Source organism: Psychrobacter sp. Pi2-1, from assembly GCF_904846645.1.
Lineage (GTDB): Bacteria > Pseudomonadota > Gammaproteobacteria > Pseudomonadales > Moraxellaceae > Psychrobacter.
Window position 1 is genome coordinate 461372 of sequence record NZ_CAJHBO010000001.1, and the last position, 57671, is coordinate 519042.

The window sequence follows — 57671 nt, forward strand, 5'->3', positions numbered from 1 at the left end:
TTTGCAGAGTATGAGCAAGATATCGAAAACAGCTCACGTAATGCAACTTCTATCGGCGGTGAGACAGCACTTGGGGACTTGGGTCGTCTATACGCTCGTCATGATTTGATCAACAGCTTATCTGGTACTTACGGTCTTGATGATACAGATGAGCGTCAACGTACTACTGTTGGTTTTGACGCAACTTACATGAAAGATGGTAAGGTTTATAGTGAATACCGTATGCGCGATGCCATTAGTGCACGTGAGGCAGAAGCAGCCATTGGTCTAAAAAACAAGTGGTATGTTCAAGAAGGTTTAACTTTAAACACTTTATTTGAGCGTGTTGAATCTCTGGAAGGTGAAGAAAGTAACACTGCAACAGCGGCAGGTATCGGTGTTGAATATCTTGCCAAAGAGAATTATAAAGCATCAGGACGTTTTGAAAAACGTTGGGGTGAAACAAGTGATACGCTACTTGGTAGTGCTGGTATCGCCTATCGCTATACTGATGAGGTTACCTTCTTAGCCAAAGACATCTATTCACGTACTGACTATAGTGATGGCGATCGCACTATCAATCGTTTTCAGCTAGGTGCTGCGTATCGTGACTACGATAGCAATCAGTTAGATATGCTTGCAAAATTTGAATATCGTTTGGATGATAATAATACTGGCGATGACGCTTACCAAAAAGACACTATGATTTGGTCATGGAATGGTAATTACCATCCTACGCGTCCTTTAACGTTGTCTGGACGTTATGCTGGTAAGTATACAGAGTACGAAGCAGATAGCTTAACCAGCGATAACACGGCTCATGCTGTTTATGGCCGCGGTCTTTATGACATCAGTGAGCGCTGGGATATTGGCTTACAAGCAGGTACTTATTGGAATGATCAGGCAAATGACTTGGCTTATATGCTTGGTGCAGAAGTGGGTTATAGCCCAATGACCAACCTTTGGTTATCACTTGGTTATAATTTCATGGGCTTTGAAGATGAAGATATTGCTTATGATGACAGTACTCAGCAAGGTGCTTACTTTAGATTGCGCTTTAAGTTCGATGAAGACTTATTCAAACGTGAAGACCCACGTAAGAACCAACGTCTAAGCAGCAATTCTGCATTTTAATTGATTGATATTAATGATACTGTCGTAAGTACAATCTTATGACAGTATCATGCTTGTCTTATGATGAGTTATTTTGTCATTTAATAAACAACTAAGTCAGCCCTAGTAATGGTAAATAATACCAACGTTTATTACCTTAACATAAGGTTTACACCATGTTTGATTCAGCCATCAATGCAGCACCTTTCAAGCGCTCAGTATGCGTTACACTATCAGCTTTATTCTCGTTAACCTTTATGCAGCCAGCTTTAGCTAAGAGTGAGACTATCCAAGTGGCTAACTCAACTAGCATGGCTGAATATTGCCGCAATGATAGTCAGACTCAGGTACGCTCTTATAGATATCAAAGCGAACAACAACGCCTGTTAAATTGTATGGTCACGCAGTTAAAACCCTATCAACAAAAAGATAAGACAGCAGCTCAACAGTATTTCGCTTACAAAGCGCAAGCGTGGTTGAACTATGCTATTCATCAAGACAGTATGAATAGCCGCTCATCCGCAGGTCAAGTTGCGTTAGAAATGGCAGAGCCTATATTGCAAGCGCTAGATAATGACACGGTACAAGACTTGGGCTTGCATCAAGATATTCCGTCTACCTCTGCCTTAATGCGTCCTGATCTATGGGCAACTTTAAGCGCACTTAAAGATGGTGATGGCATAGCGTCAGCACCACGTGAGATGGCATTCAGTGAAGTGGCTTTGATTTGGGCAGCAACCAATCAATGCGCGCGAGGTTGGCGCGAATCTGGTATGCATTTTCGCATGGCAGACCGTTGGCTCGAACAAGCTCGCGAAGCTTACGTCAATGCAAATGACTCACAGACCAATGTAGCGCTAGAGAAGTCAATAGTCAGTTATCATAAGCAGTACTCGCCTCTAGATGCAAGCGAGGATACTTGCCATGGACAAGATTTGACATCTAACCGTTAAAAAACAGCTGTTTTATTAAAAATATTAATCTCTATTACTTCAAATCTTATGCTAAAAATTAGACGCGAAAAAGCCGACAAATATGTCGGCTTTTTTATGTTTAAAGTAAACTCAATTATCGGTTTTTACGTGGCAGCTTTTCTGGTAGGTAACAACGTAAATAAGCAATAAATGCTGTATTTGCTTCTTGGATATACTCTTCAGTAATACTCTGATGACGGCGATAAGACAACGTAAAGATAGCATTTACGATGCTATAAGCAATCAACAAGGTATCTTGGATATCATGGAAGTTTGGCATCTCATAACGCTCTGACAAACGCTTATAGACCAGATCAACGATTTGATGATCCATATCTTCACCAAAACTGTCACCTTCAAAATCGGGTGTATTGGTGTCATAGATAAGCTTGGCTTTTGTCTCATCGTTATGGAATATCGTAATACAATGATCGATAAGCGCCGTTAAATACCCTTGCCATCTGTCATAGTTACCAATATCGACCGTCTCTACCATCTCTAATATTTCAATCGCATTCAAAAAACGCAATGCTAAAAATATTGCTTCAATATTAGGGAAAAAATGGTAAGCAGACGCTCTTGGTATGCCCGCTTCTTCACACACAGCTGCTAACGTAATATCGTTAATAGCATGCGTTTCGCTCAATTTTTTGGCACCAGCCAATAGTTTTTGACGACGTGCACGGCCTTGCTGGCTAGTAAACTTAAACTTATTAGGTACAAGCTTTTTTGCCAATTCCGAATCTACCAATACATCTTCAATCTTTTCGTCTTTATTATCACTCATTGTGAATCTCTTAATGTTGCGCCCTATTTTATAAATATAATCTTCATTGAATAGTAATTATCCTCAAATAAAGGACGGTTGACTGTCAGCTAAAATATAAAGCCTGTATGGTCACTACTCTATTCAATGCAGAGGCATCATAAACGCTTGTATAGCATCAAGCAAGGGACATGAATAGGTTAAAAACAATAATACGCTCAGCAATTTAATAGAGCTAACCGTCTAATTTTATAAAGTTAATCTTTGAGTTTTATTTTCGCCCTTATAATACCATGATCGGTCACTCTATCGTCATAGTCCCATTTCAAATGATCATTAAAATAATCGACTCGTTCGACATAACCGAGCGAAAACTTACTATCAGGCAAAAACTCTTCTGAGACAAATAACTGGTCGATAACTTCTGGCATACCTTGATATATATGGGTATAGGCAACATCTTTCATCCAGCCATATCGTGCCTGAATCCGAGCAGCATCAAAAAGTGCAACATCACGCATACTTTTATCGTAATTAACCTCCCCAGTTTCTGTCATCAACTGAGTAGTCACGCTACCTGTGACATCATTCATATCGCCCAATAGAATCAATGGTTCACGGGTATGTTGCAATCGCTCTATGATAGACATACGGATAGAGGCCGCTTCTGCCGCGCGCATACATAAACTACGAAGCTTGGCGCGAACTCGAATATTTGGATCGTCCATGTCTTCTAATAGGTCACCATTTTCGTCGCGTAAGAAAAAAGCACGTTTGCTTTTTAGATGCGCTGTAATAATTGTAATGGGCTGCCCGTAGGCGTCAACACGTAACACTAATGGAGGACGATTGAAGCGTTGATAAGGACCGATATCAGGTACATCAATAATGGCTTTTGGTGCTATATTTTCTAGCAAACTGGTTTCTAACTGCTCAAATCTGCTGATAATACCGACAGCAGGTGTATTCTGTGCACCCATGCCTTTGGTGTATATACTCGTGCTATCATTACTTGCAAGTGGAATGACCGCATGCTCGGGCTTGAAACCTAGTGAAATAGCCAGTGCCTCTAATGCATTACTATCCCAAACCTCTTGTACTGCGATAATGTCAGCATGCGCTTTAGCCAATAAATCTGTAAGACCTCGCAGCTTATGTTCGTAGGTTTTATCATTATAAGCTGGCGCATTTTCATAATAAGTTCGATTAGGGTTCGCAAAGTTCAGCAAGTTTGCCGTTGCGATATAGAACTGTTTATTGCCTTCAGTGTTATTACTCATATATTCCCCATCGTTCTCATTATTATAGTACATAATATTCACGTATGTGTATACGCTGCAAATTTTATGCCTAAAAAAACTCCCAAAGTTAAGCCTTGGAAGTTTTAAAATAGCATAAATGTTGATAAGTAGATTTACTAATAGAACTAGACATACAATTAATCTATTTTAGGTAATGGTATAGCAACCTCTAATGTTAGCTAATTACTAAATGCATTGGTCGCCAAGATGTTTGCCTAACCATTCTATTAGTTACCTAAAATTTCTTATGATACGCGGTTCCATGCATCACGTGATGCTTGACGCGCTTCGTTCCATTCCATACGAGACTCACCTTTTACTTCGTGCCATGAACGCTCTAAATCTGCTTCATGATCTTCAAAACGAGCATCTACTGGATAACGAGCACGGTTCGCATAACCGACTGCATATGCTGGATGTAAGTCACGGTCGAAATCGTATTCTTCTCTATGATAATCTGCATTTGCATACTCTGCACGCCAGTACGCTTCTTCGTGAGTTGGGTCAATGGCTTCAGCTGCTGCATGACCTGCACCGCCACCAACGATAGCACCAATAGCACCACCAATTAGCGTACCTAGCGGACCTGCCATTGTACCGATAGCTGCACCTGCTGCTGCACCGCCTACACCGCCAATACCTGTACCTACTGGATGCGAGCCTGGCTCACCGGTAATGATGTCTGCGTTTAAATCTTCTTTTGTCTCTTTTGACATATGTTTTACTTCACTGCGATCGATAGCATCATGGTTACTCATAGTATTGTCCTTAAATTATTTATTATTTATTGAATTATTTATTTGCTAATTATTAGCGGTCTTACTAAATCCAATTGAAGTATAGAAATTTATAGGTAAGGACAGATAGGCCGATTATGTAAACTGTGTCCGTATTGCGATTATCTTGCGTTACAGCCTGTATCTTTATCACATTTGTGTACGGCAGCCTCATACTTTGAGTAATTATAAATGTACGATCACAATAAATTTACTAATTAAATCAATCTTATAACGGCATTAGAGACCTTTTGATAGCCTGTTGCCATTTAGCAAGATGTCGCTCACGAGTATCAGCCGACATACTTGGTTCAAACACCCGCTCTACTTGCCATGAGGCTTTCATGGTCGATTCGTCATATAGCCCAGTCTTTAAACCTGCGAGGAGTGCTGCGCCCTTTGCCGTAATCTCTGTATCTCTAGGACGTAATACCGGAACACCCAACAAATCTGCTTGGAACTGCATGAGTAAATCATTATTTGCAGCACCACCATCCACTCTAAGCTCAGTCAAAGGATGAGGACTGTCCTTTTGCATAGCGATAAGCACATCATAGGTTTGATAAGCAACGGCCTCCAATGCAGCGCGTGCAATATGTGCCTTAGTAGTACCGCGGCTCATACCAGTGATGCTAGCGCTAATATCCGAACGCCAATAAGGTGCGCCTAGTCCAGTAAAAGCAGGTAATAGAACAACATCTTCGCTACTGTCCACTTGACGGGCTAAGTCTTCAACATCACTACTTTGTTGAATCATACCCAAATTATCACGCAGCCATTGAACGATAGCCCCTGCCATAAAGACACTGCCCTCTAAGGCATAAGTGACTTCCTTTTTGGGCGGTTGTAGCATGCGTTTGCCTGACTGTACAATTTGATCAAATGACAAATTGTCTGGACGAATTGGTGACGTTTTACGTTGCCACGCGATGGTGGTTAGCAGCTTATGCTCACTCAGTTTTGGCTGTTGGCCAATATTCATTAGCATAAAGCAGCCTGTACCATAAGTGTTTTTGGCCATGCCTGCATCAAGACAACCTTGTCCAAAGAGCGCTGCTTGCTGATCACCCAATACCGCTTGAATGGGTATTTGCTTTGCAAACAGGCCTTTTTTGGTTTTGCCAAAATCGCCGTCGGACGGTAGTACTTTAGGCAATATATGCATAGGTATAGCAAAACGGTCACAAAGTGTCTCTGACCATGCCAGCTTATGGATATCAAATAGCAATGTACGAGAAGCATTGGTCACATCAATGACATGTTCACCGCCTGTGAGCTTATAAATCAGCCAACTATCAATCGTGCCGACCGCTATCTCACCTCTGCTGGCTCGTACACTCAGCTTCGGGTTGTTTTCGAGTAACCAAGCAATCTTACTGGCACTAAAATACGGATCTAAACGCAGACCTGTAATACGCTGTACTTCATGTGCCATATTGACACTATCAATGCTCTGATGCACAGGGTCATTCATGCTATTGGTAGCGCTTTCAGCAGCAAGCGTCTTACAGTAATTTGCGGTACGCCTGTCTTGCCAAATGATGGCAGGAGCCAGTGGCTTGCCAGTTTGCTTATCCCACATCACAATCGACTCACGCTGATTGGTAATCGCGATACTGGTAACGTCAGTGGCAAGCAACCCTGCCCGATTAATAACATCATGTGCACAGCTAATCTGAGTTTGCCAGATCTGCTGTGCATCTTGTTCAACGAATCCAGCTCTTGGTGTTTGCAGCGTCGTTGGCTGTTGTACCATTTTGATAGGACGCGCATGATCATCGTACAATATCGCTCGACTCGATGTGGTCCCTTGATCCAACGCTAAAATATACCCTGCCATGACACATCCTCTGCTAATATTGTTTATTCTGTTTGATAGCCATTTAGTGACTATTCATTGACTGATTGACTGATTGACTGATGCTTATTGAGCATTTTCTATTTGTTAATTACTGCCTAAATTTTTCATAATGAGATTAAAAACAAAATCTAACTAAAAATAAATTGCTTGAATTGAAAACGTCTTGTTGGCTATGTTGTTACTTATAAACAGATATTTAAAAATTAAATCAATCCTCTATCATACCGCTACTGGTCGCACAATAGAAAACGGCAAAATACTGAGCATTGACCCGTCACCATTGTGGCTCTACAGTGTACCTCTTATGACGAATGACCGCTTTTTAGCACTTTTAATATAGACGTATTTTTATATTAGAATATGAATGATTTATTTAAGCATCATTCTTTCGCTAGCTAGCAAATAGTCTATAATAGTTCAGCAACTTTATATCCTGAGCAATGAAACCTATCGGTGCTGTTCCTTATTTTATAATACCTTACATTCTAATTAATGGCTTATGTGACTTATGAAATTCATTTTATCAGCGCTACCGACTGCTATGATGACAGCTGCAGTCATGAGCGTGCCTGTCATGACTTACGCGAGCACTGACACTGACAGTATAGAAGTGTCAGATGATGTTACACCAGTGGCTGTGACACAAATCATAGATGCTGATAGTCCAACTGATAATGATAAACCAGCTGTAGCGCCTTTTCATACAGTACCAAACCCTAATAAGGCTAAATCGCAGGCACTGTCTATGCTTGTGGACCCTATTACACATAAAACAGTCGATAACAGCTACGCACTAGACGTCTCAAGCTTTTTGAGCTTAGAGCAAGCGCAAAAGCTGCTGGTACAAGTATCACCTAAAATTGCTGCCAATCAAGCAGCGATTGCTGCCAGCGAATACCAAACTGACGCACTCAGAACCATCGACAATCCGCTCGTATTTGCTCGAGTATCTGCCAGTGCCTATCATTTAGATGAGGATATAGATTTATCTTCTCTCAGAAGCGGTATCGTGAACGAAGTAAACAATGGCGTAGATAACATAGTCCCTCCTACGGCAGACCTACCAGACTTTGGTGAGCTGGTCGGTGAGCGTATTCCCGACTCCTATAAGCTCAAGCGCTCAGGCTCTACGTCGGGTGCAGGTCTTGGAGTCGTTTGGCCTATTTATACTGCTGGGCGCACAGACGCACTGACTGGCGCCTCGGATGCACGTACGCAAGAAGCGATGGCTGATAGCGTACTGGATAAAAATGAGCTTTATAATACGTTGATTGAGCGTTATTTTAAGGCACAGTTAGCGATTATCGCTGCTTACTTACGAGAAGACGCTTACGATACATTGCAGCAAACCGACCATATGGCCGAGCGTCTGTTTGAAGAAGGTTTTATCTCACGTGTCGATAGACTAGAAGCACAGTCTGCGCTTGCGGATGCCAAGAGTGAATCCGTCAATGCCAATAATGATGCGCGCCTAGCTATGATTGCGCTACAGCGTCTACTACGTACCGACTACCGTATCAAACCAACCACGCCTTTGTTTGTCTCTAGTCGCCCTCTACCAGATGTGAGCTACTTTCAGGACTTGGCACTAAATAACCATCCTGGACTGCAAAAAGTTGCAGCCAAGCGGGCACAGGCTCAGCAGTTACATGCGCTATCAGATACAGGCTACAAGCCTACGGTATTACTATACGGTTATGGTCAGGTAGAGAAAGATCCAAGCTGGGTCGCTGGTATATCTGCCAGTTGGAAACTATGGGGCGGACTCGATAAAGCCGCATCACTAGCATCTAGTAATGCCAAAATTCGTCAGGCCGACCTCTCTGAGATTGAAGTCAGTGACAATTTATTGCTACTGGTAGAAAAAAACTGGCACGATGTCAATAATGCTCAATCACGCTATCAGGCATTGCAAAGCAATGTTGATTTGGCAGCAGAAGTATTACGACTACGACGCTTAGGATTACAAGAAGGTGTAAATACCACGGTTGACGTGGTGCAAGCGCAGACGCAATCGCTTAAGGCACGTACCGAGCAAGCACAAGCTGCTAATGACTATGTACAGTCACTGGCTGCCCTTATGCAAAGCTGCGGTACACCACTTGCTTTTAATGCTTATCTGAATGCCGCTGACATTCAATTGCCTACTTTATATACTGAAAAATGATATAACGTGAGCAGCCATAAGTCATGATGATAAAGGCTTTGTATTACTCTGAAATCGACATCGAAAATACTATTACCAACCCTATTACGAACAGCTGCTTTTATGAAAAAATTGACCTCTACATCGATAAAAAACTGGCTACAGACGTTACTAGAAACGTGGCGTATTGCCAATAATTCTAACGTTTGGGCGCATTGCGCAAGCGTAGGTTTCTTTGGATTCTTATCAATTTTTCCAGTGATGGCTGTGTTTGTACTGCTTTATGGTCTTGCGTTTTCTCCTGCCGAGATGCAAGAGCAAATCTCGCTTTTGAGTCAATTTATACCTGATACAGTATATGAAGTGCTTAACTCCCGTCTGAGCGAGTTGGTTTCTACGACTACGTCTGCTCTGACTTTCAGCCTGCTTATATCGTCCTTGCTCGCACTTTATGCGGGCTCTAAAGGTATCAAGTCTTTAATTATTCTTATCAACCTTGCGTTTCATATCACTCAGGAGCGTAGTTTTGTACAAAGCACGATCCGCGCAGTTGGCTTAACCTTTGCAGCAGTAATCGTATTGATTATCGCAGTCTCCTCTATCGCGATTATCCCTTTGGGAGCCGCCTACTTCCCTTTCCCTCAGATAGCTAAGACGATTGCGCTTTGGAGCAGGTGGCCAATATTGACAAGTATCATATTCTTAAGCTTTTTGGGCCTTTATCGTCTAGCCCCAAATCGTGATGCCGTCGCCCTCAAAAAATTAATGCCAGGCGCTGCGCTGGCAACGGTTTTATGGATTATATTGTCCATCTTGTTTTCAATTTATGTGCAAAATTTTAATAACTATAGTGCTGAGTTTGGCGCGCTTTCAGCTGCTGTGGTCATTATGCTGTGGCTATATTATTCAGCATTTATCGTTGCTCTTGGTGCTATTTTTAATTCTGAAACTATAGACAACGCCAAACCTTATGCGTTTCGAGTGTACTAGTAATAAACCCTTTATTTTCAACTTTGTTGCTTTAGGAATCTCATTGTCATGACAGAATTACCACGCGAATCAGACGACTCAAATAAATCAGCTGATGCAAGCGAGTCAGTGACCTCTCAAGATACACACAATTCAGTCGATCCTGTAGAAGACGTGTCTGATATTGAACCAGAGCAACCGACACCTGCTTATAATCGTGACGCCTCTAAAACTGACAAATCTGCGCGTATAAAAAAAGCATTACTTGCACTACTCATACTGATTGTCCTTGGTACGATTGCGTACGGCTTATACAAAAGTAACGCGCATAGCGAGCCAGAAGTTATTACGCTACAAGGGCAAATGCAGATGCAGCAAACGCCGATCGCTGCAAAAGTGCCAGGGCGTATTGCCCAGATTATGGTAACAGAGGGTGATACGGTAACAACAGGTCAGCAACTGGTTGAGATGGATTCGCCTGAGATTAATGCCAAGATTAATCAAGCACGTGCTGGTAAGCAAATCGCGCAAAGCCAATTAGACAAAGCAGAAAATGGGGCGCGCCCGCAAGAAATCGCCCAAGCAAAAGCTGCTTGGCAAGCCAATAAAGCCGCGTCTGACTTGGCAGAAAATACCTATCAGCGTGTCAATCGCCTTTACGAAGAAGGTTTGATGGCGCGACAAAAGCGCGATGAGGCGTATGCTCAATATCTTGCTACTCAAGACCAAACCGAAGCAGCCCGCTTGCAGTATGATCTGGCGTTAGAAGGCGCACGTACTGAAGATAAGTCAGCGGCCACTGCACAAGTCGCACAGGTCGATGCAAAGCTCGATGAAGCGCTAGTAGCAAAAGAGGAAGCGAACCTAAGAAGTCCTATCGCTGGTATCGTTGATAATGTCATTGTGAGTGCTGGAGAAGTCATCGGGCAAGGGGTTCCGCTCCTGACGTTGGTAGATACCAATGACCAATGGGTAGTACTTAACGTCACTGAGTCTTATTTAAATCAATTTGCTATTGGTCAGACATTTACCGGTACTATCCCAGCGCTGTCATCAGCGGATAAGCCTTATAAAAAACAGTTTACCGTCTATGCGACATCGACCTTATCAGACTTTGCCACTTGGCGTCCGACCAATAACGATGATGGTTTTGATGTGCGTACTTTTGAGGTAAAGGCACGACCATCTAAGCCTGATGCTCGTATCCGCTCAGGTATGAGTGTGGTCGTACGTATCAACCCTACTCCTGTCAATCAGAACCAAGAGTAAGCCATGCACTTGACTAAGTTAAGTGAGGCTTTTTTACGCAGTGCAGCCTACGAGCGCCGTTTTTTGACAAAAAACCATTGGGACTTTAGCATGGTGGTATGGATACCACTGGCAACGGTGCTGCTAATATGGTGGATATTTTCACAGACTCAAATTACCGATTTGCCTATCGGAGTCATCGATCAAGACAATAGCGCTGTTGCCAATACTGCCGTCCGTTACTTAGAGGCCAGTCCTACTTTGACGGTCAGACAGCTGTATTACTCCCAAGCGGATGCAGAGGCTGCGATTTTACAGCGCGATATTTACGCTGTTGTCATTATCCCAGAAGACTTTTCTCGTAATATCTTATCGAGCCAGCCTGCTCCATTGACTTTACAAGTCAATGCACAGTACGGTACGCACTCTGGTATTATTCAGGCAGGTGTCCAAGCGGTCGCTAGTACATTATCTGCAGGTGTAGAGATCAAACGTTTGGTCAAACAAGGCGTAGCGCCATCACAAGCGATGACGGCTTATGCGCCTATCAGTGTGCAGCGTATTAGCTTATTCAATGCTGCGACCAATTATCAGCAGTTTTTGGCATCGACTGTCATACCTGCCTTATTACATATATTGGCGATGGTCATTGGCGCAACTACGATTGGCCGCGAGTTACGTGATAAGAATATCGGTCGCTGGTACCGTTTTATTGATACAGGCAAACCTAGTCTAACTTTATCTAAAACTTCAAAAACGTCATCTTCGCTATCAACCAAACAAGATAGCAGCAATAACAAAGCATCATCTTCAAGCGCAAAAGTGCCCAATTCGTTCAGCCTATCAGTTTTGGTATTTGGTCTATTGGGTAAATACTTTTGGCCAATATTAGCATATAGCTTGTGGTCGGCGTTGATATTGTGGCTGGCAACGTCCAATCAGAATATAAATATTACGTCGCTCGTTGCAGTCTATGCTGGGTTTTTGTGCCTAATGGTATTGTCGTTTTGGCTAGGTGCTATATTTACTTTGAATTCTTTTTCATTACGTATGGGTCTATCGACTACTGGATTTATTTCAGCACCTTCTTACGCCTTTGCCGGTGTTACTTTTCCATATATTGCGATTAGTGATAGCGCGCAATATTGGTCAAATGCCCTACCGCTAACGCATTATCTCAAACTCCATATTGCACAGTTACAAATGCAAGCACCGATCGCCATCTCTCTACCTATCGTCTATGGCCTTATGCTTGCGGCCATAATAGCGCTAATACTTGCGGCACTATTAACCAAACGCGCATTGGCGCATCCTGAACGTTGGGGAGCACGCTAATGTCTGCACAATCAAATAATACACACTCAAAAACTAATTCAACGGTCATTCCGGCTTCACAAAGTTTTTGGACCAGCTTTATTCAAACTTTCAAAGACGTCTTTGGTGATAAAGGCGTACTTTTGATGTTGATTATTGCCCCTATTATCTATGGGTTTTTCTATCCCTGGCCTTACTCGTCTGAGGTGGTCAATCATGTGCCAGTAGGTATCATTGATCATGACAACAGCAACTTATCGCGTACTCTCGTACGCTATACGAGTGCTAGTCCATATTTAGACACTGAACGATTTATCAATGAGCAGGCTGCCAAAGAAGCCATATGGTCAGATCAAATTGCAGGCTATATGGTGATTCCAGCTGGTCTTGAAGAACAAGTTCAGTCCGGAGAGCAAGCGCACGTCAGCGTACTGGGTAATGGCGGTTATTTTATTTTAAATAAAAACGTCCAATTGGGTTTCTCTCAAGCAGTAGGTACGGTATCGGCTGGTATCAAGGTAAAGAAAAGCATTGCGAAAGGCGCTTATGCATCTACCGCAGCGCAGAATACTCAAGCTGTACCGCTACGGATTATGCCACTGTATAACCAAACCGAGGGCTATGGTGCTTATGTCGTACCTGCTGTCTCTGTTATTATTTTACAGCAGACACTTTTAATGGCGACTGCGATGCTGATTGGCACATGGTATGAGCAGCGCCGTCACAGTACGAGTGTACGTGGCTGGTTAGGACGTATTGGGGCTTTGAGCTCACTCAGCTTTATCGTTGGCTGCTTTTATTATGGTTGGGCGTTTGAGCTACATCATTATCCACGCGGACAGAACACGCTTGGTACGCTGCTGTTTTTGGCACTATTTTGTCCGACAGTCGCAACGCTCGGCTGCGTACTTGGATTATGGTTCCGGCAGCGTGAGCGCAGCATGCAGATATTAATTTTTATCTCCTTACCGATATTCTTCTTAAGCGGCTACCCTTGGCCAGCAGACCAATTGCCTCAAGTATTACAAGTAATACGTTGGCTGGTACCGACCACGCCTGCAATCAATACCTCTGTGCAGCTTAACCAAATGGGTGCCAGTGTCTCTCAGGTCGCTATAGGGTTTTATGCGTTGGCTGGCTTATGGTTGCTCTATTTTGTTTTATTGCTATTCTTACGCAAGCGTATTCCACAGCGAAAAGCATACTTGTAAATCCTCAAATTAATTAGACCTATAAGCATAAAAAAAGCGCCTGCTAATAATAGTAGGCGCTTTTTTATTTATACGATATAAATAGGCAATGGTTTAAAACACTCGGTTCAAACCATTCAATGCTGCCACACGATACGCTTCTGCCATCGTTGGATAGTTGAAAGTCGTATTTACAAAGTACTCAAGTGTATTGTTGCTCTTGCACTTCATCACTGCTTGACCGATATGGATAATCTCTGAAGCGTGGTTACCATAACAATGGATACCTAGAATTTCTAACGTATCACGATGGAACAATATCTTTAATACGCCCGAACGTTCACCAATGATTTGAGCACGTGCCAGATGTTTAAAGAACGCCTGACCCACTTCATACGGAACTTTTTCATCCGTGAGCTCTTGTTCTGTCTTACCGATACAAGAGATTTCAGGAATCGTATAGATACCCGTCGGTACGCTAGATACTGGCTCGGCATCACTATCACCAACCATAAAGGCAGCGGCACAGCGACCTTGGTCATAGGCAGCAGAGGCTAGTGATGGCCAACCGATCACGTCACCAGCAGCATAGATATTGTCGACGTCCGTACAGTAAGTGTCATCTACTTTTAGCTGACCACGGCCATTTGCTTTTAGCCCAATGGCGTCTAAGTTCAAGCCTTCAGTGTTACCTGAGCGACCATTTGACCAAAGAATGGCATCAGATTTGATGCGCTTGCCGCTCTTTAAGTGTAAGACCACATAATCATCATGAGTTTCTAGATGATCAATCTCTTCATTACTACGGATAAGCACACCGAACTGTCTAAAGTCATGCGCGATAGCATCACTGATTTCGCTGTCTAAGTAGTTAAGCAACTGATCTTGGTTATTGATTAGATCAACTTTGTAGCCAAGACCAGTAAAGATAGACGCGTACTCACAACCAATCACCCCTGCACCATAAATGATGATTTTTTTGACCACATAATCCATTTGCAAGATTTTGTCAGAGTCGAAAACGCGTGGATGGTTAAAGTCTAAAATCTCAGGACGGTAAGGACGACTACCGACAGTAATGATAGCTTTATTAAAAGTGATGGTTTCGTACACATTTTCATCGACTTCAATACGTAGCGTATGTGCGTCAATAAAACTTGCCCAGCCTTGAATGACTTCGATACGATTGCGCTCATAAAAACGTGTATGCGTACTGACTTGACGACGAATAACTTGACGCGCTTTGGCGAGTACTTCATTTAGCGGTACTTGCTTATATTCCATCGCCTTGGTAAACATTGGATCGCGGCGGAAGTTAATCAAGTTAAATACAGATTGGCGCAATGCTTTACTTGGAATCGTACCAACGTGAGTAGAGTTACCCCCTACTTGATCACGCGGATCGACGACCACGACTCTTTTACCAGACTTAGTCAGCTTCATAGCAGCGGCTTCACCAGCAGGTCCCGCCCCTAACACAACTGCATCATACTCATACTCATGATCGTCACTTTTTAGACGGCGAGAGTCTTTGGTAAAGCCAGATTTAATATCGATTCGTGTGTCATCGAGCGGATTCACTAGATCAGGATAGTGCATGACATCATCAGTCACTTGCTCGTGGGTCTGCTCTATCTTTTCTTGTTTGTTCTTACCTTCGGTATGTTCAGGGCTTGGCACGTGTCCGCTAGATTTATTTGATACTTCGGTATGAATATCTTTACTAGTATCGTTGGTCTCGTCGCTTGCACTTTTACTTACCATGATGTCCTCTTTATATTTATTTATCGAGTAAATGTTTGAGATATAAATGAATCAATATGTAGATGAGTTTGTATCATGTAGATGACTGAGTATCGCCCTACTAAGGCATGCCCACCATACGTTGTGACAGTATGTTTTGCAATGTCCAATGACCAGTAGCGCTCTGTTGTCCTTCATCAATCTGCGGGCGGGCGCTAATGATGTACTCTGTACCAAGGGCTGGTTTGAAATCGTCGATCCAGTCATAAGGAATCTGAAACACGCTACCGTCTTTAGACTTAGCAAGTAGGCATTGCATTGGCAATTCTGAAGCACAAGCAACACGGTTTGGCATGACGGTCAGTGTTTGCGCTTCTCCCAATACGATACTTGGAATATAGCGCGGCTCAGGTACTGGATCCTTTGCAAATGGAGATGTTTGACAAGCACTCAGTAAAGTCGCTGCACTGATTAAACCTGCCATCAACAACGATGGCTTTATAGATTGATAGGCTGAAATCATAATATTCTCTATATGATAATTATCTAGGATGAAATGATGTATGGTAATTAGTGTTTTTTGCGCATTTATTAAAGCTACTCGAGCACTTATTTATACTGATTGAACAGATACTGTGTAAGCTAACATTCACTACCCAATACGGCGTTTGAGACCTGTCATCTGCAAGATACGCGTGGCAATCTCTTCAACAGACATTTCTGATACATCTAAGCTCGGGATACCATGCGTGATATAAATACCCTGAATCGCGCGCTGCTCTTGCTGACATTGCTGATAGCTTGAATAACGGCTGCCTGCACGGCGCTCTTGACGGATTTTTACCAAGCGATCAGTATCGATGAGCAAACCAAACAGCTTATCTTTATGCTCACGTAATGCTTTCGGCAACTGATTGTCGTACAAATCATCTTCGGTCAAAGGATAGTTAGCCGCTCGAATACCGAATTGTAACGCTAAGTATAAAGAAGTCGGCGTCTTACCAGAGCGCGACACACCCACCAAAATAATATCGGCTGCATTATAGTGACGAGTACGCGCGCCATCGTCATTGTCTAAGGCAAAATGCACTGCGTCGATCCGCTCTTTATAGGTTTCAGAATCGACATCATCATGTGCATGCCCTGAATGACCATCTGGCTCCACACCAGTCTCTTCTGCAACACGACCAATCAGACCTTCATACATATCTAAGTTACAGCTGTGTGCTGAGTTGATCTTTTCACGAATTTCAGGATTGACAATCGTATCGAAAACCAATGGCAACGACCCATCGCGCTGATACGCCATATTTATTTGTTCAACTGCATCTTCCGCACGCTCTAAGCTATCGACGTATGGCAATACTCTTGTCTCAAAAGGAACCGAGGCAAACTGACTCAAAATAGCGCGTCCAAGTGTCTCAGCCGTAATCGCTGTGCCATCTGAGATAAAAAACGCCGTTCTAATGGCTTGTGAGCTGTCCAAGTTTAGCGCATGGCGATTTTGGATAGTGGACTTAACTTGTTCAGATGGATTGCTTGAGTACATATCGTTGACACCTCGGTTGAAAACTCAATAGTGACCTTCATTTAGTTTTTGGTATAGATCTTAGTAATAATTCAGACTTGGTAAACACTTATCTATTATTAACTATTAATAGCATTACTTCGACTATTATTAATAGCGTGACTTTTACTTAGATTTTTATAGTTGCCTTTATAACTCGTATAACTAGGCTTTATAACTGCCTACTTCAAACGAGCCTTTTTTTAGCAGCTATACCGCACATTTATCATGCAATGTGCATCAACTATCTATGCGCTACATTATACGCATATTAGCCTCTTAATAGAAATCAATGTTACAGGCGTACACTTAGTTCATCTTATCGTCATAGCCAACCCACTTCTTATTAAGACGTTTTTAATGGCACCTTCTATATAGGAACATAAGATTGAAACATAAATGATGGAAATACTCTAAATATGGCTTATTTGAATGCATCTATTTTATGCAGTAATTGGCTTTTGAAAGCGCATAACATCGTCACTAACAATGATATTTTTCATCCGAGTAAATACGAAACCTGATCGGACTGGCCCTAATTTATGTAGCAAACCCCACAATTTGTATATTTTTAACAAGTTTTTTGGTGAAAACCCTCGAAATTGTCCTAATATGGCGGTATAATTCACCGTTATAATCTTTACTAAATAACCTTATTTTCTGGAGTTATCATGGCAGCGCAATCTACAGCACTTGTAATCAATCTTGATCAGCTAGGAAAAGACGACATCGAAATGGTTGGTGGTAAGAACGCTTCGCTTGGCGAAATGATCAGCCATCTTTCTGATTTAGGCGTTAGTGTTCCAGGCGGCTTTGCCACCACTTCAAATGCATTCAACCGCTTTTTGACTGAAACGGGCTTGCTTGACAAAATCAACAGCGAGCTAAAAACACTAGATGTAAACGATGTTAATAAGCTTGCCGCTACTGGTAAAAAGATTCGTACTTGGATTATTGAACAAGAACTGCCAAAAGATCTTGAGCAAGAAGTACGTCAATCATTTGAAACCATGAGTGGCGGCGAAGACATCGCTGTTGCTGTACGTTCTTCTGCCACTGCTGAAGATTTGCCAGATGCATCATTTGCCGGTCAACAAGAAACCTTCTTGAACATTCGCGGTATTGATAACGTCCTAATTGCTATTAAAGAAGTATTTGCCTCTCTATATAACGACCGTGCAATCTCTTACCGTGTACATAAAGGTTTTGAGCATGAAGGCGTTGCACTATCTGCTGCTGTACAGCGTATGGTACGTTCAGAGACTGGTGCTGCTGGTGTTATGTTTACGCTAGATACCGAAAGTGGCTTTGATCAAGTGGTATTCATCACCTCAAGCTATGGCTTAGGTGAAATGGTTGTACAGGGTGCGGTTAACCCAGATGAGTTCTATATCTCTAAGAAATTGCTAGCCAATGGTAAGCCGTCAGTTATTCGTCGTAACCTAGGTAGCAAGCATAAGAAAATGGTTTATGGTGATGAAGGTAGCACGGCTAAATCAGTTAAAACCGTTGATGTTGAAAAACAAGATCGCATGCAGTTCTCTTTATCTACTGAAGAGCTAACCTCACTTGCCAAGCAAGCGGTAACGATTGAACAGCATTATGGCCAAGCGATGGATATCGAGTGGGCAAAAGATGGCGATACTAACGAAATCTTTATCGTTCAAGCACGTCCTGAGACTGTTAAGAGCCGTCAAGACAGCAACGTAATGGAGCGTTATGTCATCGACACGACTGGCGCAAAAGTATTGTGTGAAGGTCGTTCAATCGGTCAGCGTATCGGTTCAGGTAAAGTGCGTATCGTTAGCAACCTAAACGAGATGGACAAAGTAGAAGAAGGCGACGTACTCGTATCAGACATGACTGATCCGGATTGGGAGCCAGTTATGAAGCGCGCTTCTGCTATCATCACCAACCGTGGTGGCCGTACTTGTCACGCTGCTATTATCGCGCGTGAGCTAGGTGTGCCAGCTATCGTTGGTTGTGGTAACGCAACTGAGCTATTGGTTGATGGTCAAGACGTAACTGCTTCTTGTGCTGAAGGTGATACTGGTTTCATCTACGAAAGCCAGATTGATTTTGAAGTACAGACTAACTCTGTTGAATCTATGCCAGAGCTTGCATTCAAAGTGATGATGAACGTTGGTAACCCAGATCGCGCATTCTCATTTACCCAAATGCCAAACGAAGGTATCGGTCTTGCACGTCTAGAGTTCATCATCAACCGTATGATTGGTGTGCATCCAAAAGCTTTGCTAAACATGAACAGCTTGCCACGTGAAATTGCGCAAGCAATCCAAGAGCGTATCGCAGGCTATGCGTCACCTGTTGACTTCTATGTTGACAAATTGGTCGAAGGTATCTCAACCCTAGCTGTTGCCTTTATGGATCAGCCAGTGATCGTTCGTATGTCAGATTTCAAATCAAACGAATACGCTAACCTGCTTGGTGGTAAGTTATACGAGCCATCAGAAGAGAACCCAATGCTTGGTTTCCGCGGTGCTAGCCGTTATGTGTCTGATAACTTCCGTGACTGTTTTGAGCTTGAGTGTAAAGCACTAAAACGTGTACGTGATGACATGGGCTTGACCAACGTTGAGATCATGATTCCATTCGTACGTACTGTCGGCGAAGCCAAAGAAGTCATCGAACTACTTGAGAAAAATGGTCTAAAACGTGGCGAAAATGGTCTACGCGTCATCATGATGTGTGAGCTACCAACCAACGCCCTATTGGCAGAAGAGTTCCTAGAGTACTTTGATGGTTTCTCAATCGGTTCTAACGATTTGACTCAGTTAACGCTTGGTCTTGACCGTGACTCAGGTATCGTCTCACATCTATTTGATGAGCGTGATCCTGCTGTTAAGAAACTATTGTCTATGGCTATCGAAGCTTGCCGCAAAGCTGGTAAGTATGTCGGCATCTGTGGTCAAGGTCCATCAGACCATCCAGATCTAGCGTTCTGGTTGATGGAGCAAGGTATTAGCTCAGTGTCATTGAACCCAGACTCAGTACTAGATACTTGGTTCTTCTTAGCTGGTGAAGAAGCGAAGTAAACCGCTGCGTTTAATTACGGCGGTCATTCACACAGTCATTAAAGATACCACTATTAGGGTCTATTTGATTTTTTCAAATAGACCCTAATATAATGTCCTAAGACATGACTAACTATGCAGGCAATTATGCAGATTTTCCTTGCTCGAAATAACGTACAAGCTGGCCCATATCAGTTGGAGCAGCTGAATATCATGCTGGCATCTGGTGAAGTATTGCTTGATGATCTGATGTGGCATGAAGGCTTAGCCCAGTGGCAGCGCGTAGGTGATCTTACCAATAACCAAACGGTTTATCGCCCGACCAGTGCTAACACGCCTGAAGTAAACGACTCTATCATCAATAACGTGACCGTCTTCCCTGAAGATACCAATAAAGCGAAAGATGCTAAGTCAGTATCGTTAGATAGACTATATGGCAAACCTGAACGTCCTAAAAACGTAAAAGCCGACATGACAACCAATCGTCATCAAACGCCGCACAACAATGTCTCATTAAACAAGTCTACTCTCAAAAAGGCTGTTGCAGACAACGATAAAGTCGTCGGCAACGTGGTACTTGCACCAATCATGTCACGCATTTTGGCGACTGCATTGAATGGCCTACTTTATATATTGGCCATACTGCCGCTAGTAATGGCATTGACTAAGATGGATGTGGACTATACCAAGTTCCAAAACATTCAAGATATGGACGCCGCCTATCAATATTCAATGACGCTAATGGAAAGTCTTCCTAGTAGCACATTGATGATGTCACAGGTGATGGTCTTTGGGCTATTTGCCTTGCAATTGGTATTTATTACCATGCGTGGTCAATCGCTAGGCAAGCTGATCACTGGTATTCGTGTTGTGGATCAAACCACGCATCGCCTACCTTCATTTATTAAGCTTATCGGTACACGTACGTTATTGTTGTTTATTATCTATAACTTACTGTTTTCGTTTACCAGCTTTTTAGGCTTTGTGATTATCGCTATCCATTACTACATGGCATCTAAAAGCCCTGAAAATATTGGTTGGCATGACAAACTTGCCAAAACCTTAGTCGTCAAAGCAGACAGTAGCCAATTGGCAAAGAAGTCAAAATCTGAATAACAGTATTTAGTTTGGCTATTGGTTTTATAGCTCGTTACACTTAAAAAAGCTGCGTACTATCGCGGCTTTTTTATTTAGCAAAGCTTATTTAGTCTCTTTTTATATTTTATTGACAGTAGCTTGGTGATTAACCTTTGTGTTAGTTGCCGAGTACTGTTATAATACGGCGCTTTATAAACTAAGCTTATTCTTGATTGTTTTTTATAAAATATGACTAGAATTGGGCTTACCTTATAAATCTCCTTGCTATTAACATAGGGTTAATAGCTACTAATCCGTAAGGAGTCATAATGCGACATTACGAACTGGTGTTACTTGTACACCCAGACCAAAGCGACCAAGTGGTCGGCATGGTTGAGCGCTACATCAAGTTAGTTCAAGACAACAACGGTGTTATCCATCGTCTAGAAGATTGGGGCCGTCGTCAACTGGCTTATCCAATCAACAAGATTCACAAAGCTCATTACGTTCTTTTCAACATTGAAACTGACGGTGAAACTTTAGCTGAACTTGAAGAATTATTCCGTTATAACGACGCGATCATTCGTAGTCTAGTTATGCGCCGTGACGAAGCTGTCACTGAAGAGTCGCAGTTAGCCAAGAATGCCGATGAAAAACGCGCACGCAAAGCAACTACTCGTCGTCCAGACAATCGTGAAAACGATAATGACGACAACGACAACAGTGAAGACTAATTAAAGGAGAATACTCATGGCACGTTTCTATCGCCGTCGCAAATTCTGCCGTTTCACTGCTGAAGGCATCACTCACATCGACTATAAAGATGTTGAATTGCTAAAACAGTACATTAGTGATAATGGTAAAATCGTACCAAGCCGTATTACTGGTACATCTACTAAATATCAGCGTCAATTAGCGACTGCTATCAAGCAAGCTCGTTACTTATCGCTACTTCCATACACTGATAACCATCAAGGTTAACCGCTAACTAGGAATGACTCATGCAAATTATTTTGTTACAGCGTATCGTCAACCTTGGTAAACTCGGTGAAACTGTCGATGTAAAACCAGGTTACGGACGTAACTTTCTTATCCCTCAGGGCAAAGCGCTACCTGCTACTAAAGCTAACATTGAAAAGTTCGAAGCACGTCGTGCTGAACTTGAAGCTGAAGAAGCAAAAGAGATCGCTGTTGCTCAAGAGCGTGCTGACGCATTGACTGACGTTAATGTTATCATGCGTGCTAAATCAGGTGACGAAGGCAAGCTATTCGGCTCTATCGGTACTCGCGATATCGCTGAAGCATTGACTAACTCAGGTCTAGAAGTAGACCGCGCTGAAATCAAGCTACCTGAAGGCACTTTACGTCAAGTTGGCGAATACAATGTTGATATTCAGCTACACCATGACGTTACTGCTAGCATCTTAGTTACTATTCTTTCTGAAGATGGTAACAACGAAGATTCAGCTGACGAAGAAGCTGCTGAAGAAGACTATTCTGAAGAGTAATCTTCTATATAGTTAGACTCAGTCTGCAAAAAGCCAGCAACTTAGGTTGCTGGCTTTTTTACGTGTGTCATTTTTGGCATTAGAGTCTATGTATTTAGACTATTTATATTGCTAACTTGCACTCTTTTATCTCGAGGAATTAGGATTTTATATATTCCTAAACAGCTTAGGATTCTCAAAAAATCTATTGCTATGATAGCGGTGTTATCTATGCAATGTTGTAGTAACTAAATGCAACAACTACCTTAAAAACGCTATACCAAACAACAAGATACTGCCTATATAATCATCTTTATTACTACTAGCAGAGTTGATAATCTACTGCTATCTAATGTACTAATAGGGCGCAAGAACATGAAAGAAAATAATAACATCCATACCAATGACAAGCTTATCTGTACCCAAGGTAATGCATACTACTCCGAAGGTGAGGTGTATACAGTTGGCAGAATAGTCAATGACAAATACTTTCAGCTGCTGACCAGTGGCAACGATGATCATTGGTATGCCACGTTGGATGATCAAGGCATTTACGTCAGCTTTGATACTGCAACTGCTACCAATAACAAAGCTTTCTTTGATAAGATTGCCTAACTGTAAATAACGGCACTTCTTAGAATACCTATCCTAAAAATAATTATTACTCAGGTAGGTAAATATTTTTTAGACAAGAACTGGTCATTATAAATGGCCAGTTTTTTTGGTTTGAAGTATTAGCAATTGCTAGTTATACAAGTATTTCCACACACGTCTTCGACGTTTTATTACTAACTTCTCTCATTCCAAAATTAAGTATCTCTCAATTTTTTGTCAACAGCGCCAACTATTTAACGAATCTATTTCCTAGCGGCGTCTATTTGCTATAAAATATGCCCCTTTAAAATTTCGTATCGTTAGTGATGCAGATAGTTGGTTCGATATCGTTTAAATGTAGACATGGTAAAAGCCTGTGAAAGCACTATGCAGAGTAGCCTTAGCAAGCTATATACCGTATTTAATCTCGATATAATTGACTATATTTGCATTGGTAATCAATTAAGATATAAACCATATTGAGACAGTGATGATTGTATTTTGGCTTGTGCTGACCATTCTTTTTATTATTTTCGCTACCGCAAAACTAAAGTGGCATCCCTTTTTAGTATTGATTCTCTCTGCTTTTTTGGTCGCGCTATTTTATCAAGTACCACTTAACACTGTCGCCAAAACGATTTCTGATGGTTTCGGTGGTATTTTAGGCTATATCGGTCTTGTGATTGTATTTGGTACGATTATTGGCTTAATCCTTGAAAAAACGGGTGCTGCTATTGTAATGGCAGAGTCCGTCATTAAAGTATTGGGACCACGCTTCCCTACTTTGACTATGTCTATCGTCGGTGCAGTCGTTTCTATACCTGTATTTTGTGACTCTGGCTATATTATCTTGAACTCTCTAAAAGAGTCTTTAGCTGAGCGCCTACATGTATCAAGTGTCGCGATGAGTATTGCCTTGGCTACTGGTCTATATGCCACCCACACATTTGTACCACCGACGCCAGGCCCAATCGCAGCGGCAGGTAACTTAGGTCTAGAGTCAAACTTAGGTTTGGTCATTATGGTCGGTGTGGTCGTGACAGCAGTTGCGGTACTGGCTGGTTGGTGGTGGTCTAATCGCTTCCTTAACGCTACTCCTGACAATATCAATGCGGTAGATGCTCCTACAGCCGCAATGCCTGAAGGAATGAAAACTCGTGACGATTACAGTCACTTGCCTTCAGCGACAATGGCGTTTTTACCGATTATCGTTCCTATCATATTAATCTGCTTATCGTCGGTGGCTAATTTCCCAAGCGCACCATTTGGCAGTAGCATGGTAGCGGAGATTTTGATATTCATTGGTAACCCATTGACTGCGTTACTTATCGGTTTGTTCTTATCGTTCTTCTTAATTAAATCAAGCCAAAAAACGCAAGAAATCAGCGATAGTATCTCGCAAGGCTTGGTAGTGGCAGCCCCTATCCTATTGATCACTGGTGCTGGTGGCGCGTTTGGTGCCATGCTAAAAGTAACACCGATCGGTGATTATTTAGGTTCGACGCTATCGGCCTTGGGTTTAGGTATCTTCATGCCATTTATCGTCTCTGCTGCGCTAAAAACAGCACAAGGCTCAACCACAGTCGCATTGGTTACGACTTCTGCTATGGTTGCCCCACTATTGAGCCAGATTGGCCTAGACAGCGAACTTGGACGCGTGTTCTGCGTGATGGCAATCGGTGCCGGTGCCATGACCATCTCGCATGCCAATGACAGCTTCTTTTGGATCGTGAGCCAGTTTAGTCGCATGAGCGTGGCACAAGCGTACAAGGCTCATTCAATGGCCACTGGTATCCAAGGTGTGACTAGCATCGTATTTATCTGGTTGTTGACCCTAGTATTTATCTAGTTCATGAGATTGGGTACTTGTACATACGTTTATTTGATTATTACTAAATAAATGTTTTAAAACATGACACTATCGCAATGATCGTGTCATTAAGATATTCAAAGAGAGCCGTATGAAAATTTTGATCGCCCCTGACTCGTTTAAAGAAAGCCTAGAAGCACTCGATGTTTGCCACGCCATTCAATCTGGTTTTAGCCAAGTGTTTCCAGATGCTGACTATAAGCTGTTGCCAATGGCGGATGGCGGTGAAGGCACCTCAGCGGTATTGTCTTATGTATTGGGCGGGCGCTGGAAAGAAGTCAGAGTACATGACCCATTGATGAGACCGATTACGGCAAAGTATCTGTTATTGCCTGACGCGACCGCTGTTATCGAAGTGGCTCAAGCGTGCGGATTGCATCTACTAACAGCCGATGAGCGTAATCCTGTTATTGCGAGTAGTTATGGTGTTGGGGAGCTGATCGAAGATGCGTTAGAAGAAGGTGCTAAGCGTATCGTTATCGGTCTAGGTGGTAGCGCAACCAATGATGCAGGCCTTGGCATGCTAATGGCGCTAGGCATAACATTTCATGACATCAATGATAGCCTACTCACTCATGGTGGTGGCGCACTTGCCAGCTTACATAAGCTCGATAATACTAGCCTGCATGCAAAGATATCAGACACGGTATTTGAAGTTGCTTGTGATGTGACCAATCCATTATGCGGTCTACTAGGTGCAAGCGCAGTATTTGGCCCACAAAAAGGCGCTTGTCCAGAGCAAGTCAATACCTTGGACAAGGCACTCAGTCACTTTGCGACCATATGTGGACAGCATGGCTATGAAGACTGTCAATACGTTGAAGGCGCTGGCGCTGCTGGCGGTCTTGGTTATGCGATGATGACATTCTTTCAAGCTCAGCTAAAGTCAGGCTTTGATACGGTTGCCGAAGTGGCTCATCTGTCACAGCATATTGCAGAAGCTGATCTCGTCATCACTGGCGAAGGTAAACTAGATGCGCAAACCGCCATGGGTAAAGTGGCAGGCGGTATCAGCCAAATCGCTAAGGCTAGCCGTACACCTATTATCGCTATCTGCGGCAGCGTCGATGGACTCAAACCTGCTCAGACCAGTCAGTTCGATGTGGTTATGCCAAGTATCCAAAAAGTAGATACGATCGATAACGTGTTAGGCTCTGCTTATAACAATATTGAGACTACTGCTGCTAATATCGCTGCAAGTATCAAACTTGGGCAGACTTTAAAATAGATGCAATCTTTCATAGGCGCAATCTATCAATGAACCTCCTCCACTAAACGCACAGCTATTGAACTTTCGATTAATCCTTTGTTAGCTGTGCATTTATCACTCTCAACATATCTATAGCCATTTTTTTACTTTATCAATGACCGTATGCACTCTATTAGAGAGTGCCTGCTGTCGTCTGACTGCCAGATATAGCGTTTCGCTAACAGCAACTGGTAGATAATGACTGTTAATCAGTTCAGGCTTCGGATAAGCAGCCACGGCATGTGCTGGCAAAACAGTAAAGCCGATTCCCCTGCTGACGGGCTCTAGTATCAGGCCAATCTGATTCGAAAAGCCCTTTTTCTCAAAATCATTGATATGCTGGAATTGTTCATAATTGGCAGTCAGTAGCATGCCTGCATGATGAGCGCCATCTGGATGATCGATAAATCCAAGCTCGATAAGCTGCTCCCAGCTAGGCTCCACTGTAGCCGCAGGGGTTACTAGTATCAATGCTTCTTGCGCCATAGGTTTACAGCTAACCGTTTCATCATCTGAGATATCCGTCATAAAGCCAATATCAATCTCGTGATTTGCCAGCGCCCGTTCAATATCAGAATTTGGTGCAAAGCGGTAATCAATGACTAGTTTTGGATGCTGCTGCTGTAGTGCCAAAAGCTGCGGATATAGCTTTAGGCCCACACTACCCGGTGACATCAAACGCACCAATCCTTCATAAGGCGGATCTTCACCGATGCGCTGTTCTAAATTCGATAATCGCTGCAATATCTCGCCTGCTTCTTTATAAAGCTGCTTACCTGCATTGGTCAATGAAAACTGCTTTCCTTGTCGAATCAACAAGTCCGTATCTAGTTGCTCCTCTAACTTACTTATGTGTTGGCTCACACCAGACTGCGTCATATATAGACGTTCAGCCGTACGAGTAAAGTGCCCAACTTCAGCAAGCGTGCAAAAGGTGCTTAACCATGTGATATTTATCATTACGTTTCATAATTATTTATATAATATTTGATAATTTTACATAATGACGGTGCATTTGTATACTGGTTCCACGTTAAAGAAAACGCACATCAAACAGGAGCACAAGCTATGAACAACGTTTATCCAAGAAGCTTTTCGCACATCGGTCTTTCAGTCCCTGACCTAGATGCAGCCGTGAAATTTTATACTGAAGTGATGGGCTGGTACACCATCATGGAACCAACTGAGATTGTCGAAGATGACAGCCCGATTGGTGAGATGTGTACTGAAGTATTTGGTGCAGGTTGGGGCAGCTTCCGCATCGCTCACTTGTCTACTGGTGACCGTATCGGCGTCGAGATTTTTGAATTCAAAAATCAAGAAAACCCTGAAAACAACTTTGAATATTGGAAAACAGGTATCTTTCACTTCTGCGTTCAGGATCCAAATGTTGAAGAACTGGCTGAGCGTATGGTTGCCGCAGGTGGCAAAAAGCGTATGGAAAAACCACGCTACTACTACCCTGGCGAAAAACCTTACCGCATGATCTATATGGAAGACCCGTTCGGTAATATTGTTGAAATTTATAGCCACAGCTACGAGCTTATCTATAGCGAAGGCGCATACTAAGCTCATCATAAATGCAGCTTATATCTAACTAAAAAACCAATAGCGTACTCATCACCTGAGTGCGCTATTTTTTTGTGTGCTTTCTATGTGCTCCATCTATTGTATAGAATATGGGCCATGCTACTATTTATATAGCTTTATAAATAGTAGCATTAGCCAAATCAAATAACCCATTATCAAGGATGATAAATGACTCAATCTGACGTTACTTTAGACCTAGACGACCTTCTGGTTATTAGAGAAGACAATAAAGAAAGTGGCGTCGTCACGCTCACCTTAAACCAACCCAAACAATTCAATGCCCTGTCCGTTGAAGTACTATCTGCCATGCAAGCAGAACTGGACAATATCGCTCAAGACGATACGATCAGAGTGGTGGTTATTCAAGCGACAGGCAAGGCATTCTGTGCTGGTCACAATCTAAAACAAATGCGCGCAAACGATGATGAAGCATTTCATCGTGCCCTATTCCAGCAATGTAGCAAAATGATGCTTACCATCAACTGTATGCCACAAGTCGTTATCGCAAAAGTACAAGGCGTTGCCACAGCCGCAGGATGTCAGCTGGTCGCAGCTTGTGACTTAGCCGTTGCCGCTGACAATGCAAAATTTGCTACTTCTGGGATAAACGTTGGACTTTTTTGCTCTACGCCTGCCGTTGCCGTCAGTCGTAATTTACCCCGTAAGCAAGCATTTGAGATGTTAATCACAGGTGAATTTATCGATGCGCATACTGCCTTACAATATGGATTGATCAATCGAGTTGCGCCAGCAGAGCAACTCGATCAAACACTACAATCACTGATAACAGCAATCACTGCCAAGTCTCCAGTAGCAGTAAAAACTGGCAAAGATATGTTTTATAAGCAGCTGAGCATGAACCTCGAAGACGCTTATGACTATGCCAGTGACGTGATGACTTGCAACATGATGGCGGATGATGTGAGCGAAGGGATTGATGCGTTTATTGAGAAACGCCAAGCGGTATGGAAAGGGTGCTAATTCCTATAATGTAATCACTGTATTGCTTCGCTGACGTTATACGGCGTGTGCTTGGATTAAAAAGCTAGCATATTTCTTTTCAATAATCGAGTTGGCTTATTGCGAAGCATAAAAAAGGCCACGATATCATTATCATGGCCTTTTTCATTTCTATTTAATACAGGTGCTATAGGTACTAGGAGCAGTCTTTACTCAGCGGCGATGGCGATCATTTCAACCAATAGCTCAGGACGTGCCAATGCTGACTCACCACAAGCGCGCGCTGGTGGCTGAATACCTTCAAACCACTGGTCATAAACTTCATTCATAGCAGCAAAATCAGCCATGTCTTTGATCCAAACCGTGACTGATAGTAGCTTTGATTTGTCGCTACCAACTTCTTCTAGCAACGTTTGGATTTTTTCTAAGCAAGTTAATGTTTGCGCTTTGATATCGTCTTCTGCGTTACCTACCTGACCACACAAATAGATAGTTTGGTTATGGATTACGGTTTTGCTCATACGTTGATTGCTGTGTAGCTTCTTAATCATGTCTATACCTTTCATTTATTAATTTAAGTCTGTGCTAACTATAGTCAATCCACTATAAAAGCGTTACAGCGTTAACCTCGCTTGAAGTATGACATATACATCTGCACTCGGTTGCCTTGTACCGCTCTTAAATTGGATCAACTATATATCAGATGCGCGCTTAGTTAGAAAAACGCTGGGCACTAAATGGTGCAAGATCGACCAATGTAGGCTTATCGTGAATAATCTCTTCAACCAGACGACCTGTCATTGGACCTAAGGTAAAGCCTTGATGACTGTGACCAAATGCAAACCATAGTTTGTCATGCTTGTCTGCAGGACCGATTACTGGCTTCATATCAGGCATACAAGGACGTGAGCCTGCCCATGCTTCACTCTCAACCGCATCTTCTAGTGGCAAGATTTTTTTGGCTAGCTTCAATACAGTTTTTAACTGACCAAAGTTCTTTGGCGCATTCATTGTGGTCATCTCAGCACCAGTGGTGATACGGATACCCTGCTGCATCGGCCCCATCACAAAACCTTTGTCCATATCAAACATACTGTGATTGATGGTGTTCTTTTCTGTCACTTTGAAATGCTGATGATAGCCGCGCATTGGGAACAATGGCAAGTTATAGCCAAGTGGTCTGATCAAATCATTAGACCATGGGCCTGCTGCGATAACCAATTTATCACTATAGTAGGTATCGTTATCAGTGATAACTTTCCAGCCTTCGCCATCTTGAACGATTTCTTTCACATCGCTTTCTTTTATCGTACCTTGCATATCTTGGAAGTTTTTCGCGTATGCTTTTACTAGCGAGCTTGGGTTTGATACTTGCCAAGAGTTTTTCCAATGAATCGCGCCAACGAAACCTTCAAAATTGGCGCTAGGCTCCATTGCTTTGAGCTCTTCAAGGTTTAGTACGTTATGCTCAACACCTTGGTTACGTGCGTCGATGGCTGATACTTGTGCTTCTTTAAACGTCTCTTCCGAGCGATGCAATTGCAACCAACCATCACGAGTAATGAGCTCGTCAGCACCAGAAGCGCTAATCATGGTTTGGTGCTCACTGGTACAATGCTCAATCAGCGTCTGCCATTCTGATTCAATCTTTTTGACTGAAGCAGGTGTAGAGTATTTCCAGTACTGAAGCAGGGCTTGGTGATAACGTAAAATGGCCGGAATACGATAGCGAATATCGGTACCTTGGTTTGGTAACACTCTGATCATTTCTGTCAGCTGACGAGGAAAAGGATGTGTATGAATGGCTTCGCGCTGAATCAATCCTGCATTGCCATATGAGGTCTCTGACCCTGGCAATTTTTTGTCTAACAATAATACATTTGAGTTATTTTTTTGTAGATGCCACGCGATTGACGTGCCAACCATACCTGCACCGATAACGATAACTTCGTAGCGCATAACCTATCCTTTTCTTAGGGTGTTAATACAGAGTATCAAATATAAGGGTCTAACCAAATTAGGTGGTAATAGTAACGCATTAGGATAAATTTGAAACCCTTATCTGAGAAATATTTTCGCGTCACATACTTTTGGTTATGGGGTTTTTGAGAAGGTATTTTTGATAGGAATAATACTGGCTTTGAGCAATAATCCAGTAACAATTTTAGGGAAAATAGCGTCAAATTATCCAATGTTTTTAGTTATAAAATACTCAAGTATTCGACAGCTCACTTATCTATATTACTGCATAGCCTTATTAGCTTATGTTTAATTGATTGGATAATCAACTAAACTTAAAGTATTACCACCAAATGGGATCATCGTCTTCTATCATGGTTCGCCTTGTCGTTTCAACCGTGACCTCATCCGCAGATAGCTCAGCGATAAAACGTGACGGCTTATCAAAATATCCAGAATAACTAGAAAAGTAATTTGGTGCTGTCAGATATAACTGCGTCTTCGCACGACTACAAGCAACATAAAACAGCTTACGCTCTTCTTCTAATGCTTCAAAGTCATCTAAAGAACGATGATGCGGCGTGATGCCATCTACCAATGAGTTAACAAACACTACTGGCCACTCAAGTCCCTTAGCACTATGAATAGTCGAGATAGTAACTTTGTCATTGCTACTGTCTTGTCCATTATCCAAATTGCCCATCACAGCAACCGAATCATTAGGTGGGTCTAAAGCGAGATTTTCTAAAAAGCTATCAAGGCTTGTGTGCTCTGTCGCTAAGTTCTTTAGCACCCGAAAATCTTCGGTACGCTCACGCCAATTATCTTCAATCAGCTTTAACACTGGAATATAAAACTCAAGAATATGTTCAATGGCTGTCTCGACCGATTCAGCTTGCTGTGCCTTGGTAAGCGCATGATATAGAGGTTCTAGCTGATTGCTCTTTTTTGCAAAAGGCGCTGCTAGTAAGGATTCAAATGCATTATTGTCAGCAGTAATGGCTTGGGTTAAGCGCGTCGCCGTCACTGCACCCACCCCTTTAAACAAAGTTAAAATACGATGCCAAGCAATTGTGTCATTTGGGTTATAGAGTATTTTGACAAAGGCCAATACGTCTTTGATATGACGTCTTTCAATGAACTTGATACCACCCACGACGATAAAGGGAATATTGCGCGCCATAAACTCTAGCTGTACGTAATTGGACTGAAAAGACGTACGGCATAATACCGCAAAGTCGTTGTAGTCATACTCTGGCTTAAGCGCGACAATCTTATCAGTGATATAGCCCGCTTCTTTTGGCTCATCACTGAGTCGTCGAAATACTGGCTTGTGTCCTTCTATTGGCGCATCAGAATACAGCTGCTTTTGATAGCCTAGCGTGATTTGCGCGGACAACGCATTGATATAGTTTAAAACGGACGGTGAGCTGCGATAGTTTTGCTCAAGCTTAATAAGTTTGGCATGAGGATAAGTCTCACCGAACAGCAGAATGTTTTCATAATTGGCACCGCGAAAGGCATAGATGCTTTGATTGTCGTCACCGACTACCATCAGCGATACCGACTCAGGCTCACATATTAAGTCAATTAGCTGCTTTTGCGGAATATTAGTGTCTTGATATTCATCAACCATAATATAACGATACTGGCTTTGCAGTAGCTGTCGAAAGGTATCATTGGTCTTCAAATGACGCACTACTTGGCTGATGATATCGTCAAAATCATATAAGTGATTGGCGCGCTTATACTCATGAAAGTCAACTGCCAGCTGCTCGATGATAGGAATATGCACGGCAATATCTGGGTAGTTACTTTCGATTAAGTCACGAATTTGTATACGTCTATTTCTAGACGTCGAGATGATATTTTGCAGCGTTTTTTTGCGTGGAAAGGCTTGTGACTTGGTCTGAGCAGGATACTTTTTTTCTTTGTGCACCAAGTCGATAGCGTCCTCACTATCACCCGTATCCAAAATGGTAAACCTTGGATTGATACCGAGTAGCCCTGAATATTGACGTAGTAACATATTACAAAACGAGTGAAAAGTACCACTAGTGATGCTATTTAATGCTTTATCAGTTGGCAGCTTATCCTCAGCCAACTCTTCATCTGATAGTTCTTGATTTAAAAGACTGCTAGCTAGCAAGGACTTAGCTCGATCTTTTATTTCATTGGCGGCTTTACGCGTGAAGGTTAGTAGCAAAATCTCTTTAGGCGACACCCCGTTTTCCAATAGATAGCTGGTCCGATAGGTCAAGGTTTTGGTCTTGCCCGAACCTGCACCAGCAATGACCAATACTTTGCCTTCGATCGTAGTCGCGGCCATTAACTGATCGGGATTTAACTCTCTGGCATAATCGACCTTTAACCCCAAACCACTATCTAGCCTCTGCTTTAACAACTTAATATTTGTCGTCTCATCAGTATCAATTAAATTTGCTTCTAGCTTTTTAATAGCCTGCTCAAGTCGAGTCAGTTTAGGCTTCATTTCAAGGAAGTTCTGCGGGTATTTATAGTGGCGTGTGTCAAAAATCGAGGTTGTCATTGTCTAAAATTGCCTTACATTTTATTTTGGCGATATTATCAGCTTATGTCTGACTGTTTATAGCTTTAGAATAAGTATGATTTGCTAAAATTGACAGAATATATGTGCTGAATTTACGTGAACTTTAAGCCCTTATCTATACGTGACAGTTTAGCATATTAAAAAATAGGGTTTATCGGCTCACATAAGCCATGTATCACTCGTATTGATTCGCCTTATTCATTTTTAAGCTCCTAATATGACCTGTTTTTATCGTAAAGATGCATATTGTCATCGAGTAAAAACCTGAGCATATACCGTAACAACCTCACCCCTATTCAGGTAAATTTGCTACAATGTGCCCAATTTTGATTTATCATTTAACCAAACTTTATACCAACTGATTTTATTAATACATTGAGAGAATGTTATGGGTTTTAATTGCGGCATCGTCGGCCTACCAAATGTGGGTAAATCCACCTTGTTTAATGCGTTGACCAAAGCGGGTATCGCCGCTGAAAACTTTCCATTTTGTACCAAAGATCCCAACACGGGTATCGTGCCAGTACCAGACCCACGCCTAAAGCAACTGGCTGATATCGTCAATCCTGAACGCGTTCTACCAACGACCATGGAGTTTGTTGATATTGCAGGTTTGGTCGCAGGCGCGTCAAAAGGCGAAGGTATGGGTAACCAATTCCTAGCCAACATCCGTGAGACCGATGCGATTGCTCACGTTGTACGCTGTTTTGATGATGACAATGTGGTACACGTTGATGGCCGCGTTAGCCCGATTGATGATATCGAAACTATCAACACTGAACTGGCACTTGCAGATTTAGAAGCTGTTGAGCGCGCAATCCACAACCAAACCAAAAAGGCTAAAGGTGGTGATAAGGACGCGCAAGCATTGCTTGATGTGTTCAAAAAAGTTGAACCATTATTAGCAGAAGGTAAAGCGGCTCGTGCAGCTAATCTAGACGCTGATGAGAAAAAACTGATCAGAAGCTATGGTCTAATCACGCTAAAGCCAACCATGTATATCGCTAACGTCTCTGAAGATGGTTTTGAAAATAACCCATACCTTGACGCTGTTCGTGACTATGCCACGGGTGAAGACTCTATCGTCATCGCGCTATGCAATCAGATCGAATCTGAAATTGCTCAGCTCGATGAAGACGATAAAAAAGACTTCTTAGCTGAAATGGACATGGAAGAAGCCGGTCTTGACCAAGTAATCCGTGGTGGCTATGACTTACTGGATATGCAGACTTACTTTACCGCTGGCGTAAAAGAAGTACGTGCTTGGACTGTCGCTATTGGTGCGACAGCGCCGCAAGCAGCTGGCGTGATTCATACTGATTTTGAGCGCGGCTTTATTCGTGCTGAAGTCATTGCGTATGACGACTTTATTGAATACAACGGTGAAAAAGGCGCTGCTGCTGCTGGTAAATCGCGTTTGGAAGGTAAGACTTACATCGTACAAGATGGCGACGTGATGCACTTTAGATTTAACGTGTAACTTTAAATAGTACAGCTTATTTAAAGTTAATTAGCCGATGTTGGATATTCTCCATCATCGGCTTTATTTTACCTATGTATTGTTATATTATAACATATCTTTATTTTGCTTATTTTAGGGTTCATAACTGTGACTAATTATTTTTCTTTTTCTAGACTTGCGGGTATTACTATATTAGGTAGTGTGATGGCAGGCTCTTTACTAGGCTGTCAGCCAAACAGCGATACCGATGCAGTAGTATCTGAAAAAGTACCAGTAGATAATCACGCCGAGCATGAACAAGGTCATGAAATGCATGACAATAAAGAGCATGAAGATCACGGCCACGAAGAACATAGTGATATGGAACACGATTATGAAGGGCCTAATCATGAAGGACACGATCATGAAAGTTATAGCCACGAGGAACATGCGCACGCAGGTCACGATCATGCAGCTCATGCCAGCAACAGCACTCCTTTCTCTTGTGAGCCTACTGCTACTATCGGCGTTTCTTATCATAGCGACAGTACACCACAGACAGCACATTTGCTCATCGATGGTATCGAATACGATTTGACAGCTACCGCTGATAGTGACACTGATGCTGATAAAGGCATCTATACCAGCGATATCGGATTAGACGATACCCACGGCATCATATGGCAAGTAAATGGAGACAAGGCGACATTGCTCAAGAAGACACTGGACAGCGATGTAGCTATCGACAAGGAAGACGTACTTTTTAACTGTCAAAAGTCTTAATATAGTTGATTCAATATGATTTGGATATAAGCAAGGCGAGTGAAAGTACTACCAATAGCAGGCTAAGCGAAACTGGCACCGTATACAGTTTATAGGGCATTAACTCTAGTCAAAGAAGTCTAAAATGGGTACAAGGCAGCCGACTACAGATTGTAAAAATAGCACTTCTAAGGAGGGTAACACCGTAGCCGTTTAGTAGTTCTCTGACTATATAGCTGTACCAAGGGCGCTATTTTGCTATGCTAGAGGCTCCCTTGGTTCCGGATGTTTCAATATGCTAAATAAACCAACCTCCTTGTCGTCCCCTACCACACAATGGTCACATCTTCTCAACTCACAGCGTCTTGGTGCTTCCAAAAAATTTAACGCCAATACCAGTACTCGTTCTCAGTTTCACAAAGACTATGACAGACTGGTATTTTCTCACTCTTTTCGCCAGTTAAATCAGAAAACCCAAGTCCATCCATTGACCAATCAGCTCGGTATTCATACGCGCCTGACTCATTCGCTAGAAGTTTCTTCTATTGGTCGCTCTTTGGGAATGATGGCCGCCGAAAAAATTCATGACGCACTAAGTAGCGGCCTACCAGCAGGAGTTTCACCAGCAGACGTCGGTGTGATCGTACAAGCAGCTTGTCTCGCTCATGACATTGGCAATCCGCCTTTTGGCCACGCTGGAGAGTATGCGATTCGTGATTGGTTTAAGCAGCCTGAACCGCAAGCAATTTTGCAAAATTTAAGCAGCAACGAGCGACTGGACTTACTGGCATACGAGGGTAATGCTCAAGGGTTTCGCCTATTGGCACGTAATGAGCATCACCCTGACAAGGGTGGTATGCGGCTCACCTGTGCCACGCTAGGCGCCTTTATGAAGTATCCGTGGTTGGCAACTCACAGTAACGATGTCAATGACAACCATTATAACGTGCAAAAATTTGGCTGCTTTTATAGCGAGGCTTCTCAGTTAGAAGAGTTAGCTGCGTGTTTGCACTTACCGCGCTCAGAGCAACACGATGGCTTTGCGCGCCATCCATTGGCTTACTTGCTAGAAGCGGCAGATGACATCTGTTATGCGCTAATCGATTTAGAAGATGGCATCAATCTGAATATGCTAACCTATGCCGAAGTTGCCACGATATTTTATGAGCTGATTGGTGAACGTCCGAGTAGCGTAAACTTGCCAGCGCATATGTCTGTCAGACAAAGTCTCGCCTCCCTGCGGGCACGAGCCATGATGCGTTTGGTCAATACCGTCACCGATGCCTTTGTAGCCAACAGTGATGCATTGCTAGCTGGCACGTTGCAAGGCAGCCTATTTGCCCATTGCGATACCAGCGTACAAAGTGGTATTAATCAAGCTAAGCAACTGGCACGCGAAAAAATATTTAATCATCCGAGCAAAGTAAGAATGGAGCTGATGGCCAATCAATGCTTGCATAGCCTATTGAATGCCTTTATGCCGCTCGCTTGGACTGGCTCTAACTCTGCCACTACGCAGCCGCCGATGTCTTTTGAGCAGCAACGTCTGTTAAGATTGCTACAGCCGCATCTTGACGAACATCGCCGCATATTATCCGACGACATCTATCATAATGTCTTAAATATTTTGGATTTTATTACAGGTATGAATGACCATGAAGCCTATCGGCTGGCACAAGAATTGCAGGGTCATTGGGGCACAGTGGTTTAAAAGACCAATGAAGGTTTAGTAAATTAACACGAATGGCGTATTTCAGTCGTATTTATACGTTGAAATGAGTATGATAAACACCTACCGGACAATTTTGAAATATTATGAGCAGTCGCGAACAAAAAAAACTTCAAACTCGGCACGCCTTTTTTAATGCTGTGCTCGATTTATGTATGACAGGGCAATCTTTTAGCTCTATCAGTCTCAGACAAGTAACACGCGAGGTTGGCGTTGTGCCGACTGCGTTTTATCGCCATTTTGATGATATGGAGTCACTCGGGCGCGCTTTGGTTATTGAGGAATTGGGCGGTACGTTGGCCACGTTAAGTGATAGCCTGCAGATTGGACGCAAACGTAGCTTCGATCGTCAAATCGCAAAAAGCATTCAGCTATTCTTGTATATGGTCAGCGATCAGCCTTATTACTGGCAGTTTTTAGTCAGTGAGCGTTATGGTGGATCAGAAGCAGTACGCAAAGCCATCAATGAGTTGATTAAGATACATGCTCAAGGTTTGGCCGACGACTTAGCGTTGCAGCCAGCGTTTACCCATATCAATGCTTATGACCGTCGTCTATTGGCTGAAGCTGGTGTGAATATGTTTTTCTCTTGGATTATTGATTGGCTAGAGCTGACCTATACAGAAGATCATGATGATGAGATTGATCTAAACGAAATTGAAGAGAACAAACAGCTAATGCTACATAACTGTACTCGTCAAGCACAGATGCTTTTTTACGGGGCATATAATTGGAAGTCTAGCGAAGAAACACGCCTAAAAGATTAAACGTCGATCTCAATACCATCCGCTAAAAGCTCGGACGAAATGCCCATAGTCGCTGTATCACTACTTTGACTTCCTTGGGCATTTTACCGTTTACCCCACTACTATTACTCGCCTGATTATTATTAGCAGCCTCACTACTATTAACTACTTGATTATTATCAACGACAGTTTTACTAATCAAAACAGTAGCAAAACGCTCTCTAGCTTGATCGACAGTTGCATTATCAGTCGCTGTGATAAGCGCCATAAATGCTTGGCTATCAACGGCGAGCAGTGGTGTTAACGCTTTTCGTTGCTCATCATTTAGACTGCCGAATATCGGTAATTGCCATACTGCATCAATAGACGTCAGCGCCTGCTGTGCGCGTATATCTACCAGTGCTTGCATCTGTTGGCTGTTAGCACCATCAATGAGTGCTGCTAATAATACAGGACTGGCAGTATTGATATTAATAGGCACATAATAAGGCACCGCGGTAATATAAGGCCGTAATACTGCTAATGTTTCAGTACTTACCCCTTTTACTTCTAGTAGCTGATCGATGCTAACAAAAGGCTGATTTGGCAAAGCATTTGTTACTACAGCGTTTGACTGCTGCGCATATACCGTACTTTCGTCACCACCATCTTGATATACCTCGCCGTCTGCATCTTGCCAATCAAGTATAGCAATAGCAATATCAGGCTCTAGATTTAGTTGCGTGAGTAGCCGTTGGAATATTTCTAAAGCAGTAGTGTTGACCGTTCCATCTTGATACAAGTTATTAATGTTAAAACGACCAGACTCATCGCGTAGCTCGATGCTGACACTGTGACTAGCCAATGCATAAGGTGGTATGGGCTGCGCCCAGATATCTTGTATGCTATCCGTATCATTGAGGTTGCTATCAGCGCGAATCATCGTCACTGCTAACTGTTGACCTGCATCGATATCTTGCAGCAACTGATTTTGTTCGAACAACAGACCACTACGCCTAATTGCGATTTTTTGGCTAGCAAGCATCGATCCTGCAACCACAGTAATACTTACTACCAATAATAAGATAGTCAGCAGTGCAACACCGCGTTGAGAGTTCGCAGTCATCGACATACATAGCCTTTGTTATTGAGCAATTGATACATTTTAACTACTACCTTCTCAATTATTCGTTCCTAAATTGCTATTATCCGCACTACTATTATTATCACTACCATCACTACCGCTGTTGTCATTATTAGCATTATCATTGCTGCTACTACCTGTATCATTGGCGATGCTTTGACTATTGCTATGCGATATCGGTTGCGGGGAAAGTGCCCATTGCCAAGTAATTGGCATATCTTGATATGTGAAGCTAACCGCGATTCCTTTCGGTAATAAAACAGCTGTGGGCTTAGGACTCGCTGTATTCGCTGATTGTCTCATCGCTGTATTTATACTACTGCCATTGTTAGTATCGTCGCTCGGAAACTTGGTACTTAGCTCTGGTAGATAAGCTTGCCAGCTTTCTGCTGTGACACCTTCGAGCAATATGCTGTCTAGGCTGACGCTGTCACGCCCGCCTTCCATACTGGTATATTGGCGACGTATCAAACGCTCATCCGCAAAAATATATTCAATACGTTGGAGGCTATTGCTACTCTGATATCGTGGATCAGGATCGGCAAAGCGTACAAAGCTGATATGCTCGCCATCTAAGCTCATAAAAGGCTCAGGCGCTATTTCGCTTATTTGCTCGCTTGATTGAGTATTACTACCTGAACTAGTACTGTTGCTTGTATTCTTGTTCGCTGCACTAACACTCTGGGTAGTCGCCACTTGATAAGGAAGAATTTGACCCATGTCTTGCTGTAACTGTAAATAAGCGTACTGCAAGACAGCCAGATTGTCAGCATGAAATTGCGCGCGCTCACGAGCACGGTTGACCCCATCAAACACTTGCCAGCCTGCAACGGCTAGCATCGCAAATATTGCCATTGCAACCATTAGCTCAAGCAGTGTGAAACCACGCTGATGCCTCACAGACCGCCCCCGACCTGCTCGCTATTACCTATTGTGTTTAGACCACTTAAATCCAGACTGCCCGTATCTTGCTCAGCATTACTTAGCATCACAGTGATATCAGTGACCGACGTGCGTGTCTGTCCATCTATAATAGGCGAAACTGCGATATTTACTTCTTTTAAGGCAGGTGTGATGGCGTCACCGACTGTCATTGCTATTTGCCAATCACGTCCTTGTGCATTAACGGTTTGGGTGCGGTTGGCTGTCAGCCACGTCTCTTGAATACGTAAATCAGCGGCGGCATTTTGGGCAACGAAGTGAGCAAGCGTACGAGTACGCAATATATCAACTGAGCTAAGATATGCACTACTGGCACGGCTCGCCGCGACGGCTACCACTGCCAAAATAGCCAAAGCAACCATCACTTCGATAAGGGTAAAGCCGCTCTCGCGCCCAGACTTGAATGATATAGATTTTAGTGACATAGGCTGGCTTGTCATAGAAGGTTTATATAATTTAGTCACTATAACCCCTGTCCGATTCGCATGCTGCCATTTGGCATTATCGTAATTACTTCGCCCACTAAACGCGAATCGTGAAGCACTTCAATGGTGACAGGCGTTGCTTGTCCTGTACCAAACCACAATACCTGCGGTACGTTTTGATCTCTAAACCAAGGCTGTAAGGTTTGTGTTCGTCCCGGGTTTTGTAAACCGCTAGAATCCAAACTTTGAACTCTGATACTTACGCCAGTGGGCAGCTTAGGCAAGCTAACACCTGACTCGATTTCCCAACTTGGCGTTGGTTTTTGCTCATCATTAGAGCCTGATAAACTAGTCACCTCTGCCGACAGCTCCATGGCATTCTTAGGCTGACTGTCGGTACTATCTGACATCATCGCCGTTGTCTGATACGCAACATATGGATTTGATAGGGTAACGATGACCGGCTCTACTTGACCTTGCTTATCTGCCTGCATACGCATACCCATTGGTTGCATACGTTCAGCCGATAATAAGCGAACGTAGCTTAACGAATCGGTAAGATGCTCATAAAAAGCGCGGTTTTTGCGGGCTTCACTGCTACCGACAGACAAACTCATTATGCCAGCAAATATAGACAAGATAACGACTACCACCACGATTTCTACCAATGTGAAACCAATCTGTGTCCGACTGTTTATTGGTGAGACTGATGATAAGTGATGAGTATCAGTTGATATGGAGACACAGCTACAACAATGGTCTACAGGACTGATATGGAAACAACTTGATCGAGTCATTTGACTAATTAAAGTAAAAGAGCAAGTAGCCGCTGAACTGGACTGCGTCTTAACACTGACCGGCATATTGCACCTATAAGTCCGATTTTAATTATCGCAGAATGAGAAAGGAGGTTTGAGTAATATTAGAAGATATGTGAATTAATACTGCAAACCGTGCTGCAATAGTAACCATCACAGCACGATCTATTAAAACCAAGAAAGGTACTCTACCAATAACTACTTTAATAGTTGGTATTGCGATGCTCTTCTGACTCAGTATCGATTTGCTCGACCAGCTCCTGCATGTCTTCATCCATGACACCGCTATCATCGGCCGGATAATGACTTGGTAACTCTAGTACTTGTCGAACAAACGCCACTCGTAACGTATCACGGCGACCCAAGTAACGCTGATAAAAACTTGAGTTCAATAGCCCTGCGCCGCCCTGCCCAATGGCCCAGATAGATGATAAATAATCACGCGTACTCAAATTACTGTGTTCGTCCTTTAGATAAGCACTGATGATATCAATCAAACGCTTCATGCGCTGGCGACGGATATCATATAACTCACCAAACAAGCGGTTCAGACCTGTGACCGATGCTGCCAAACGCTCTTCGATTTGGTTCAATAGCATGGCTTTTTGCGGATTGAATAACTGCTGGAAAATCATGCGGGCAACGCCTGCCGACGGGCAGTCATCAATACGGTTAATCTCAAACAATTGCTCTTCGTAACGAATAATAATACGCAGATAAAGCTCATCTTTACTGGAGAAATGCTTGTACAGGGTGCCTTTAGCCAAATCGAGCTGATCTGCCAAACTGTCTAAAGTGATATCACCATCGCCTGACTCAAGTAGCAATTGTTCTGCCATCGCTAAGATGTTCTCTTCTCGTGCCTTGAACTGGTGCTGACGACTCATAATCTCTCCTAAAACATGACAAGATTAAGCATATGACCATCAATTATGTGCGTACATTTGGCAATGAGCGTATAAAACTATACAAGAACTGCTGAAATACCATAAAAGGGATATGCTTATATTTACAAATAGTCATTGATAATCATACAGTTACATTTAGTAAATCAAATACTAAGGGGGATTAAACTATGAGACCATCACATAAATGACTGACTGGTCATAGCATAACCATTTTAGCGATACTGTGCCAGTAAATTTTCAAAGTTTTTTGCGGTTAATGCGCCAACCTCGTTACTATCACAACCGTACATATCTGCGATAAAGCTTGCGACATAGGGTACGTAGGCAGGCTCATTGGGACGACCACGCTTAGGCACAGGCGCCAAATATGGACTGTCGGTCTCAATCAAAATTCTGTCTCTAGGCATATGCCTTGCAGCATCTTGGATATTTTGGGCACTTTTAAAGCTGACAATACCTGAGAAGGAGATATAAAACCCTAAATCTAAAGCACGTTTTGCGGTCTCCCAGTCTTCAGTGAAGCAATGGATAATACCATGCTCAGCGCCTTCACTCTTTAGGATATCGATCGTATCTTCTTTTGCATCGCGCATATGTATGACAAGCGGTTTTTTTAGTTGCTGGCTTGCATGGATATGACGTGCAAGACTGGCTTGCTGCTCTTTTTTATTTTCTGTAGACCAGTAGTAATCTAGCCCTGTCTCGCCTATTGCCCATACATGTTCTTTAGCAGCAGTCTCTATTAGACGCTCAACCGTCGCTGATTTCAGTATATCAATATCTTCACAAGGATGAATCCCTACACTCATTCCTAGATTTAGCGTCTCGTCACCATAGGTGCTCACAATATTGGCAATCTCGTCGTATTCTGCAAAATCACACATGATTGCCATCGCACGGGTGACATTAGCAGTTTTCATGGCGTCAATCGCGCCAGATAATTTACCATCGTATTTCGTCAAATCTAAACGGTTGAGGTGACAATGAGTATCTGTAAACATAAATAATCTCGTTGTTAAAAACTTATCAATTAAAAGTATGGGAATTAAAATTTAAATCTTATTTGCATTGATTGCTGTGAAGGAAGCTGTTTTCAAGTATTGTTTAACGGTACACTACCTTAAATGGCTATCAAAAATACTCTAAATAGAATTTATTCTAAATAAATGGATGATACGAACTTAGTCGATACATCATAACAATCTTTTAAAAGCCGAAGCTTCAAAACCTTTATTACCTCTCATAAGTGCCATACTATGAACCATAAAAAAACTATCACCTTACCCCATATCTTCAAAACATTGTTGCCCAAGCAACTGTATAAACAACGGTTTTTATTACAAGATAAAGGCCATAGTAATTACATTAAAATAGCTAACGACGTACGTATCATTAGCAACTCCACAATTACTATTCGTAAAGGTGATAACAATCGAATTACCATTGGTAGTCATGGGAAACTTAATAAATTAAAAATCGACATTAATGGTAATCACAATCAAGTCACTATCGCAGAACATGTTAAATTCTCTGGTCAATTATTAGTCGTTGGTAATCATTTACGCATTTATATTGGTGAGCATACCACTGCCATTGATTGCTATATCTTGGCACGTGACAAGAGTGTAACTATTGGTAAGTCTTGCATGATATCGCGTGGTATTGAAATTCGCGCTACCGATGTGCACAAGGTCTACGATATAGATACTAACGTACGAGTGAACAAAGCACATTCTGATGTCATTCTAGGAGATCATATTTGGATTGCGGCTAATGTGACTATTTCAAAAAACGTCTCTATCGCTGATGGATGTATCATCGCAGCAGGTGCCTTCGTCAATAAACCAGTCACTATACCAAACTGTATGGTAGCAGGCACACCAGCAAAAATTATTCGCCAAAACGTACATTGGGAACGCTAAACACGACTTCAAATACAATAGTTAATTAAGAGGCACGACTCGCATCACCTCTTCTATGGTTGTCACGCCTTCACTAATACGTTTTGCCCCTGATAAACGCAATGGCTGTAGACCTTCACGATAGGCTTGTTGTTTGAGCACATCTAAGTTAGTATCGGCTGCGACCAATTTTTTTAATTCGTTAGACAATGGCATAATCTCGTATAGGCCGACTCGTCCCTGATAACCAGTGTGTCGACAATGCTCGCAGCCTTGAGCCACATAAATCTGTGCTGGGGCAGGAGCGCGCCAAGGCTGTACCAACTCCTGCCATTGAATGGCAACCTCGCTGTCTGGCATAACGTCTACCGCTTTTTTGCAATGCGGGCATAGCGTACGTAATAAACGCTGTGCCATTACGCCTAAGATAGTCGCTGATGTCAAAAATGGCTGAATACCCAAATCATGCAAGCGAGTGATTGAACTTGGCGCATCGTTAGTATGTAGTGTCGAGAGCACTAAATGCCCTGTCAATGAAGCTTGTACTGCCATATTGGCTGTTTCGGCATCACGAATCTCCCCAACCATAATAATATCAGGATCTTGACGCATCAAAGAGCGAATGCCGTCAGCAAAGTATAAATCGACACCTGGATTCACTTGCATTTGGTTAAATGCAGGTTCAATCATTTCAATAGGATCTTCAATGGTACAGACATTGACTTGTTCAGTTGCTAACTGCTTGAGAGTACTATACAAGGTCGTGGTCTTACCCGAACCTGTAGGCCCAGTGACCAAAATAATCCCGTTTGGATGAGCAGTCAATTCATGCCACGTTTCAAGCTGCTTACCCGATAGACCAAGCTGAGCAAAGGAACGCACCAGTACTTCAGGATCAAACACCCGCATGACCAACTTTTCACCAAAAGCGGTTGGCATAGTCGACAAACGAAGTTCTGTCTCTAGTCCCTTCGGCGTTCGCGTCTTTAAACGACCATCTTGCGGCTTACGCTTTTCTGCGACATTTAGCCGTCCTAAAATTTTGATACGTGCGGTCACCGCAACGATGATTGCCAATGGCATCTCATACACCGTATGTAGCACCCCATCGATACGGAAGCGCACCTTACCTGTCTCACGGCGTGGCTCTAAATGGATATCACTAGCTCGTTGCTCAAAGGCATATTGCAACAGCCAATCAACAACTCTAACTATATGCTGGTCATTGGCATCAGGATTGGTATTGTCACCCAATTGCAATAATGCTTCGACATTGGTCACATCGGCAGCTGCACGCTTATGGACACTATTTGCGCCTGCAATCGCTTGGGTGACTTGATAGAACTCCTGACGGTAGCGTTTGATCTGCTCAGGATTGATATAGACCGTACGATAGCTTTTTGATTTGATTAATTTTTCAATACTTGAGTGCCAGTCAGTATAAAAAGGCTGATCCGTTCCAATAATCACTTCGTCTACAGCGACCTCAATCGGTAAAATATGCTGTGAACGTGCATATTCGAATGACATCAATTGTGTGACTGCAGGGACATCAACTTTTAGAGGGTCAATACGAACGAGAGACATGTCTGCTTTAGCCGCCAACCACTGATTGAGCCAAGCCAAAGTTAATTTATTTTCAGCGCTATTGTCCGTCGCATGGCCATTCGGCAAGCCAAATTCACTAATCGTTAGTAAAGGATGCTGCGCTTTGTCGCGGCGGCTAGTAATGACTAGGTTATAGCCGCGTTGGTCAATCACTTTATCTGCCAATAGCTCATCTAGACACCAGCGCAAATCAATCACTATCGAGTACTGTTGAGCAGACATATCTCTCTTCTTCTATTGTTTTAAAATGTGTTGTCAAAAATAATATCAATGCAAGCCAGCTATATTGCAACTACAGCAGCTATCTGTAGCTGTCCTGATGCTATCAACTGAAAACTCACATCAACGGATTTATAACGCATAATGAATGGTGTGGCTATCTCTGTCCGACGATAAGCTGGACGCGGGTCTTGGGCAATTAGCTCTTTAATAATGCTCATATCTGAGGCTATCAATTGACTTTGTATACGATGAATCGTAGACGCAACTGTCGCATTACTTAATCCAGTGTTTGCGTCTTTAATACTTGTATTATTGTTGCTTGTATCATTATGAGCATCACTAGGCTCGCCTGCGCTTACTAGCATCATAAACTGTTCGTTAGCAGCATCGGTCACGGTTACGTTTAATAATTCTGGAGCGGTTGGTGCGAATCCGCTCTCTGCTTGGATCAGCGCATCACTATAGGCCACATATGGCTTTATATCGATGATTGGCGTGCCATCTATCATATCAGCACCTTCGATAATCAATAATACACGACCTTGAATTATTTTGACTTGTTCGAGCTTGACAACAGATAGGCCTAGTCCTGAAGGACGATACATGCTTCGACTGGCAAACACCCCAATTTTTTGATTACCGCCCAATCTTGGTGGGCGTACTTGAACGCGAAAACTAGTACTGGTTTCATTGTTATTTTTATATCGATAATTATGATGAAACTGCCAACTTACCCATATATGACTAAACTTATCCAAACCATCAAATGCAGCTGGCGTATCATATGGCGCTAACATCTCAATGACACTAGTCAAAGCGACCAAGTTTGGCTGGCGCGGCGCACCGAATTTTTGCGAAAGCGGAGCACGATGATAGCCAATGACAGGAGCTTGATGGTAGTTATTTAACAGGGGATTCTCATCAAGCATATACCAACTCCAGTAATACAAAACTGCCCTGATAAGGCAGTTTTGCCAAATGATACAAAATTACTCACTAACGATATTCCATTTTATCATGCTAGACAAACACTGCTAGACGGATTTTTATTTTAAAGTTTGGTATTATGAGCAAGAAATTTGATGAGAGTCATTTACATTTGGGCGATATGACTGGTAATGCTGTCATCGTTGACGCAAATCTACTATGTCTAATGACGTAATAGCTGGCTATATATAAGCTGATAAACCAGCTGTACTGCGCTTATCCATCATTTACTCGTTCATAAAAATAGCAGTTTCGACAACGATCAAAAGACTGATACGTTTTTATAATGTTCAATTTAACATTGAAAATTCTGATTTAATACTTATTCAAACTTAACACACAAATAACAACTTATTAACGAGGACTTTATGTCAAAACTTCGCACCGAAACGGTCACAGAGGTTCATCACTGGAATGACTCTCTATTTAGTATCAAAACCACTCGTGACGATGGCTTGCGCTTTCGTAATGGCGAATTTGCGATGATTGGACTTGTTGTTGATGGCAAGCCACTATTACGCGCTTATTCAATTGCTAGCCCTAACTATGAAGATCATTTAGAATTCTTTTCTATTAAAGTTCAAGATGGTCCATTAACTTCGCGCTTACAGCATATCAAAGTAGGTGATGAGCTGTTAGTCAGTAAAAAACCAACGGGCACACTAGTATTGGACGATCTGCTACCAGGTAAGAACCTTTACATGCTCTCTACTGGTACTGGCCTTGCTCCTTTCTTGTCACTAGCACGTGATCCTGAAGTGTATGAGCGTTTTGACAAAATCATCTTAGTACATGGCGTACGTCATGTTCATGATTTGGCTTACCGTGAAATGTTTGAAAATGAGCTGCCTAATGATGAAATCTTTGGTGAATGGTATCGCGAAAAATTCATCTATTATCCAACCGTTACGCGTGAAGAGTTTAGAAACCAAGGTCGTGTCACTGATTTGATGAAATCAGGCAAATTGTTTGAAGATATTGGTTTACCGCCAATGAATAAGGATGATGACCGTGTCATGCTTTGTGGCAGTATGCCGTTTAATGCTGAGGTTTCTGCCATTTTAGATAACTTTGGCTTGACTGTTTCACCACGTATGGGTGTGCAAGCAGATTACGCAGTTGAGCGTGCCTTTGTCGGCTAGAATGATGCTATTTAGCATCATTAGAATAAATGAAAAATTGTATAAAATAATACTTGACGCATGTAAATAGGCTGCTATAATACGCAGCCTATACAGTCAACACTGTAGCCCAATTAGATAATATTTAGTCAATAGCTATTATCACCTAACATGCCAGTGTGATGGAATTGGTAGACATGACGGATTCAAAATCCGTTGCCTTTAAAAGCGTGTCGGTTCGAGTCCGACCACTGGTACCAATATTTAGTACAAATTAGCCTCCTTTATCGGAGGTTTTTTTGTGCTTATTATTTATATTTGTTTTAATAAATTCCGAGCTCGTTTATATCGATACTTCGAATGGCATAACAGCGCTTATCTTAATCGGTACCGCATAACTCCATGGCATGCCAGCACTACAATAAAAATATCCATCATTAAATGACACAATATAGGCGGTAAAATCATTACCACACTGATCCATCATCGCTTGTTCATCGCTTTCATCACAAACCGCGCACCATATATTTTCATCACCCCGCGCTAACATTGCTCGTGTTAAATCGCTCCCTTTTAATTCATGACTCATTATCAGCTCCTTAATTATCTTGAACTTTCTCATTACTATTTTTTTAGAAAGTTAATTTACCAGTACTCAATTCATAAGTTTGGTATGAACTATAAACAATGTTTTATCAGGTAAATAAAATTCCTATAAAAAACCATTTATTACTTTCATAACTATTAATTGTTTTGGTTAATATATTGTAAAACGATAGCATTAGAACTGTAACATATAATCATAATATTCATGATGTAAGGCAATAATATTCAGACAGGCGGTATGGAAAATCTGAAAAACTTAAGGTATGTACCATACAAAACATATATTAGTGAACATATGTTAACTAAGTTTAATTTATTAGTATTTTAACGCCATATATATCTGACTATTAACCTTACACTATATTTAATTATTGATATATAAATTATTCGCATATTGCCATATTTTTATGGTTCTATATTCGAAAAACCCCTTTACCGTTTAATAATCGATACTGAAATAAAAGTATTGAGTGATGTAAAATATTAATCATGAAAACTCCTACAGCATCCAATCCACGTAAAATCATTCATATAGATATGGATGCGTTTTATGCCAGTGTAGAACAACGTGACTTCCCAGAATTACGGGGCAAGCCACTAGTGGTTGGTGGAGATCCAAATGGTCGCGGTGTTGTAGCAGCGGCTAGCTATGAGGTACGTCAGTTTGGAGTGCGCTCAGCCATGTCTTGTTATGAAGCTCGCAAACGTTGTCCAGAAGTCATATTTGTTAGACCACGTTTTGAAATATATCGAGCTGTTAGCAGCGATATTCGCAATATCATGTACAGCTTAACGCCTCATGTTGAGCCATTATCGCTAGATGAAGCTTATCTCGATGTCACTGGTCTTACTGTACATAAAGGCTCAGCGACATTAATGGCCAACTGGTTAAGAACACAAATATTACAACATACAGGATTGACTGCTTCTGCTGGCGTGTCTTTCAACAAGATGTTGGCCAAGATTGCCTCTGACATCAACAAGCCTAACGGCACCGCTATTATCACGCCAGAAGACGCTGATGCTTTTATCAGCACACTACCTATTGAACGATTTCATGGGATAGGTAAAGCAACGGCAAGACGATTACATGCAATGGGCGTGACTAACGGTGCTGATCTACGCCGTATGTCAGCCGAAGTATTGATTGATGAGTTTGGTAAGCGAGGACAGTTTTATCATGATATCGCTCATGGTCGGGATGAACGCGCTGTCAAATCTGAGCGCCTGCATAAGTCTGTTGGTTCGGAGACTACTTTTAGAGAAAACCTAAACGATGACACGGCGTTACGTGTACAAATCTATGAACAAAACGCGGATGCCTTCGCGCAACTGCACAAAAAAAATCTCGTCGCTCATACTATAACGCTCAAGGTTAAGTATGCTGACTTTACTCAGATTACCCGTACACACACGCTAACCACCGCTTTTAGTAGTGCTGAATCTGCTCATTACTGGTTAGACAAGTTATTCTTAGATATTCCGCGCCAGCTCCCTATCCGATTAGTCGGGGTCACTTTTTCGTCATTGACACCTGCAGCTCAACTATTGCCTCAATTAAATTTATTTGAGTAAAATAAACAAAGACTAACGTAATAAACATGAGAACAGTTAAAAACTATTACTTTTGCTTAGGCTATTCAAATATATTTTGTGCACTTTGGCTACTTAGTAAAGCAACCTTTTATAGCAGTATTTCTGCTACAATTATGCCAAAATTTCTATCCATTTAAAGACTGATTATGACCAACGCTCACACTGCATCTTCCGTTTCTAATGCCCCGCTTGATACCGATAACAATAGTGACGTCTTAGATTATCTAAGCGTGGAAGATTACGACTATGACCTACCAGATCGTTTGATTGCGCGATATCCATTAGCGCAGCGTTCTGCTTCAAAACTTTTGTACTTGCCTGCTCACACTGACACAAATGCTACGCCTGTAGAAGACTGTTTGTTTTCTGAGTTGCCTGATTTATTAGATGCTGGAGACCTGATTGTATTTAATGATACAAAGGTGATGAAGGCACGCCTATTTGGTCAAAAAGATACTGGCGGTAAACTTGAGGTTTTGATTGAGCGATTGGTTACTGTCTCAGACTTAGATATAACGACACTGCATTTAGAAGATTCAAATAATGAATCAGTCAACCAAGAACATATTGCTCTTTGCCATGTAAAAGCCAGTAAAGCACTAAAACTTGGTCAACGTTTTCAACTGGCCGATGGTCATATGAGTGGCGCGATGATTGGTCGTCAGGACAACTTGTTTATTTTAGCCTTTGATGCACCAATTTTGCCTGATTTAGAACTTTACGGTGAGCTACCTATCCCGCCCTACTTTGAACGTCATGCTGACGATACTGATAATACTCGTTATCAAACGGTTTTTCATGATCCCGCTAAGCTTGCAAGCGTCGCTGCACCAACAGCAAGTTTGCACTTCGATGACTTGGTGCTTAATAAACTTTCAGAAAAAGGCATCAATACTGCTTTTGTGACATTGCATGTTGGCGCTGGTACCTTTGCACCAGTTAAAACAGACAACCTACTCAATCATACTATGCACAGTGAGTATGCACATCTACCACAAGCAACTGCTGAGCTGATTAATAAAACGCATGCAAATGGTAATAAGGTCATCGCGATTGGTACCACAGTGACTCGCGTCCTTGAAACGGCGTATCAAAAAACGGCTATCAATGGGCAAGCACTCTCTAGCTGGTCAGGCGACACGGACATCTTTATTTATCCAGGATTTAAATTTGGTGTCATTGATCGACTGTTAACAAACTTTCATTTACCCAAATCGACGTTGCTAATGTTGGTATCAGCTTTTTCTGGCAAAGCATCGATTGAACATGCCTATCAACATGCTATTAAAAAAGAATATCGATTCTTTAGTTATGGTGATGCTATGTTACTTGACAAGAAAATAAGCTGAACATTAAATAAACATTTATGCATTGGACGCAACAGTTGTGAAATAAACTGGTAAACTAAACCGTACTTTGTTATAACAGCAAAGATAACTTATTTTGTAAAGGACTGCTCATGTCTTGTCATTTATCTCGTCGCTTGACTCCTGTACATCGCGCGGTATCGATGGCATTACTTTATTCTGTAGGTTTGGCCGCTATTATTCCAAGCGTACAAGCGGCAACTATTGGTAAGACCGTGGTTAGCTCAGCTCAGCATGAACCTTTGAGCGCAAGTATCGTGGTCACCGACATACGAGCGGCTGATTTTTCAGCGAGCTTGGCCAATCCAGTTATTTATCAACAGATGGGCTTGACACCGACTGACTCAATGCAGGTGCACTTTCAAGCAACTTCTGCGACCAGTGGTCAGGTGTTAATCAGCACATCACAGCCTGTGTCCAAGCCTTTTGCTGATTTGGTGTTATCGATCAATGATAATGGGCAGCAAAATGTTGTACCAAAAACGTTATTAATGCCGTTAAACGATAGTCTACCGATTAATAATGCTTCCAAAAATAGTGTCAAAGGCACTCAGAAACTTAATTTACCAAGTGTTTCTGCAAGTGCTGCAAAACCGTTAACCGTAAGAAAAGGTGCACCGCCGCCATTAATATCGGTATCTAACGCTGCTGCAAATAAACCAACTCTAGCAAACATAGCAACAGTTGATTCTTCTATTTCTAGAGCAGTGTCTAACATACAAGCACCGACAGTGACAGCTACTTCGCAGACTAGCAATCTTACTTACGCGCCTAGTCGTCTTGATAATGGGCGCTTAAATAGCGGCTCTGATATAAAAAATTCTAGCAGTAATGCAAAGAAGACTGATAACGGCCTTAGTTCAGCGAACCGTTTAGATAGCAGTTTCTTAAATGCAAATAACAGCACTGAAACTACGAAAGTTATTGCCAATGATAACGCCAAAGCAAGTATTAAAAACACTCCAATTTTAGATAAAGTATTGATTGATAAACCACTCGATACTCTAAATATTCAAGTCACACGGCAGATACAGCCGAGTCGTAAAAAAACGGACGCTGACGCATCACCCGTATCTACTCCGACTACTAGCATCATAGCAAGCAATACTGAGAACAATGATACTAGCGTCGTGGCAACTTCTATTGGCAATGCAACGTCGAAAACTCCTAACAGCGCTATCAATAATGCGTCTTCAAATGATAGAGCAACAGATAGTACGACAGTTAATCAATACCAAGTACAACGTAACGATAGCCTATGGATTATTGCTCAGCAGATAGCGCAAGAAAATAACCTAGATACTTCCATCGTGATGAAGCAAATTCAGTCACAAAACCCCGATGCCTTTATCAATAAAGACGCAGATCAATTAAAAGCAGATGCTAAGCTTATTTTACCTAGTTACGATGTCATACCATCACAGAAAAATCTAGAAGCGGCCATCGATGCACAAAGACAGTATATTCGCAGAGCAAATACAGCGGCGATGCAAAAAACAGCTCAAAGACCTTTTAAAAAACCTTCTATAAGTACGCAAGCGGCAAAACGCCCTGAAAAAGCCACGACAACTAAAACACAGACTTTATCAAAAGCACAATTTTCTGTGCTTGCGCCCGGGCGAGATGGCAATGCAGATGGTACTCAAGCAAAAGCGGCATCAAACATAGGAAATGGTTTGAGCACAGATATATTAGAGACACTCAAAGCATCACGGCAGCAAGCAGCATCACAGGCTCAACGATTATCAAGTACCAGTAGCACTCTTAGTAGCTATACTAAAAAAATTCAATTACAAAACCAAAAATTGGCTGAGCTACAGGCTCGTCTCGAAAAATTACGCAATCAATAATTGCCTAACTGACTCATACATTAGATTGTGATCACAGGCGTAGGAATAACTATGGACAATATGCTATATATCATCGCCGGATTGGCGCTTATCTTGTTAGTGGCTGCTTTATTCTTGCGCAAAAATAAGGCGCAAAAATCGTCAGCACCTTCGCCTATTAGTGCAAGAAAAGATACGTCTACTCCATCACAAAAAGTAGATTATGGTACTCCTACCCACACTAATGTCAGCAATAGCCATAAATTTGACCATATCACTATTGCACAGCGTTTTATTGATCAGCAGCGCTATGACAAGGCGATCGAAACTATTAAACGTGGTTTAAGTGAAAAACCTCATAACAGTGCACTGTCTCTTAAACTACTCAGCATATACGCGACGATAAATCAGCCAGAAGATTTTAATAATATTTATGAGTCTATAAGAGCCCATAATGATAGTCAGACTATCGCTCAAGCAGACGAGATAAGAAGTCTATCTTTTGATGAATTAGAACCTGCCGCTGTGCAAACACTGGTAACGGACAATGCCAATGATGATTTTGGCGGTATTAATTTTGATCTGCCTATTAGTCAGAATGATAGTACTAATGCAGTAGCTCATCAGTCAACTGAAGAAAGTGTTGACGATACTGCAATAAATGAACCTGTCGACAGCTTAGAGTTATCAGACAAAGTCGGCAATGTTAGTCCTATTACCGAAAATCCGAATGATAGCTTTGATCTGACTCTCAGCGATTTAGAGAATGATTTCGATGCGCCTAATACGACCAGTGAAACACCTGTCCCACTATTGGACAATGTAGATAACTACGTTTTAGAGAGCTCTGCTAACGATAATGTTAGTAATAACGAAGATAACGATCTTAGTGACTTTGAGTTTGACTTTGATTCATTTGATGATACTTCGAATGAATCATCTATAGACACTAACCTCTCACATAATGACAATGAGAAAGCAGCACTAGAAGAAGATTTTATCTTAGACTTCGATGATTTAGCAGCCGATTCAGACAAAGACAATGTCATAACTAATGACGTATCTGTCAACACTGAACAACACTCTATTGATACTGTCCAAAACGGTGAAGATGACTTTGCTTTATCTCTAAATAACCTAGATACATCGGATAATATAGATACTACCTTAAGTGATGAACTACCTACTACTGAAACAAATAGTGATGATATCGATAACTTTATTTTTGAGGATATTGACTTTGAAGACAATACCTCCGAAAACACTACTCTTAAAGAAAACAGCTTTACAGATATTAACCTTGAGGAACCATTACTCAATGATGATATCGAGGTTAATGATGTTGAAGAATCGAATGTCGCACCTGCTGCACCATTGAGATTTGATGACAATACACTGATAGACGATGATTTCAATATTGACGATGCTGATTCTCTATTTGACGCTCCGTCGACCACTATTCCAGCCTCTACAGCTGCACCAGTTGAGAGTGACACTCCTATCACATCTCAAGAGACTGAGTCAGCAGAAGATTTTTCATCACGTTTCGCAGCAGATTTTGATTTCGTAAAGTCATTAGACAGTAATCAAGTGACGTTAGACTTGGCAGATCAATATCTGCAACTGGGTGAATATGACAGTGCAAAGCGTCTACTCAATGAGGTGATAGCTCAAGGTAATAGTGAACAGAAACAGCAAGCACAGCTATTACTCGAACGTACTGCGTAGTTAATAGTCTAGTCTCTTATCAGCAAGTACTTCCTAATCACGGGATGCTTGCTGATTTTTTTTGCATTTAACTCTAATACTATCTATTATTGAACCCTTTAGCCATCGTTGCTCAATTCTCCAGCACCTCTTTTCTTCCATACTTGTTTACTGTGTTGATACTATGCCATCTTCTGTTATGCTCAAAAATCTATCCGATCCTATTCAACTGATTTATGCTGGCGGTACCTTTGGTAGCTATGGCAGACCATTGGCGCCATTATCAGCAGAAGTGTTTTTGCCTACTCTACAAAAACTTTTGTCCGCGCAAGACAGTACGAATAACTTACCGACCGTCTCATGGTTGGAAAACGCCCTGATCAAAGACAGCAGCCAGCTTACCCCTGTCGATTTTACCCATTTCTATCAACTACTCCTGAATGCTTATGCCAAAGGTGATAGACGCTTTGTACTCATCACTGGCACGGATACGTTGAGTTACTTAGGCGCATTTTTAGCAGAAGCGTTTGCAGGTAGTGATATCTGTATTGTTTTGACCGCAAGTATGCGTCCATTATTAGACAGTGAGATATTGCATTCCTATAACATCGATGAACATAGCGATGCTTGGGGCAATCTCAACGACTCATTAAAACTAGCCGCTGCTGGTGAATCAAGCGTGAAAATTAGTTTTAGCGGCGAATCATGGCCTGCTCAAACGGTACAAAAAATTCACAGCCATGATCTGATGGCATTTACTGGTCATTCCCGCGCCGCTTATCCAGCCAATAGCTATATAAAAAGTCTACCTGACACGCGTAGGCAACATTGGCTCGATGACCAACAAGACTTGCTGTCCAGTATTCAAACACGTGCTGAAAACGCGAGTGTTCATGCGCTATATTGCCTACCTAACGATGTTTCGATGATAAACAACCAGCTACAAGCTTTATTGTCGCAGCCACCATGTGGCATTATTGTATTGGGATTTGGCGCCGGTAACATCCCTTATTCAGCTGCATTAGCAGAGACACTAACCCTTGCTCATGAGCGTGGACATATGGTGATATCAGCCAGCCAATGTCCGTTTGGCGGCGTCAGCGATAGCTATGCAGCAGGCAGTTGGCAGTACGAGCATCATGTCATTGCTGGTGGGCGTTTGACCATACCTGCTATTTATGCCCGATTACTTTGGTTGCTACTTCGCTATGATAGTCCTGCAAGACGCAGACAGCGTTGGTTGAATAATATCAATCAAACTGGCACTAGCATCAAAAAGCGCTAAGCGACTTTTAATTAATTCCCATTTTATAAGTTTAGAAACCCTAATGTCTGAGACTGAAATTATTGAAACTGAACCAACCTACACTTTAGCGATTGCTATTGAGTTCTTAGGAACTCATTATCATGGCTGGCAACGGCAACGAGAGGTTTTGGGTGTACAAGAAGCCTTAGAGACAGCTATCGGCAAAGTTGCCAATGAGCCTGTAGAAGTCATCGCAGCTGGGCGTACTGACGCCAGCGTCCATGCGAGCAATATGATTGCCCATTTTACGACTCATGCGTATCGCCCAACTCATAACTGGTTACGCGGTGTGAACAGCCTACTCCCTGATGATATTGCTCTACGCTGGATACAACCCATGCCAGCTGACTTTCACGCACGTTTTGGTGCCATTGCTCGTCGCTATCGTTATATTACGCTCAACCAAGCGCAGCGCCCTGCCATACTAAATCATCAAGTGACTCATATCTATGAACCGCTTGATTTGAAAGCCATGCAGCAAGCAGCAGCTGATATCGTCGGTACACACGATTTTAGCAGTTACCGTGCTGCAGCCTGTCAATCCAATCAACCAGTGCGTACGATTAGCCATGCAAACCTTTTTGCTCATGGTCAATTTATCGTATTTGATATACAAGCAGATGGGTTTTTACATCATATGGTTCGCAATTTGATGGGCACACTATATGCCATTGGTAGACATGAGCTAGAGCCAGCAGATTTTTTGAAGATTTTGCATAAAAAAGATCGGACGATTGCACCACCTACCGCTTCAGGTGATGGATTGTATTTTATCAATGCCTATTATCCTGAACGTTTCCAAAGTTTATTGCCAGATGCGCCATTAACGCCTGTCTGGTTAAATCTACCTGATTAAGCGTTATGGTTTGGCATACATATCACTTACATGCTGTCAAGTCAAAAGCAGGTTCGTATTGCTTTAATCCGCTAACTTACGTATAATATGGGCTTATTTTTTAATTGATTGATACAAATTATGGCAAAAGACGATATTATTGAATTTGAAGGCGAAGTCATTGATACCCTTCCTAATACTTTGTTCAAAGTTCGTTTAGAAAACGGGCACGAAATCATCGCGCATATCTCTGGTAAGATGCGTAAGCATTATATTCGTATCTTGACAGGTGATAAGGTTAAAGTTGAAATGACACCTTATGACCTATCTAAAGGCCGTATCACCTACCGTGGTA

At 42.2% G+C, this 57671-nt stretch carries 50 protein-coding genes and 1 tRNA gene (2 of these 51 running past the window's edge); 31 read left to right on the forward strand and 20 right to left on the reverse strand.

Annotated elements, in window-relative coordinates; genetic code table 11:
- A protein-coding gene (locus JMX91_RS01750; RefSeq protein ID WP_201547407.1) for a DUF11 domain-containing protein crosses the window boundary here: on the forward strand, positions 1-1113 show its 3' end. It extends 4227 nt beyond the left edge of the window; only the last 1113 of its 5340 coding nucleotides appear in the window; the start codon falls outside the window, past its left edge; it ends in the stop codon at positions 1111-1113.
- A gap of 155 nt (positions 1114-1268) precedes the next feature.
- Positions 1269-2045: a hypothetical protein gene (locus JMX91_RS01755; RefSeq protein WP_201547408.1), complete on the forward strand. Its 777-nt coding sequence runs from the start codon at positions 1269-1271 to the stop codon at positions 2043-2045.
- Between the two features lie 115 nt (positions 2046-2160).
- Here JMX91_RS01755 and JMX91_RS01760 read toward each other — a convergent pair whose 3' ends face one another.
- The 4 genes from JMX91_RS01760 to glpK all read right to left on the reverse strand — a co-directional run bounded on the left by JMX91_RS01760 (position 2161) and on the right by glpK (position 6749).
- Complete coding sequence (locus tag JMX91_RS01760; protein ID WP_101205430.1) at positions 2161-2853, reverse strand: TetR/AcrR family transcriptional regulator; 693 nt, start codon at positions 2851-2853, stop codon at positions 2161-2163.
- Between the two features lie 236 nt (positions 2854-3089).
- Entirely contained in the window at positions 3090-4112 is a 1023-nt protein-coding gene (locus JMX91_RS01765; protein ID WP_201547409.1) for an endonuclease/exonuclease/phosphatase family protein, read from the reverse strand.
- A gap of 266 nt (positions 4113-4378) precedes the next feature.
- Complete coding sequence (locus JMX91_RS01770; RefSeq protein WP_057759401.1) at positions 4379-4891, reverse strand: hypothetical protein; 513 nt, start codon at positions 4889-4891, stop codon at positions 4379-4381.
- Positions 4892-5138: 247 nt separating this feature from the next.
- The gene (gene glpK, locus JMX91_RS01775; protein ID WP_201547410.1) at positions 5139-6749 is read right to left on the reverse strand and encodes a glycerol kinase GlpK; all 1611 of its coding nucleotides are present in this window, start codon (positions 6747-6749) and stop codon (positions 5139-5141) included.
- Between the two features lie 529 nt (positions 6750-7278).
- Between glpK and JMX91_RS01780 the strand changes: the two genes are divergently transcribed.
- The 5 genes from JMX91_RS01780 (at position 7279) to JMX91_RS01800 (ending at position 13658) form a co-directional block, all read left to right on the forward strand.
- A complete protein-coding gene (locus tag JMX91_RS01780; RefSeq protein WP_201547411.1) occupies positions 7279-8937 on the forward strand; it encodes a TolC family protein in 1659 nt (552 codons plus the stop codon).
- A gap of 102 nt (positions 8938-9039) precedes the next feature.
- Entirely contained in the window at positions 9040-9906 is an 867-nt protein-coding gene (locus tag JMX91_RS01785) for a YihY/virulence factor BrkB family protein (protein WP_201547412.1), read from the forward strand.
- A 48-nt stretch (positions 9907-9954) separates the two neighbouring features.
- Positions 9955-11154 carry an HlyD family secretion protein gene (locus JMX91_RS01790; RefSeq protein ID WP_201547413.1) on the forward strand — a complete coding sequence of 400 codons (1200 nt, stop codon included), beginning with the start codon at positions 9955-9957 and terminating at the stop codon, positions 11152-11154.
- 3 nt (positions 11155-11157) lie between these two features.
- Positions 11158-12468: an ABC transporter permease gene (locus JMX91_RS01795; RefSeq protein WP_201547414.1), complete on the forward strand. Its 1311-nt coding sequence runs from the start codon at positions 11158-11160 to the stop codon at positions 12466-12468.
- Positions 12468-13658, forward strand: a complete 1191-nt coding sequence (locus JMX91_RS01800; protein ID WP_201547415.1) for an ABC transporter permease — start codon at positions 12468-12470, stop codon at positions 13656-13658. Before JMX91_RS01795 ends, JMX91_RS01800 begins: the two co-directional genes overlap by 1 nt.
- A 93-nt stretch (positions 13659-13751) precedes the next feature.
- Here the strand turns inward: JMX91_RS01800 and sthA are convergent, their stop codons facing one another.
- The 3 genes from sthA to JMX91_RS01815 form a co-directional block, all read right to left on the reverse strand.
- The gene (sthA, locus tag JMX91_RS01805; protein ID WP_227679199.1) at positions 13752-15401 is read right to left on the reverse strand and encodes a Si-specific NAD(P)(+) transhydrogenase; all 1650 of its coding nucleotides are present in this window, start codon (positions 15399-15401) and stop codon (positions 13752-13754) included.
- A gap of 100 nt (positions 15402-15501) precedes the next feature.
- The gene (locus tag JMX91_RS01810) at positions 15502-15903 is read right to left on the reverse strand and encodes a DUF4377 domain-containing protein (protein WP_201547416.1); all 402 of its coding nucleotides are present in this window, start codon (positions 15901-15903) and stop codon (positions 15502-15504) included.
- Positions 15904-16032: 129 nt separating this feature from the next.
- A complete protein-coding gene (locus JMX91_RS01815; RefSeq protein ID WP_101205440.1) occupies positions 16033-16929 on the reverse strand; it encodes a pyruvate, water dikinase regulatory protein in 897 nt (298 codons plus the stop codon).
- Between the two features lie 689 nt (positions 16930-17618).
- Here JMX91_RS01815 and ppsA point away from each other — a divergent pair.
- The 8 genes from ppsA (at position 17619) to JMX91_RS01855 (ending at position 26238) form a co-directional block, all read left to right on the forward strand.
- Positions 17619-20003 (forward strand): phosphoenolpyruvate synthase, encoded by a 2385-nt coding sequence (gene ppsA / locus JMX91_RS01820; protein WP_201547417.1) that lies wholly within the window; start codon positions 17619-17621, stop codon positions 20001-20003.
- A gap of 114 nt (positions 20004-20117) precedes the next feature.
- Complete coding sequence (locus JMX91_RS01825) at positions 20118-21098, forward strand: RDD family protein (protein WP_201547418.1); 981 nt, start codon at positions 20118-20120, stop codon at positions 21096-21098.
- Between the two features lie 290 nt (positions 21099-21388).
- Positions 21389-21793, forward strand: a complete 405-nt coding sequence (gene rpsF / locus JMX91_RS01830; RefSeq protein WP_101205443.1) for a 30S ribosomal protein S6 — start codon at positions 21389-21391, stop codon at positions 21791-21793.
- Positions 21794-21809: 16 nt separating this feature from the next.
- On the forward strand, positions 21810-22040 hold the full coding sequence (gene rpsR / locus JMX91_RS01835; RefSeq protein WP_010198808.1) for a 30S ribosomal protein S18: 231 nt from the start codon (positions 21810-21812) through the stop codon (positions 22038-22040).
- Between the two features lie 20 nt (positions 22041-22060).
- Positions 22061-22567, forward strand: coding sequence for a 50S ribosomal protein L9 (rplI, locus tag JMX91_RS01840; RefSeq protein WP_057759378.1), 507 nt, complete (start codon positions 22061-22063; stop codon positions 22565-22567).
- A gap of 354 nt (positions 22568-22921) precedes the next feature.
- Entirely contained in the window at positions 22922-23161 is a 240-nt protein-coding gene (locus tag JMX91_RS01845; RefSeq protein ID WP_179798876.1) for a hypothetical protein, read from the forward strand.
- A gap of 469 nt (positions 23162-23630) precedes the next feature.
- Positions 23631-24989, forward strand: coding sequence for a GntP family permease (locus tag JMX91_RS01850; protein ID WP_201547419.1), 1359 nt, complete (start codon positions 23631-23633; stop codon positions 24987-24989).
- Between the two features lie 112 nt (positions 24990-25101).
- Positions 25102-26238: a glycerate kinase gene (locus tag JMX91_RS01855; protein WP_201547420.1), complete on the forward strand. Its 1137-nt coding sequence runs from the start codon at positions 25102-25104 to the stop codon at positions 26236-26238.
- 111 nt (positions 26239-26349) lie between these two features.
- Here JMX91_RS01855 and JMX91_RS01860 read toward each other — a convergent pair whose 3' ends face one another.
- Positions 26350-27219, reverse strand: a complete 870-nt coding sequence (locus JMX91_RS01860) for a LysR family transcriptional regulator (RefSeq protein ID WP_201547421.1) — start codon at positions 27217-27219, stop codon at positions 26350-26352.
- A gap of 108 nt (positions 27220-27327) precedes the next feature.
- Here JMX91_RS01860 and JMX91_RS01865 point away from each other — a divergent pair, with 108 nt between their 5' ends.
- Both JMX91_RS01865 and JMX91_RS01870 read left to right on the forward strand, forming a co-directional pair.
- Positions 27328-27828, forward strand: coding sequence for a lactoylglutathione lyase family protein (locus tag JMX91_RS01865; RefSeq protein WP_101205448.1), 501 nt, complete (start codon positions 27328-27330; stop codon positions 27826-27828).
- A gap of 189 nt (positions 27829-28017) precedes the next feature.
- A complete protein-coding gene (locus tag JMX91_RS01870; RefSeq protein WP_201547422.1) occupies positions 28018-28830 on the forward strand; it encodes an enoyl-CoA hydratase in 813 nt (270 codons plus the stop codon).
- Positions 28831-29018: 188 nt separating this feature from the next.
- On the opposite strand, the gene JMX91_RS01875 is transcribed toward JMX91_RS01870, so the two are convergent.
- From JMX91_RS01875 to JMX91_RS01885, 3 genes are all read right to left on the reverse strand, one after another.
- Positions 29019-29357, reverse strand: coding sequence for a RidA family protein (locus tag JMX91_RS01875; protein WP_055124581.1), 339 nt, complete (start codon positions 29355-29357; stop codon positions 29019-29021).
- 163 nt (positions 29358-29520) lie between these two features.
- A complete protein-coding gene (locus tag JMX91_RS01880) occupies positions 29521-30768 on the reverse strand; it encodes an NAD(P)/FAD-dependent oxidoreductase (RefSeq protein WP_201547423.1) in 1248 nt (415 codons plus the stop codon).
- Positions 30769-31111: 343 nt separating this feature from the next.
- The gene (locus JMX91_RS01885; RefSeq protein ID WP_201547424.1) at positions 31112-33316 is read right to left on the reverse strand and encodes an ATP-dependent helicase; all 2205 of its coding nucleotides are present in this window, start codon (positions 33314-33316) and stop codon (positions 31112-31114) included.
- 409 nt (positions 33317-33725) lie between these two features.
- On the opposite strand from JMX91_RS01885, the gene ychF reads away from it, so the two are divergent.
- From ychF to JMX91_RS01905, 4 genes are all read left to right on the forward strand, one after another.
- Positions 33726-34817, forward strand: a complete 1092-nt coding sequence (gene ychF, locus JMX91_RS01890; protein ID WP_201547425.1) for a redox-regulated ATPase YchF — start codon at positions 33726-33728, stop codon at positions 34815-34817.
- A 129-nt stretch (positions 34818-34946) separates the two neighbouring features.
- Positions 34947-35561 carry a hypothetical protein gene (locus JMX91_RS01895; RefSeq protein ID WP_201547426.1) on the forward strand — a complete coding sequence of 205 codons (615 nt, stop codon included), beginning with the start codon at positions 34947-34949 and terminating at the stop codon, positions 35559-35561.
- 274 nt (positions 35562-35835) lie between these two features.
- Positions 35836-37251 (forward strand): deoxyguanosinetriphosphate triphosphohydrolase, encoded by a 1416-nt coding sequence (locus tag JMX91_RS01900; RefSeq protein WP_201547427.1) that lies wholly within the window; start codon positions 35836-35838, stop codon positions 37249-37251.
- A 104-nt stretch (positions 37252-37355) separates the two neighbouring features.
- The gene (locus tag JMX91_RS01905) at positions 37356-38036 is read left to right on the forward strand and encodes a TetR family transcriptional regulator (RefSeq protein ID WP_057759356.1); all 681 of its coding nucleotides are present in this window, start codon (positions 37356-37358) and stop codon (positions 38034-38036) included.
- Positions 38037-38058: 22 nt separating this feature from the next.
- Here JMX91_RS01905 and gspK read toward each other — a convergent pair whose 3' ends face one another.
- From gspK to JMX91_RS01935, 6 genes are all read right to left on the reverse strand, one after another.
- Positions 38059-39126: a type II secretion system minor pseudopilin GspK gene (gene gspK, locus JMX91_RS01910; RefSeq protein ID WP_227679204.1), complete on the reverse strand. Its 1068-nt coding sequence runs from the start codon at positions 39124-39126 to the stop codon at positions 38059-38061.
- Positions 39127-39174: 48 nt separating this feature from the next.
- Positions 39175-40038: a type II secretion system minor pseudopilin GspJ gene (gspJ, locus tag JMX91_RS01915; RefSeq protein WP_201547428.1), complete on the reverse strand. Its 864-nt coding sequence runs from the start codon at positions 40036-40038 to the stop codon at positions 39175-39177.
- Entirely contained in the window at positions 40035-40505 is a 471-nt protein-coding gene (gene gspI / locus JMX91_RS01920) for a type II secretion system minor pseudopilin GspI (RefSeq protein ID WP_227679206.1), read from the reverse strand. Before gspI ends, gspJ begins: the two co-directional genes overlap by 4 nt.
- A 38-nt stretch (positions 40506-40543) precedes the next feature.
- The gene (locus JMX91_RS01925; protein ID WP_240990902.1) at positions 40544-41173 is read right to left on the reverse strand and encodes a prepilin-type cleavage/methylation domain-containing protein; all 630 of its coding nucleotides are present in this window, start codon (positions 41171-41173) and stop codon (positions 40544-40546) included.
- A 353-nt stretch (positions 41174-41526) separates the two neighbouring features.
- Positions 41527-42210 carry a TetR/AcrR family transcriptional regulator gene (locus JMX91_RS01930; RefSeq protein WP_201547429.1) on the reverse strand — a complete coding sequence of 228 codons (684 nt, stop codon included), beginning with the start codon at positions 42208-42210 and terminating at the stop codon, positions 41527-41529.
- A 233-nt stretch (positions 42211-42443) separates the two neighbouring features.
- On the reverse strand, positions 42444-43232 hold the full coding sequence (locus tag JMX91_RS01935; protein WP_201547430.1) for a TatD family hydrolase: 789 nt from the start codon (positions 43230-43232) through the stop codon (positions 42444-42446).
- 255 nt (positions 43233-43487) lie between these two features.
- On the opposite strand from JMX91_RS01935, the gene JMX91_RS01940 reads away from it, so the two are divergent.
- Positions 43488-44153: an acyltransferase gene (locus tag JMX91_RS01940; protein WP_201547431.1), complete on the forward strand. Its 666-nt coding sequence runs from the start codon at positions 43488-43490 to the stop codon at positions 44151-44153.
- A gap of 21 nt (positions 44154-44174) precedes the next feature.
- Here the strand turns inward: JMX91_RS01940 and JMX91_RS01945 are convergent, their stop codons facing one another.
- Positions 44175-45962 carry a GspE/PulE family protein gene (locus JMX91_RS01945; protein WP_201547432.1) on the reverse strand — a complete coding sequence of 596 codons (1788 nt, stop codon included), beginning with the start codon at positions 45960-45962 and terminating at the stop codon, positions 44175-44177.
- Positions 45963-46021: 59 nt separating this feature from the next.
- A complete protein-coding gene (tsaA, locus tag JMX91_RS01950; RefSeq protein WP_160020926.1) occupies positions 46022-46891 on the reverse strand; it encodes a tRNA (N6-threonylcarbamoyladenosine(37)-N6)-methyltransferase TrmO in 870 nt (289 codons plus the stop codon).
- Between the two features lie 426 nt (positions 46892-47317).
- Between tsaA and JMX91_RS01955 the strand changes: the two genes are divergently transcribed.
- Positions 47318-48091 (forward strand): ferredoxin--NADP reductase, encoded by a 774-nt coding sequence (locus JMX91_RS01955; RefSeq protein WP_057759345.1) that lies wholly within the window; start codon positions 47318-47320, stop codon positions 48089-48091.
- A 152-nt stretch (positions 48092-48243) separates the two neighbouring features.
- A tRNA-Leu gene (locus JMX91_RS01960) sits at positions 48244-48330 on the forward strand.
- An 83-nt stretch (positions 48331-48413) separates the two neighbouring features.
- Here JMX91_RS01960 and JMX91_RS01965 read toward each other — a convergent pair.
- Positions 48414-48659 (reverse strand): hypothetical protein, encoded by a 246-nt coding sequence (locus JMX91_RS01965; protein ID WP_057759343.1) that lies wholly within the window; start codon positions 48657-48659, stop codon positions 48414-48416.
- 506 nt (positions 48660-49165) lie between these two features.
- Between JMX91_RS01965 and dinB the strand changes: the two genes are divergently transcribed.
- The 7 genes from dinB to infA all read left to right on the forward strand — a co-directional run.
- Positions 49166-50251: a DNA polymerase IV gene (gene dinB, locus JMX91_RS01970; protein WP_160020925.1), complete on the forward strand. Its 1086-nt coding sequence runs from the start codon at positions 49166-49168 to the stop codon at positions 50249-50251.
- A 167-nt stretch (positions 50252-50418) separates the two neighbouring features.
- On the forward strand, positions 50419-51621 hold the full coding sequence (gene queA, locus JMX91_RS01975) for a tRNA preQ1(34) S-adenosylmethionine ribosyltransferase-isomerase QueA (RefSeq protein ID WP_201547433.1): 1203 nt from the start codon (positions 50419-50421) through the stop codon (positions 51619-51621).
- Positions 51622-51731: 110 nt separating this feature from the next.
- Positions 51732-53489: a FimV family protein gene (locus JMX91_RS01980; protein WP_201547434.1), complete on the forward strand. Its 1758-nt coding sequence runs from the start codon at positions 51732-51734 to the stop codon at positions 53487-53489.
- 51 nt (positions 53490-53540) lie between these two features.
- On the forward strand, positions 53541-55196 hold the full coding sequence (locus JMX91_RS01985) for a FimV/HubP family polar landmark protein (protein ID WP_201547435.1): 1656 nt from the start codon (positions 53541-53543) through the stop codon (positions 55194-55196).
- Between the two features lie 163 nt (positions 55197-55359).
- Complete coding sequence (locus tag JMX91_RS01990; RefSeq protein WP_201547436.1) at positions 55360-56460, forward strand: asparaginase; 1101 nt, start codon at positions 55360-55362, stop codon at positions 56458-56460.
- Positions 56461-56503: 43 nt separating this feature from the next.
- On the forward strand, positions 56504-57337 hold the full coding sequence (gene truA / locus JMX91_RS01995) for a tRNA pseudouridine(38-40) synthase TruA (protein WP_201547437.1): 834 nt from the start codon (positions 56504-56506) through the stop codon (positions 57335-57337).
- 120 nt (positions 57338-57457) lie between these two features.
- Positions 57458-57671, forward strand: the 5' portion of a protein-coding gene (gene infA / locus JMX91_RS02000) for a translation initiation factor IF-1 (RefSeq protein ID WP_021814850.1). Its footprint extends 8 nt past the window's final position; 214 of the gene's 222 nt are visible here — the first part of the coding sequence; it begins with the start codon at positions 57458-57460; its stop codon lies beyond the right edge, outside the window.

Coding starts and splice junctions, on each gene's coding strand:
- JMX91_RS01755 (WP_201547408.1), top strand. CDS start 1,269: ATGTTTGATTCAGCCATCAATGCAGCACCTTTCAAGCGCTCAGTATGC.
- JMX91_RS01760 (WP_101205430.1), bottom strand. CDS start 2,853: ATGAGTGATAATAAAGACGAAAAGATTGAAGATGTATTGGTAGATTCG.
- JMX91_RS01765 (WP_201547409.1), bottom strand. CDS start 4,112: ATGAGTAATAACACTGAAGGCAATAAACAGTTCTATATCGCAACGGCA.
- JMX91_RS01770 (WP_057759401.1), bottom strand. CDS start 4,891: ATGAGTAACCATGATGCTATCGATCGCAGTGAAGTAAAACATATGTCA.
- glpK (WP_201547410.1), bottom strand. CDS start 6,749: ATGGCAGGGTATATTTTAGCGTTGGATCAAGGGACCACATCGAGTCGA.
- JMX91_RS01780 (WP_201547411.1), top strand. CDS start 7,279: ATGAAATTCATTTTATCAGCGCTACCGACTGCTATGATGACAGCTGCA.
- JMX91_RS01785 (WP_201547412.1), top strand. CDS start 9,040: ATGAAAAAATTGACCTCTACATCGATAAAAAACTGGCTACAGACGTTA.
- JMX91_RS01790 (WP_201547413.1), top strand. CDS start 9,955: ATGACAGAATTACCACGCGAATCAGACGACTCAAATAAATCAGCTGAT.
- JMX91_RS01795 (WP_201547414.1), top strand. CDS start 11,158: ATGCACTTGACTAAGTTAAGTGAGGCTTTTTTACGCAGTGCAGCCTAC.
- JMX91_RS01800 (WP_201547415.1), top strand. CDS start 12,468: ATGTCTGCACAATCAAATAATACACACTCAAAAACTAATTCAACGGTC.
- sthA (WP_227679199.1), bottom strand. CDS start 15,401: ATGGTAAGTAAAAGTGCAAGCGACGAGACCAACGATACTAGTAAAGAT.
- JMX91_RS01810 (WP_201547416.1), bottom strand. CDS start 15,903: ATGATTTCAGCCTATCAATCTATAAAGCCATCGTTGTTGATGGCAGGT.
- JMX91_RS01815 (WP_101205440.1), bottom strand. CDS start 16,929: ATGTACTCAAGCAATCCATCTGAACAAGTTAAGTCCACTATCCAAAAT.
- ppsA (WP_201547417.1), top strand. CDS start 17,619: ATGGCAGCGCAATCTACAGCACTTGTAATCAATCTTGATCAGCTAGGA.
- JMX91_RS01825 (WP_201547418.1), top strand. CDS start 20,118: ATGCAGGCAATTATGCAGATTTTCCTTGCTCGAAATAACGTACAAGCT.
- rpsF (WP_101205443.1), top strand. CDS start 21,389: ATGCGACATTACGAACTGGTGTTACTTGTACACCCAGACCAAAGCGAC.
- rpsR (WP_010198808.1), top strand. CDS start 21,810: ATGGCACGTTTCTATCGCCGTCGCAAATTCTGCCGTTTCACTGCTGAA.
- rplI (WP_057759378.1), top strand. CDS start 22,061: ATGCAAATTATTTTGTTACAGCGTATCGTCAACCTTGGTAAACTCGGT.
- JMX91_RS01845 (WP_179798876.1), top strand. CDS start 22,922: ATGAAAGAAAATAATAACATCCATACCAATGACAAGCTTATCTGTACC.
- JMX91_RS01850 (WP_201547419.1), top strand. CDS start 23,631: ATGATTGTATTTTGGCTTGTGCTGACCATTCTTTTTATTATTTTCGCT.
- JMX91_RS01855 (WP_201547420.1), top strand. CDS start 25,102: ATGAAAATTTTGATCGCCCCTGACTCGTTTAAAGAAAGCCTAGAAGCA.
- JMX91_RS01860 (WP_201547421.1), bottom strand. CDS start 27,219: ATGATAAATATCACATGGTTAAGCACCTTTTGCACGCTTGCTGAAGTT.
- JMX91_RS01865 (WP_101205448.1), top strand. CDS start 27,328: ATGAACAACGTTTATCCAAGAAGCTTTTCGCACATCGGTCTTTCAGTC.
- JMX91_RS01870 (WP_201547422.1), top strand. CDS start 28,018: ATGACTCAATCTGACGTTACTTTAGACCTAGACGACCTTCTGGTTATT.
- JMX91_RS01880 (WP_201547423.1), bottom strand. CDS start 30,768: ATGCGCTACGAAGTTATCGTTATCGGTGCAGGTATGGTTGGCACGTCA.
- JMX91_RS01885 (WP_201547424.1), bottom strand. CDS start 33,316: ATGACAACCTCGATTTTTGACACACGCCACTATAAATACCCGCAGAAC.
- ychF (WP_201547425.1), top strand. CDS start 33,726: ATGGGTTTTAATTGCGGCATCGTCGGCCTACCAAATGTGGGTAAATCC.
- JMX91_RS01900 (WP_201547427.1), top strand. CDS start 35,836: ATGCTAAATAAACCAACCTCCTTGTCGTCCCCTACCACACAATGGTCA.
- JMX91_RS01905 (WP_057759356.1), top strand. CDS start 37,356: ATGAGCAGTCGCGAACAAAAAAAACTTCAAACTCGGCACGCCTTTTTT.
- gspK (WP_227679204.1), bottom strand. CDS start 39,126: ATGTCGATGACTGCGAACTCTCAACGCGGTGTTGCACTGCTGACTATC.
- gspI (WP_227679206.1), bottom strand. CDS start 40,505: ATGTCACTAAAATCTATATCATTCAAGTCTGGGCGCGAGAGCGGCTTT.
- JMX91_RS01930 (WP_201547429.1), bottom strand. CDS start 42,210: ATGAGTCGTCAGCACCAGTTCAAGGCACGAGAAGAGAACATCTTAGCG.
- JMX91_RS01935 (WP_201547430.1), bottom strand. CDS start 43,232: ATGTTTACAGATACTCATTGTCACCTCAACCGTTTAGATTTGACGAAA.
- JMX91_RS01940 (WP_201547431.1), top strand. CDS start 43,488: ATGAACCATAAAAAAACTATCACCTTACCCCATATCTTCAAAACATTG.
- JMX91_RS01945 (WP_201547432.1), bottom strand. CDS start 45,962: ATGTCTGCTCAACAGTACTCGATAGTGATTGATTTGCGCTGGTGTCTA.
- tsaA (WP_160020926.1), bottom strand. CDS start 46,891: ATGCTTGATGAGAATCCCCTGTTAAATAACTACCATCAAGCTCCTGTC.
- JMX91_RS01955 (WP_057759345.1), top strand. CDS start 47,318: ATGTCAAAACTTCGCACCGAAACGGTCACAGAGGTTCATCACTGGAAT.
- JMX91_RS01965 (WP_057759343.1), bottom strand. CDS start 48,659: ATGAGTCATGAATTAAAAGGGAGCGATTTAACACGAGCAATGTTAGCG.
- dinB (WP_160020925.1), top strand. CDS start 49,166: ATGAAAACTCCTACAGCATCCAATCCACGTAAAATCATTCATATAGAT.
- queA (WP_201547433.1), top strand. CDS start 50,419: ATGACCAACGCTCACACTGCATCTTCCGTTTCTAATGCCCCGCTTGAT.
- JMX91_RS01980 (WP_201547434.1), top strand. CDS start 51,732: ATGTCTTGTCATTTATCTCGTCGCTTGACTCCTGTACATCGCGCGGTA.
- JMX91_RS01985 (WP_201547435.1), top strand. CDS start 53,541: ATGGACAATATGCTATATATCATCGCCGGATTGGCGCTTATCTTGTTA.
- JMX91_RS01990 (WP_201547436.1), top strand. CDS start 55,360: ATGCCATCTTCTGTTATGCTCAAAAATCTATCCGATCCTATTCAACTG.
- truA (WP_201547437.1), top strand. CDS start 56,504: ATGTCTGAGACTGAAATTATTGAAACTGAACCAACCTACACTTTAGCG.